This window comes from Shewanella eurypsychrophilus (assembly GCF_007004545.3).
Classification (GTDB): domain Bacteria; phylum Pseudomonadota; class Gammaproteobacteria; order Enterobacterales; family Shewanellaceae; genus Shewanella; species Shewanella eurypsychrophilus.
Genome location: NZ_CP045503.2, coordinates 3918134 through 3975804 on the forward strand (window position 1 = coordinate 3918134; position 57671 = coordinate 3975804).

Annotated in this window: 52 protein-coding genes and 1 riboswitch (1 of these 53 cut by a window edge); of the genes, 35 read left to right on the forward strand and 17 right to left on the reverse strand. The window is 44.3% G+C overall.

Going from position 1 to position 57671, the window contains the following annotated elements; all coding sequences use genetic code 11:
• Window positions 1–703 carry the 3' portion of a LysR substrate-binding domain-containing protein gene (locus FM038_RS16650; protein ID WP_142874457.1) on the forward strand. It extends 245 nt beyond the left edge of the window, so only the last 703 of its 948 coding nucleotides appear in the window; its start codon lies beyond the left edge, outside the window; its stop codon occupies window positions 701–703.
• A gap of 73 nt (window positions 704–776) precedes the next feature.
• Here FM038_RS16650 and FM038_RS16655 read toward each other — a convergent pair whose 3' ends face one another.
• Complete coding sequence (locus FM038_RS16655) at window positions 777–1130, reverse strand: septal ring lytic transglycosylase RlpA family protein (RefSeq protein ID WP_142874811.1); 354 nt, start codon at window positions 1128–1130, stop codon at window positions 777–779.
• A 243-nt stretch (window positions 1131–1373) separates the two neighbouring features.
• Here FM038_RS16655 and FM038_RS16660 point away from each other — a divergent pair, with 243 nt between their 5' ends.
• Entirely contained in the window at window positions 1374–2741 is a 1368-nt protein-coding gene (locus FM038_RS16660; protein ID WP_142874458.1) for a cytochrome D1 domain-containing protein, read from the forward strand.
• A gap of 99 nt (window positions 2742–2840) precedes the next feature.
• Here FM038_RS16660 and FM038_RS16665 read toward each other — a convergent pair whose 3' ends face one another.
• Window positions 2841–5231 (reverse strand): TonB-dependent receptor, encoded by a 2391-nt coding sequence (locus tag FM038_RS16665; protein WP_142874459.1) that lies wholly within the window; start codon window positions 5229–5231, stop codon window positions 2841–2843.
• 734 nt (window positions 5232–5965) lie between these two features.
• Here FM038_RS16665 and rsgA point away from each other — a divergent pair.
• Window positions 5966–7105, forward strand: a complete 1140-nt coding sequence (rsgA, locus tag FM038_RS16670) for a ribosome small subunit-dependent GTPase A (RefSeq protein WP_142874460.1) — start codon at window positions 5966–5968, stop codon at window positions 7103–7105.
• A 185-nt stretch (window positions 7106–7290) separates the two neighbouring features.
• The gene (locus FM038_RS16675) at window positions 7291–8556 is read left to right on the forward strand and encodes a BamA/TamA family outer membrane protein (protein ID WP_142874461.1); all 1266 of its coding nucleotides are present in this window, start codon (window positions 7291–7293) and stop codon (window positions 8554–8556) included.
• A 72-nt stretch (window positions 8557–8628) separates the two neighbouring features.
• Here the strand turns inward: FM038_RS16675 and FM038_RS16680 are convergent, their stop codons facing one another.
• A complete protein-coding gene (locus FM038_RS16680; RefSeq protein WP_142874462.1) occupies window positions 8629–8895 on the reverse strand; it encodes a hypothetical protein in 267 nt (88 codons plus the stop codon).
• Between the two features lie 406 nt (window positions 8896–9301).
• Here FM038_RS16680 and FM038_RS16685 point away from each other — a divergent pair, with 406 nt between their 5' ends.
• Window positions 9302–9706, forward strand: a complete 405-nt coding sequence (locus FM038_RS16685; protein WP_142874463.1) for a hypothetical protein — start codon at window positions 9302–9304, stop codon at window positions 9704–9706.
• 48 nt (window positions 9707–9754) lie between these two features.
• On the opposite strand, the gene rsmS is transcribed toward FM038_RS16685, so the two are convergent.
• Both rsmS and FM038_RS16695 read right to left on the reverse strand, forming a co-directional pair.
• Window positions 9755–9952: a pleiotropic regulatory protein RsmS gene (gene rsmS / locus FM038_RS16690; RefSeq protein WP_142874464.1), complete on the reverse strand. Its 198-nt coding sequence runs from the start codon at window positions 9950–9952 to the stop codon at window positions 9755–9757.
• 115 nt (window positions 9953–10067) lie between these two features.
• Window positions 10068–10763 carry a type 2 periplasmic-binding domain-containing protein gene (locus FM038_RS16695; RefSeq protein WP_142874465.1) on the reverse strand — a complete coding sequence of 232 codons (696 nt, stop codon included), beginning with the start codon at window positions 10761–10763 and terminating at the stop codon, window positions 10068–10070.
• Window positions 10764–11062: 299 nt separating this feature from the next.
• On the opposite strand from FM038_RS16695, the gene FM038_RS16700 reads away from it, so the two are divergent.
• The 5 genes from FM038_RS16700 (at window position 11063) to FM038_RS16720 (ending at window position 13767) form a co-directional block, all read left to right on the forward strand.
• The gene (locus tag FM038_RS16700) at window positions 11063–11302 is read left to right on the forward strand and encodes a hypothetical protein (RefSeq protein ID WP_142874466.1); all 240 of its coding nucleotides are present in this window, start codon (window positions 11063–11065) and stop codon (window positions 11300–11302) included.
• A 225-nt stretch (window positions 11303–11527) separates the two neighbouring features.
• Window positions 11528–11737, forward strand: a complete 210-nt coding sequence (locus FM038_RS16705) for a hypothetical protein (RefSeq protein WP_142874467.1) — start codon at window positions 11528–11530, stop codon at window positions 11735–11737.
• Between the two features lie 99 nt (window positions 11738–11836).
• A complete protein-coding gene (locus FM038_RS16710; protein ID WP_142874468.1) occupies window positions 11837–12553 on the forward strand; it encodes a tRNA (adenine(22)-N(1))-methyltransferase in 717 nt (238 codons plus the stop codon).
• 113 nt (window positions 12554–12666) lie between these two features.
• Complete coding sequence (locus FM038_RS16715; protein WP_142874469.1) at window positions 12667–13182, forward strand: NUDIX domain-containing protein; 516 nt, start codon at window positions 12667–12669, stop codon at window positions 13180–13182.
• A 135-nt stretch (window positions 13183–13317) separates the two neighbouring features.
• On the forward strand, window positions 13318–13767 hold the full coding sequence (locus FM038_RS16720; RefSeq protein ID WP_142874470.1) for a universal stress protein: 450 nt from the start codon (window positions 13318–13320) through the stop codon (window positions 13765–13767).
• A gap of 1301 nt (window positions 13768–15068) precedes the next feature.
• On the opposite strand, the gene FM038_RS16725 is transcribed toward FM038_RS16720, so the two are convergent.
• Complete coding sequence (locus tag FM038_RS16725; RefSeq protein WP_142874471.1) at window positions 15069–16085, reverse strand: IS110 family RNA-guided transposase; 1017 nt, start codon at window positions 16083–16085, stop codon at window positions 15069–15071.
• A 412-nt stretch (window positions 16086–16497) separates the two neighbouring features.
• On the opposite strand from FM038_RS16725, the gene FM038_RS16730 reads away from it, so the two are divergent.
• Window positions 16498–16848, forward strand: coding sequence for a hypothetical protein (locus tag FM038_RS16730; RefSeq protein WP_142874472.1), 351 nt, complete (start codon window positions 16498–16500; stop codon window positions 16846–16848).
• A 310-nt stretch (window positions 16849–17158) separates the two neighbouring features.
• Window positions 17159–17548, forward strand: a complete 390-nt coding sequence (locus FM038_RS16735; RefSeq protein ID WP_142874473.1) for an HIT family protein — start codon at window positions 17159–17161, stop codon at window positions 17546–17548.
• Window positions 17549–18239: 691 nt separating this feature from the next.
• Here the strand turns inward: FM038_RS16735 and gltS are convergent.
• The 3 genes from gltS to FM038_RS16750 form a co-directional block, all read right to left on the reverse strand.
• On the reverse strand, window positions 18240–19469 hold the full coding sequence (gene gltS, locus FM038_RS16740; protein ID WP_142874474.1) for a sodium/glutamate symporter: 1230 nt from the start codon (window positions 19467–19469) through the stop codon (window positions 18240–18242).
• 437 nt (window positions 19470–19906) lie between these two features.
• Window positions 19907–20329 (reverse strand): hypothetical protein, encoded by a 423-nt coding sequence (locus tag FM038_RS16745; RefSeq protein WP_142874475.1) that lies wholly within the window; start codon window positions 20327–20329, stop codon window positions 19907–19909.
• Window positions 20330–20387: 58 nt separating this feature from the next.
• On the reverse strand, window positions 20388–20819 hold the full coding sequence (locus FM038_RS16750) for a DUF3291 domain-containing protein (RefSeq protein ID WP_142874812.1): 432 nt from the start codon (window positions 20817–20819) through the stop codon (window positions 20388–20390).
• 413 nt (window positions 20820–21232) lie between these two features.
• Here FM038_RS16750 and FM038_RS16755 point away from each other — a divergent pair, with 413 nt between their 5' ends.
• Window positions 21233–22327: a GGDEF domain-containing protein gene (locus FM038_RS16755; protein ID WP_195873098.1), complete on the forward strand. Its 1095-nt coding sequence runs from the start codon at window positions 21233–21235 to the stop codon at window positions 22325–22327.
• Here FM038_RS16755 and FM038_RS16760 read toward each other — a convergent pair.
• The gene (locus FM038_RS16760; protein WP_142874476.1) at window positions 22324–23613 is read right to left on the reverse strand and encodes a dicarboxylate/amino acid:cation symporter; all 1290 of its coding nucleotides are present in this window, start codon (window positions 23611–23613) and stop codon (window positions 22324–22326) included. The two genes, FM038_RS16755 and FM038_RS16760, sit on opposite strands and share 4 nt — an antisense overlap.
• 343 nt (window positions 23614–23956) lie before the next feature.
• On the opposite strand from FM038_RS16760, the gene FM038_RS16765 reads away from it, so the two are divergent.
• The 4 genes from FM038_RS16765 to FM038_RS16780 all read left to right on the forward strand — a co-directional run bounded on the left by FM038_RS16765 (window position 23957) and on the right by FM038_RS16780 (window position 30203).
• On the forward strand, window positions 23957–25210 hold the full coding sequence (locus tag FM038_RS16765; protein WP_142874477.1) for a dicarboxylate/amino acid:cation symporter: 1254 nt from the start codon (window positions 23957–23959) through the stop codon (window positions 25208–25210).
• Window positions 25211–25581: 371 nt separating this feature from the next.
• Window positions 25582–26982, forward strand: coding sequence for an MFS transporter (locus tag FM038_RS16770; protein WP_199242700.1), 1401 nt, complete (start codon window positions 25582–25584; stop codon window positions 26980–26982).
• Window positions 26983–26991: 9 nt separating this feature from the next.
• A complete protein-coding gene (locus FM038_RS16775) occupies window positions 26992–29412 on the forward strand; it encodes a GH36-type glycosyl hydrolase domain-containing protein (RefSeq protein WP_199242701.1) in 2421 nt (806 codons plus the stop codon).
• On the forward strand, window positions 29412–30203 hold the full coding sequence (locus tag FM038_RS16780) for a CBM9 family sugar-binding protein (RefSeq protein WP_223292885.1): 792 nt from the start codon (window positions 29412–29414) through the stop codon (window positions 30201–30203). Before FM038_RS16775 ends, FM038_RS16780 begins: the two co-directional genes overlap by 1 nt.
• A 40-nt stretch (window positions 30204–30243) precedes the next feature.
• Here FM038_RS16780 and FM038_RS16785 read toward each other — a convergent pair whose 3' ends face one another.
• Window positions 30244–30699: a YaiI/YqxD family protein gene (locus FM038_RS16785; protein WP_142874478.1), complete on the reverse strand. Its 456-nt coding sequence runs from the start codon at window positions 30697–30699 to the stop codon at window positions 30244–30246.
• 126 nt (window positions 30700–30825) lie between these two features.
• A complete protein-coding gene (locus FM038_RS16790) occupies window positions 30826–31425 on the reverse strand; it encodes a glycine zipper domain-containing protein (protein WP_142874479.1) in 600 nt (199 codons plus the stop codon).
• Between the two features lie 445 nt (window positions 31426–31870).
• On the opposite strand from FM038_RS16790, the gene FM038_RS16795 reads away from it, so the two are divergent.
• The 9 genes from FM038_RS16795 (at window position 31871) to FM038_RS25325 (ending at window position 41569) form a co-directional block, all read left to right on the forward strand.
• Entirely contained in the window at window positions 31871–32269 is a 399-nt protein-coding gene (locus FM038_RS16795; protein WP_142874480.1) for a MerR family transcriptional regulator, read from the forward strand.
• Window positions 32270–32448: 179 nt separating this feature from the next.
• Window positions 32449–33618, forward strand: coding sequence for an isovaleryl-CoA dehydrogenase (locus tag FM038_RS16800; protein WP_142874481.1), 1170 nt, complete (start codon window positions 32449–32451; stop codon window positions 33616–33618).
• Between the two features lie 92 nt (window positions 33619–33710).
• Window positions 33711–35318, forward strand: coding sequence for a carboxyl transferase domain-containing protein (locus FM038_RS16805; RefSeq protein WP_142874482.1), 1608 nt, complete (start codon window positions 33711–33713; stop codon window positions 35316–35318).
• A 60-nt stretch (window positions 35319–35378) separates the two neighbouring features.
• The gene (locus FM038_RS16810) at window positions 35379–36233 is read left to right on the forward strand and encodes an enoyl-CoA hydratase-related protein (RefSeq protein WP_142874483.1); all 855 of its coding nucleotides are present in this window, start codon (window positions 35379–35381) and stop codon (window positions 36231–36233) included.
• The gene (locus FM038_RS16815) at window positions 36233–38368 is read left to right on the forward strand and encodes an acetyl/propionyl/methylcrotonyl-CoA carboxylase subunit alpha (protein WP_142874484.1); all 2136 of its coding nucleotides are present in this window, start codon (window positions 36233–36235) and stop codon (window positions 38366–38368) included. Before FM038_RS16810 ends, FM038_RS16815 begins: the two co-directional genes overlap by 1 nt.
• 2 nt (window positions 38369–38370) lie before the next feature.
• Window positions 38371–39261: a hydroxymethylglutaryl-CoA lyase gene (locus tag FM038_RS16820; protein ID WP_142874485.1), complete on the forward strand. Its 891-nt coding sequence runs from the start codon at window positions 38371–38373 to the stop codon at window positions 39259–39261.
• 98 nt (window positions 39262–39359) lie between these two features.
• Window positions 39360–40085 (forward strand): CoA transferase subunit A, encoded by a 726-nt coding sequence (locus FM038_RS16825; RefSeq protein WP_142874486.1) that lies wholly within the window; start codon window positions 39360–39362, stop codon window positions 40083–40085.
• 16 nt (window positions 40086–40101) lie between these two features.
• The gene (locus FM038_RS16830) at window positions 40102–40758 is read left to right on the forward strand and encodes a 3-oxoacid CoA-transferase subunit B (RefSeq protein ID WP_142874487.1); all 657 of its coding nucleotides are present in this window, start codon (window positions 40102–40104) and stop codon (window positions 40756–40758) included.
• A 268-nt stretch (window positions 40759–41026) separates the two neighbouring features.
• The gene (locus FM038_RS25325; RefSeq protein ID WP_142874488.1) at window positions 41027–41569 is read left to right on the forward strand and encodes a type II secretion system protein; all 543 of its coding nucleotides are present in this window, start codon (window positions 41027–41029) and stop codon (window positions 41567–41569) included.
• A 19-nt stretch (window positions 41570–41588) separates the two neighbouring features.
• Here the strand turns inward: FM038_RS25325 and FM038_RS16840 are convergent, their stop codons facing one another.
• Window positions 41589–42125 carry a peroxiredoxin family protein gene (locus FM038_RS16840; RefSeq protein WP_142874489.1) on the reverse strand — a complete coding sequence of 179 codons (537 nt, stop codon included), beginning with the start codon at window positions 42123–42125 and terminating at the stop codon, window positions 41589–41591.
• A 177-nt stretch (window positions 42126–42302) separates the two neighbouring features.
• Between FM038_RS16840 and FM038_RS16845 the strand changes: the two genes are divergently transcribed.
• Window positions 42303–42737, forward strand: a complete 435-nt coding sequence (locus tag FM038_RS16845) for a hypothetical protein (protein WP_142874490.1) — start codon at window positions 42303–42305, stop codon at window positions 42735–42737.
• 292 nt (window positions 42738–43029) lie between these two features.
• Here FM038_RS16845 and FM038_RS16850 read toward each other — a convergent pair whose 3' ends face one another.
• The 4 genes from FM038_RS16850 to FM038_RS16865 all read right to left on the reverse strand — a co-directional run bounded on the left by FM038_RS16850 (window position 43030) and on the right by FM038_RS16865 (window position 47508).
• The gene (locus FM038_RS16850) at window positions 43030–43608 is read right to left on the reverse strand and encodes a thymidine kinase (RefSeq protein ID WP_142874491.1); all 579 of its coding nucleotides are present in this window, start codon (window positions 43606–43608) and stop codon (window positions 43030–43032) included.
• Between the two features lie 182 nt (window positions 43609–43790).
• Window positions 43791–45359, reverse strand: a complete 1569-nt coding sequence (locus FM038_RS16855) for a Na+/H+ antiporter NhaC family protein (protein WP_142874492.1) — start codon at window positions 45357–45359, stop codon at window positions 43791–43793.
• A gap of 78 nt (window positions 45360–45437) precedes the next feature.
• A riboswitch (Lysine riboswitch) is annotated at window positions 45438–45656 on the reverse strand.
• Window positions 45657–45835: 179 nt separating this feature from the next.
• Complete coding sequence (locus tag FM038_RS16860) at window positions 45836–46759, reverse strand: electron transfer flavoprotein subunit alpha/FixB family protein (RefSeq protein ID WP_142874493.1); 924 nt, start codon at window positions 46757–46759, stop codon at window positions 45836–45838.
• Complete coding sequence (locus FM038_RS16865) at window positions 46759–47508, reverse strand: electron transfer flavoprotein subunit beta/FixA family protein (protein ID WP_142874494.1); 750 nt, start codon at window positions 47506–47508, stop codon at window positions 46759–46761. Before FM038_RS16865 ends, FM038_RS16860 begins: the two co-directional genes overlap by 1 nt.
• 304 nt (window positions 47509–47812) lie before the next feature.
• Here FM038_RS16865 and FM038_RS16870 point away from each other — a divergent pair, with 304 nt between their 5' ends.
• The 8 genes from FM038_RS16870 to FM038_RS16905 all read left to right on the forward strand — a co-directional run bounded on the left by FM038_RS16870 (window position 47813) and on the right by FM038_RS16905 (window position 57185).
• On the forward strand, window positions 47813–48205 hold the full coding sequence (locus FM038_RS16870; RefSeq protein ID WP_142874495.1) for an H-NS histone family protein: 393 nt from the start codon (window positions 47813–47815) through the stop codon (window positions 48203–48205).
• A 166-nt stretch (window positions 48206–48371) separates the two neighbouring features.
• Window positions 48372–51434, forward strand: coding sequence for an amidohydrolase family protein (locus tag FM038_RS16875; RefSeq protein WP_142874496.1), 3063 nt, complete (start codon window positions 48372–48374; stop codon window positions 51432–51434).
• 131 nt (window positions 51435–51565) lie between these two features.
• Window positions 51566–52792, forward strand: coding sequence for an amidohydrolase family protein (locus tag FM038_RS16880; RefSeq protein WP_223293099.1), 1227 nt, complete (start codon window positions 51566–51568; stop codon window positions 52790–52792).
• A gap of 109 nt (window positions 52793–52901) precedes the next feature.
• On the forward strand, window positions 52902–53288 hold the full coding sequence (rcsF, locus tag FM038_RS16885; RefSeq protein ID WP_142874497.1) for an Rcs stress response system protein RcsF: 387 nt from the start codon (window positions 52902–52904) through the stop codon (window positions 53286–53288).
• A 53-nt stretch (window positions 53289–53341) separates the two neighbouring features.
• Window positions 53342–54064, forward strand: coding sequence for a tRNA (N6-threonylcarbamoyladenosine(37)-N6)-methyltransferase TrmO (gene tsaA / locus FM038_RS16890; RefSeq protein WP_195873099.1), 723 nt, complete (start codon window positions 53342–53344; stop codon window positions 54062–54064).
• Window positions 54065–54081: 17 nt separating this feature from the next.
• On the forward strand, window positions 54082–54720 hold the full coding sequence (locus FM038_RS16895; RefSeq protein ID WP_142874498.1) for an acyltransferase: 639 nt from the start codon (window positions 54082–54084) through the stop codon (window positions 54718–54720).
• A 219-nt stretch (window positions 54721–54939) separates the two neighbouring features.
• Window positions 54940–55584 carry a DUF6445 family protein gene (locus FM038_RS16900; protein WP_223292886.1) on the forward strand — a complete coding sequence of 215 codons (645 nt, stop codon included), beginning with the start codon at window positions 54940–54942 and terminating at the stop codon, window positions 55582–55584.
• A gap of 584 nt (window positions 55585–56168) precedes the next feature.
• Complete coding sequence (locus FM038_RS16905; protein ID WP_142874499.1) at window positions 56169–57185, forward strand: IS110 family RNA-guided transposase; 1017 nt, start codon at window positions 56169–56171, stop codon at window positions 57183–57185.
• Window positions 57186–57671 lie beyond the last annotated feature (486 nt).

Consider the following 57671-nt stretch of genomic DNA (forward strand, 5'->3'; position numbering starts at 1 on the left):
GCTGGTACTTTCTCAGGTAAAACATGCCAGTGAAGAGTTATCGACACTGCAGGGGGGTCTGTCAGGTCGTGTTACCGTCGGCACCCTACTCGCCGCCAGCGCCACTTTACTGCCTAAAGCGATTGCTAGACTCAAAAAGGAAAGGCCTAATGTGTCGATTGTGATTGTCGAAGGTACTGCCGATAAGTTGATGTCTGCATTGAAGATCGATGATATCGATATCATGGTAGGCCGTATCTCAGAGTTTTCTGATGAGGAGCAACTGACCAACGAAGTGCTGTATAAAGATCCGGTATCTTTGGTCTCCCGTGCGGATCACCCATTACAATCAAAGACCGATTTAAGCCTCAAAGATCTGCTCAAATATGAATGGATCTTGCCGCCAAGAGAGACATTGCTTAGAAAAGAGATCGATGACATCTTCCATCGTGAAGGGCTTAATGTTCCAGCCAATGCGGTAGAGTCGGTATCCATATTGGTAAACCGTACCTTGCTCAAAGAAACCGATATGATCTCCACCCTTCCCGACCAAGTGATCAAGACTTATGCTGAAATTGGTTTGTTAAAGAAACTGCCGATAGACTTAGGGACTGAATCTGGACTTATAGGCATTACGACCCGAGCTAACCGAGAGCTTCCCCCCGTTTGTCAGTCACTACTCGAAGCACTCAGAGAAGAAGCTGAGCTAATTAAACAAGGTTAATTCAATTGAGTGAAGTTAGGGCCCAAGACCTGGGCCTTACATTCCTTTTAATCCATTTTTTATCCTGCTCCAGCTAGTCTATCACTTCTATTTTCACCTCTATGACACCTGAGTCTAAGTTACCGATAGCCGCAAAGGCCGAGCGAGAAAGGTCGATAATCCTTCCCTTAATAAAAGGGCCCCTATCATTAATTTTAACGATAACGCTTTGACCATTTTTGCGATTGGTGACTCTGACTTTCGATCCAAATGGCAGTGTCTTATGCGCGGCGGTATCTGAGTATTGATTAAATCGCTCACCACTGGCCGTCTGCCTAAACTGATATTTCATGGCGTAAAAAGACGCCTTACCCGATTCGGTGTAGCCGATAATGTCAGCGGGACTCTTCATCGGTACACTCGAGCAGCCAGTCAGCACTGAAAGCATGAAGAGAATGGATATGATGGTCAATAAATACGGTATTTTTGAAGCTATTCGCACAAGATTTTCCTGAATGTTATGGCCAAATATTGAAGTCTGTTTTTTATGACCTATTTTTTTGTGCTGCAGTATGCCTAACAAAGACTATCTCAAGGATGAAGTGAGTATTAACATTTATTGAGATGAAAAACCGGCAGATAAATACTGACGCTATAATTAGCATAATGCAGTCTCAGCGGAGAGATAATTTTGAGTCAGACAACCTCTATTCAGCGACTAATTCAACAGCCGGTTAACCCGTCAGTTCAACAGCTATTAAAAAAAGTAAGTCAGCGACTATGCGCAGTCCTCTTGCTAGGACCACTCTTTTTTGTCATCAATCACACTCAAGCGGAGCAACTTGGTGATCCTGTAGAGGGTAAAAACAAAGCTGTTCTTTGCGCGGGTTGTCATGGATTAGATGGTATAGGCCTAAGTTCAGAGTACCCCAACTTAGCTGGTCAAAAACAGGCTTACATCATCAAACAACTTGAGGCTTTTAAACTGGGCCACAGACAGGAAGCCACCATGCAGGCCATGGCGTCAAGTTTAAGCGGTGATGATACAGTGAACCTTGCAGCTTATTATTCACAACTCACAATCTCCACATCAGCTCAGATCTCCCAGCCTGTATCTGAGATAAGCCAATCAACTCCTTCACTTGCTTGCTCAATGGCAAACTTTGAAGCCACACAAGCTGAGTTTCCCGAAACCATATTTGTCACCATGAAAGGCTGTGGTGCCATCGAGACTTTTCCTTCCATGAGCACTTGGGAAGGCGGGCCGAATATGCTTTACACTGCCATATCACCAGATGGCAAGCATCTCTTCTCCACCAGCCCAAGCAGCGGCAAGTTGTATGTATTTAACGTCAAAACCGGTAAAAAGGTTGCCATTATACCTGTAGGAAAAGCCCCAAAAGGGGTAAAGGTTCACCCTGATGGCAAACAGGTTTATGTCAGCAATGAAGCTTCATCCACCATCAGCATCATAGATATCGCTTCAATGAGTGTCATCCATACCATTGCTGTACCGAAGGCCCCACACAATGTGAGGTTCACTGAAGATGGTTCACTGGCCTACGTGACACTTCAAGGCGGCGCAGGTATTGGCGTTATCGATACCGCTCAACAAAAAATGGTCAAAGTGATCCCAATTCCTGGGATCACAGGTCCTCACAATCTCGATTTATCCAAGGATGAGAAAATCGCCTACGTGCGCGACTTTGTCCAGAATGTGGCGGTGGTCGAGCTTGCAACGGCTAAGGTATTAAACGTGATCAAAGTGGGTAATGGCCATGGCGGAATAGATGTCGCGCCCGATGGCAGTTTTGTGGCTACAGCAGCCATAGGTGATAATAAGATTTCAATCATAGATACAGTCAGTTTAACGACTCAACATCTTGTTGTCGGTGAAGGGCCCCACGGGATCCGTGCCAGTAAAAATAGCCAATGGATCTATGTGACATTAACCAAAGATAACCAAGTACTCGTCATCAATGCTAAAACCTTAGCGATTGAGAAGCAGTTTCCGGTAGGTAACTTTCCATTCTGGATTGCCGTTAATGGCAATCCTTAACTCGTTAATTGGGATATCGCTGATGGTGTGATGAAATGAACAGTTGAAAAATAATCGAGTCCCTAAGCACTAAATCCTAGGGACTCGCTCTTTCAGTATTTAGAAATTATAAGAGAAAGTCACACCGTAAGTACGCGGTGGCTTATAAGCGTTATACACAGTGTCATCCCAGGCAGCATACACAGTGGTCGAACCGATATTGAGCTCATCGGTCAGGTTCTTACCCCATAACTGTAAGGCCCAAGTATCATCGAAGCTCTTCAAAGTCAGTACCATGTCGACGCTAAACTCTGACTCCACCTGAGTTAACGGATCATTGGAGTTATCGAAGAAGTATTCATCTTGATACTGGTAGTTAATGCGCGCACTGGCATCACCTAAGCTTTCAACTTCCCACTCATAGTTAGCGTAGATATTGAAGGTATGCTCTGGTGCTCGGCGCATGGCATTGCCTTTGTAGTTCTCATCTTCGTTAACGATAAAGTCATCGGTAAACTCAGAGTTGAGGTAACCATAGCTGCCATTCAAGCTTAGGTTTTCTGTCAGCAGGGCTATCATCTCCAGCTCTACACCCTTAGCAACACCGCTCCCGTTCATGGTTTGTAGGTTATCTGGGGTGTTCTCACCCGTTTCAACCCAAACTTGGTTCTGCATATCGGTATATTCGGTGTAGAAGATGGCACCATTTAATCTGAAACGATCCTCAAAAGACTGGGTCTTAAAGCCAATCTCATTATTCCAGGCAATCTCAGGAGCGAAAGGCGTCACTGCTTCAACCGCTTTTTCCATACCTTCGCCATTAAAACCACCTGCTTTATAACCTTTAGCGAGTGAATAGTAAAAGAACATGTCACGGGTCGCCTGATAATCGACATTTAAACTCGGTGTCCACTCAGACCAAGAGTCCGTCGTTGTGACTTTGTAGCTCTCTACGCGATTGCCATCCATATCTTCATGTAAGTTATCCCAGTTATCGAAGCGGCGTCCTGAAGCGCCTGCGGTAAACTCTTTATCATCACGGCTGTACCTTAAACCTGCCGTTACAGTCAGCGCATCGGTAAGCTCATAAGAGGCCTGACCAAATGCCGCATAGCTGGTCGTGGTGTTATCGGTGGTGTTTGCGACATTACCCGCGGTTGTACCCCACTGGGTATGGAACCAATAGTCCACGTCTTCCTGGCGGCTAATATCTTCTTGCATAAAGAACAGGCCACCTAACCAGCTAAACGCGCCATCGCCACTGGCAAGACGAAACTCTTGGGAGATCTGCGAGGACTGCTCAGCCTTATTCGATAGCCATTCATCATCTGGCTGCAGCGCTGCCAACTCCTCATCTGAGCCGACGGTGTTATCGGCAGGGTCACCCCAAGGGTCGAAAACCTGTGAACTGTCGACTAAACCTGCAGCGGCATTTTCATAGATGTCATATTCGTTATCACGGTAGGCAGTAATTGAGGTGAATGTGCCCACATCGGTAAACCAGTCTAACTTCATGCTTAGGCTGTCTGTTTGTGAGTTTTCATGACCATCTATACTGTTTTCATCACGGCGAGGATCATCACTGATAAAGGCTGCATTTCGCCCAGCACTGTAACCAATATGCTTAACACGCGGCACACCTTTCGATTGAGAGTGACCGGCAGAGAATAGGATCTCGAGATCATCAGCAGGTGTATAAAGCAGTTGAGCGCGGGTGGAGTTTCTATCTAAAGAGTCGGCATCATTACCTGTATAGGTATTCTCACCATAGCCATCACGCATATAACCACTATAGGCCATCTTGCCCGCAAGGTTATCTGACAAGCCACCGGTCACATAACCTTTAGCTTCCCATAAACCATAGTTACCCATGGTCACTTCACCACTGCCTTCCGCCTCATCAAACTGTGGCTTCTTAGTGATAAAGTTAATTGCGCCCCCCACCACGTTCTTGCCGTAAAGTGTACCTTGTGGTCCGCGAAGTACTTCGACACTTTGTAGGTCATATAGATCCATCGCTGAGGCGGTGCCTCGAGACACGTACACGCCATCGACATACATACCGATAGCAGCGGCGGCACCCGCACTCTCAATATCACTACCTATGCCTCGCATAAATAGTTCAGGCTCGCTCGATGTGTACGCATTCATCTGAAAGCCAGGTGTGCGTCCGGCGATATCATCTAAACCCTCGATTTTGGCTTCTTTCATCTGCTCAGCACTAAAAGCGGTAATGGCTATCGGGGTTGATTGCATGCTCTCGACGCGGTGACGAGCGGTAACCTGAATAACTTCAATGGCAGGAGCTGCATTTCGCTCAGCCTCCTTTTCTGCTCTGGCTTTCTCTGCGGCGTCATGATGTTGCTGCTCAACCTGTTGATGAGATGTTTTGTCTTTATCTTGTGCAATCGCTATTGTTGAATATGAACCTATCGCTAGCGCAATGCCAAGCGCTATAGGATGCATTCGATTCGGTGCTTTATTTGTGGTTAGGTATGCCGTATCAGTCATTGGTTGCTCCCCCCCATCTGTAGGGTATTTATTGTTTTAATTGAGTCGCGACAGTGTCAATCAAGACCGCACACTAATCACTCACCTGCAACCAACCTACGATAGCGCGTCATATCTTAGAAATAATATGTTTCTGGTTTGTTATATCTTAATTGTTATACGGTAATGAATTCAATCATTGGAGAGTCAAGCTTCATAAAATAGCCACACAGCATTGATTTACCCATGAATTATCATCATTCATCACCATATATAAATGGTCCGATAATCTAGTTTATTCGTTACTTAGTGGCCGTTAAAAACGCCATTAAAAACAGCTGTCAACAAACACTTAACTTACACCGATCAGGGGGGAATCAAGCGAGCGTCACAAGGTAAAAAGGAAAGCTAGAGGCATAGTTAAAAACTTGCTATGGTGTGCCCATATGTTTATATGGCTTTGTTCACACTGATTTGAATAAACCTGCTCCCCACACATTTTATAGGAGATTGATTGATGATTGTTTCACAGCTTAACTGGGCAACAGCGCTATAATTTAAGTAGTTTATTTAATTACACCGTTTTTTACTTAAATTTTTTAGGCCACTCGCGCTTATTGCCCGGTTGTTTCTATTGCTACTCTTATTCTAACAAGACGTTAGAAAGTAGCCGATAACACCGGGATCTCAGATATACCTCAGGTTATTAGGATCCCCTGATCGATTCAGTTCAGGCGCTTTGCGCTGGGATAAAAATGAAAAATTTAAACCGATTTTCAACCATCAAATCTAAATCAGCCTCAAGTTCAATCTCTAGTGATAGCCAATCTGCTAGCAAACTTGCTATCAAGTCAGAAAAATCGAACGATGCACTCACCCAACTAGGTTGGCGCCCTTTCTTTGCTCAACAACTTGTTGACGAACAAAGTCGTCACTTTCTACCTGCAAAGGTGATGGCCTGTCACCGAAATAAATTTGAGATACAGACTGAGGCGGGTGAGCTAACGCTGGCGATCACTGCAAAGATGCTCGATATTACTGTTGGTGACTGGATACTGTTGAATGAAGATAATCACTTTCAACAACGCTTAGCAAGGCACTCTCTATTTAGCCGTAAAGCACCTGGCAGTAAAGTTCAGACTCAATTGATAGCCGCTAATGTCGATACGGTATTTATCGTCTCATCATTGAATAAGGATTTTAACATGAGCCGTATTGAACGTTATATCGCTTTAGCTAATGAAGCTGATGTCACGCCTGTATTCGTGCTCACTAAAGCCGATCTTTGTGATGACACTCAAGCCTATATCAAACAGATCTTAAGTGTTTTTCCACTCGCTATGGTAGAAGCTGTCAATGCACTATCGCAAGAGAGTGTCACATCACTACAAGTCTATTGCGGTCCGAACCAGACTGTCGCTGTAATGGGCTCTTCCGGTGTAGGTAAATCAACACTCATCAATAGCCTATTGGAAGATACTGCACAATTAACGTCTGAAATTCGAGAAGATGACAGTAAAGGACGCCACACCACCACAGGTCGCTCTTTACATCAAATGCCATCAGGAGGATTACTGCTAGATACACCGGGTATGAGAGAATTACAGTTGGCAGATTGTGAGCATGGAGTCAGTGAAACCTTCGAAGAGATCACCCTGTTAGCACAACAATGCCGCTTTGGTGACTGCCAGCATCAATCAGAGCCCGGCTGTGCGGTACAAGTGGCAATAACCAAGGGCGAGCTAGAAGTTAGACGTTTAATGAGTTATCAAAAGTTGCTTCGAGAGCAAGCATTAAATACGGCAACGTTAGCCGAGAAGCGGGCCAAAGATCGCAGTCAAAGTAAGTACTATCGTTCTGTGCAAGATGGCGCGAGAAGCCTGAAGGGAAAATAGTCCCTTTTGCTCAATGCGAGCCATAATACCGATTGGTACTTATTACTCAGCCAATGAGGGCGCTTCCTACAAGCGCCCTTTTTTATAGCGATTGGTATTACAAGCAAAAGACGAAAACAATACAGTTACTTAAATAAAACAAACTGCTAACCTATAATTTCAATCTGTGGTTTAGGAGGATATCAATGCCATCAATTAAGCCGTTAACCCTGTGTGCTTTAACACTCATTAAGTCCCTGTCATTGACGAGTGTGGTACTTTATAGCTTGATGACTTCGCCACTGAGCCTAGCTCAAAGTTCGCCTGAAACAGAAGTAAAACCTCAAAGCATCAACCCTAATCTTCAAACTGCGAGAGAAACCCATCAGAGCACCAGCACAGGCTCCTATGGTGTCAACAATATCATCCCAGATTGGACACCGGATCTGCGTGAGGAAGACACTAAACTAAAAGCACAGAAAGGTGATTTTGTTGCAGTACCAGTCCCTATTGCCGATCCAACCATAGGCACAGGTCTGGTCATCGCTGGCGCGTATTATTATGGACAAACCGCAGCAGAAAAAGCGGTTCAACCCGCATCGACGACGCAAGCTGTTGCAGCTTATACGGATAATGACAGCTATGCCTATGGGCTCATGCAGCAAAACTACTGGGATGAAGATAAGTGGCGCTTCACAGGGGCCGCCGCTTACGTCGCACTCAAGTTAACCCTACTCGACAGTAAATATACACAGAGCGGTAAAGGACTGGATTGGAATATTGAGGGCACCCTACTCAAAGGTCAATTGCTTCGCAATGTTGGTGAGAACTGGTTTGTGGGTGGACAAGTACGCTTGATTAATAACGAACAGACCTTTTCGAGTAGCGGCGAAGGCCAAAATATAGAAGGTAATACAGAAGACGAAATCGGCAAGGCTAAAGCCAATGGCGTTGGCGCACTCATCCAATACGACACGCGAGATAACCAAACCAACGCCTATTCAGGGCAGCGTTTCGAATTCGATGCCATGTTCAATGATGAGCTCTTGGGTAGCAGTAACACCTACCAATCTTATCTGGCTCGTTATCGCTATTACTACCATCTATTTGAGCCATTGGTGCTAGCATTTGAAGCTAGGGGTTGTGCTAAATACGGTAATGCGCCTCTTTGGGATTATTGCACTGTCGGGCTACGTGGTTTCTCAGCGACTAAATACCTCAATAAAGCCTCATCTTCGGGACAGATTGAAGCGAGATGGAAAGTGTTTGGGGATTTCGGTTTGGTCGGATTTGCAGGAGGCGGTTTCGACTCACATGAGATATCTGAGCTTTGGGATAATGACATGATCCGCAGCTACGGTATGGGCATTCGCTATATGGTACTCGACTCACAGAGAATCAACTTACGCTTAGATTACGCTCGCTCTGGAGATAATGATGCTATCTATGTCTCGGTTGCAGAAGCGTTTTAGGTAAAAGTAGAACCTAGGGGCTAGGTTCTAGGTTCTAGGTTCTAGGTTCTAGGTTCGGAAAGATTAAAGGTTTTACCCCATCAGATTTACCGTTTGTGCACAAAATTGCTTGAGCCTTCCCCATAGGTTTAGCTTATACAAATTAGTTGCAGGCTTTGGGTTAGAGGATAGACGTTGCCGATAAAGCGCTCTGCTCTCTCGACTTTCACGGCGATCTTGGGCGCGGTTTGCCACTTCAGCGAAACGTTTACGCTGGGCAAGTGTCATACTGGCCATAAAACTTCTAAAAGGGGTTTTAGGTAGTTGAGCACTAAGATTTGCCTTAGGTGTGCCGCACATACTCCCTCCAATATACAAGGAACCCTCGCTTAAAAAATGGCAAGGTATTATACCGATTGGTATTAGACCTATTACCAGGTCATAAGCCGCTTAGTTAAGTAGACCTGAAAAACCGTTAGTATATTTCCTGATCTCCTAGATTTCTTCGTTCCTACAGATAGGAACCATCATTATTTTGCCATTTCTCGCCATATTACTGACAGATTGAAAGCAAAATATTTACTATTTGATTTCATTAAAGACCAACCGCAACACAGTTTATTTATCATATATTTCAATAAATTATCACTAATTGATTTTATACTAGAATAAGCCTGTTCCCGATTGAATTATGCGATCAGTTTCACTAACCTTTCTCCCATTGTTGGCGCTAATCCCCATCGGTATTAGCTATAAAAGGTAAAACATGAAACCAATTCTCTCTATATTCATTCTGTCCGCGTTAGTGACATTAACCAGTTCAACTGCAACGGCTGCGCCTCAAGTCGGTGTCATGATAGGTAGCGACTCTGGCATAAATGCCAAGTTTGGCGATATAAAATTGGGAGTGGGACTGGATAAGTTTTCAATCACAGCAGATAAGATGATTAACTTCAGTAACACGCCGCATTTCTATTATGGGTTTGGCGGTAAGATTGCCGATATCAACTCGAGTAAACATGATGTAAAGCTGGGCGCCAGGGCCATATTCGGTGCACAGACCTCAGTCGAGAAATTCACATTTTTCGTCGAAGCTCAGCCTATTCTTTATATTATCGATGATGTGAAGGTAGAGTTAGAAGCGATAGCAGGAGTACGTTATCAGTTCTAATAGCAGAAAATAATCCTTAGTTATTGATTAGCCGCTGTTATTCGTTTTTTAGAGGGTATTTACTTTCTTCTCAAGATCGCTTTGGACTATTTTCAAGGCGGATAGCGCGGTCTTAGGATCTATGCCATTACTCTCAAACAGATAAATCAAATCCACAGCAAGTTTCACATCATCCGGAGCGCTATCTATCGCAGAAGGTTTCGTCTCTGTAGTTTCGATTGATACTTGTGTGGGTTTTAATGGCATGACAACGAGCCTGATAATGACAGAGAATAAGAGCCAATAGGGTAATTCAATGTGGGGGCTATATCTATGATTATCTGGGCTGATAAGCGTTAATTTAACAGTGCAAAAATGAGGTTTAATTGATAGCGAGCCGCTGATATCCGCCACTTTCAAGATATGCCGCAGCCATGGATGCTTGTTCACACTTCAAGTTCAACCAAATCCCAACAGGCAACTCCCTAAATATACTAGAAGAGAATTGGTACGTTTCAGGTGAGATATTCAACGACTTCATAATCAAGGGTCCAGAGATACTGTCACCAAAGGCATAGTCTACCCGCCCCCTATCCAGTAACATCAAACCTTGCTTAACGGTTTCTACGTTAAAGATCTCCATTCCTGCATCCGTCATATCCTTGCCGATACCATCACGAGAAAGTGCTCTTAAATAAGCGACCTTTTTACCTTCAAGTTCAGTCAAGGTATCCCATTTAAAGGCTGACTGCTGACGATGTCTAAATAAACCAAGTCTGATTGGCTCTTCGCCCAAGCCAATAATAATACTATTATCATCAGGCTTTAATGGCGGATAGAAACTGGCACACCAGTCTCCTTTTTGAACCAGTTTATGGGCCCGAGCGGGTGACCAATATGCAGGCACAGGCAAAAGGTCGCTGCCCTTTAGCGAATCACTTAATAGAGCAAAAGCGATCCCATCCCTAGGTTCACTCTTTGATGTGAACGGCGGATAATCGATGGCGATAACCGACAATTGAGCTGCTGAAGCACTGAGCACGCAGAAATAGATAAATAACACACTCAGTCTGAGCATTAACCCCCCTTGTTTACACACGTGACTTGCTGCTGACTTGACTAAAAGCACAGCTTAAATTTTCTTTTATTGAGTAATACAAATAATAAAAAGGCTTAGTAGGACTAATCATAGTACTTATATTTAATAAGTTAGTGCCATAAACAAAGTAACCCCGTTCATGAATTCATTACAATTTGAAGCTTAACGGCGCTCAAATACTCTTCAGATGACGAAAAGAGGTTTCGCAATCAACGAGCCTAAGGATATACTCGAACTCAGCCACAAGATGACTTTCATAAAATGACCAAGAAGCCCTTATGACCAAAGAGACACAGAAGCTAGATTTTTCAGCGATAAACAAGACTACAGCCAAATCGTTTAATGAACAGAAAAACCTTATTAAACGTCTATTTAAAGGCAATACAGTATTGTGTGAAACGTGTAAACAACCGCTTAAGTTGGTTGTTCCCACCGATATAAAACAAACTGGCAAATATGGCGTTTTTTGTAAGAAAGGCTGTACTGATATTGAGCTAGAAATTGAAATGGTACTGTAAGTCATCAGTCCATTTTCATTCCTCATACAATGTCCAAACTAACAAGCCCTTTAAGGGCTTGTTTTATCTTGTTTCTATTGCCACATCTTGTACATACAGCCACCTGTCTAGGGTCAACTATAGCTCTTAACAAAGACTCGTTATATCAAACCAAGCAAAGCTTATAGTGAAAAGCACCTATTTAATAATAGCTTCGAGTCAGAACAGATTCAGCATCAATGGCAAGTGAATCAAGGTGAAGCAGCTCCTATACTCTCAATAGAAGATATTCAGAGTTACCTTAATAGCTTGAAACAAGGCTCAGCAGTTAACTCGCAAGCGGACCATGAACTTAATCAAGCGCAATATCAAATTGAAACCACTGCATGGGTAAGCAATGAGGAGAGCTTAGGACTGCGCATCCTACATTTAATCGATATCATCAAGCTAATGTAAGCCTACTCCCCCTCTTTGCCCCTTTTCTCCACAACAGCTAAGATCCACGATACAATAGCAACTAGCACCACGCCCCTAGTATCAGAAGTCGAGTAAATCGTGAAAGTTAGCCTGCGCCTAAGCCAAATAGACAAGTTAGTGACTAAACATTATGACCATATCTGGGATTGCTGTTGCGATCATGGTTTTTTAGGTGCAAAACTATTGCAACGCAATGCAGCCCAAACGATCCACTTTGTCGATATGGTAGAGGAGTTAATGCTTGAGCTGGCCTCTAAGTTACAACAATTTTCGTTGCCTCATTCCAAAGCTGAGACTGATAAGAGCCCCAAGTGGAAAGTCCACTGTATCGATGTCGTCACCCTCCCTCTGAAAACATACAGGGATAGTGAAACCCACTTGATCATTATTGCCGGCGTCGGTGGCGATCTACTGATCCAGCTAGTCAGTCAAATCTTGACTCGTCACCCAGACAAGCACCTCGAGTTTATCCTCTGCCCGGTACATCATAACTATAAGGTCAGAGAGGCTATGGCTCAGCTACAGCTGGGATTGGTCCATGAATGCTTACTCAAAGAGAACAAACGTTTCTACGAGATCATGCACCTTTCCACTCAGAGCCAAGTGTCACTCTCAAAGGTGGGCTCGCACATGTGGGATCTATCACGGGCTGATGACAAGCTGTACTTAGCAAACACACTTGCCCACTATCAGCGCATACAAAAAAATGTACACACAGATAATGAGCAGATAGCCAAGATCATTGCTCACTATCAAGAAATAACAGAGCAAACCGCTTACATTGAAGCCGTTTAAAGCCCGTCTAATTCAGACAAGTTCAGACAAAACCACAATGACGCTAGCGATGCGCCTATTATTAAAATGATAAGCGGCTATTGCATCATATTTACCCTTTACTGAGAACTAGTATGCGCCACTTAAGAACCACCACCCACCCTGAACTCAGAACAACTGAAGGAAAAACCTTCAACCGTAATGCTGCTCGCGGCATTATATTAGATGGTGAGAATATTTTGATGCTCTACACCGAACGCTACCATGATTACAGTATTCCTGGCGGTGGCATCGATGATGGTGAGTCCATTGAAGAGGGCTTGCTTCGAGAGCTTGAAGAGGAAACTGGGGCTAAGCATATTGAAGTGATGCGCGAGTTTGGCCTGTATGAGGAATTTCGCCCTTGGTACAAAGCTGACTTTGATATCGTTCACATGCTGTCCTATTGCTTCGTGTGCAACATTCACCCCGAGCTAGGTGAAACCAAATTAGAAGAACACGAAATTCAAAATGGTATGACGCCTGTTTGGATCAATATTCATGAAGCCATTAAGCACAATGAACACACCATAGCCAACAGCCCTAAGAAGGGGATGTCTATCGAACGTGAGACCTTTCTGCTCAAGTTAATTGTCGAAGAGTTGCTATAGCGTGAAATGAGCAGTAAGAATTTCTTAACTTCTGACTAAGTTATATTCAATATTACAAATCTCAAAATAGCTTACTATTTACTGTATTAGCCTTACTCAATAGTAAGGTCAAACAGATAAATAGGCAGGTTCAAGATGAGTTATAAACATATACTTCTCAGCGTGGCTTTGAATAAAGACAGCTATAAAACCTTAGAAAAAGCAGCCGATCTGGCCAAACTCAATAATGCAAAGCTCAGTCTTATCCATATCGACCTAGATATTCCTCACACTTATGAAGGCATGCTTGGGTCAGACTACAAAGAACAAGAGAGTATAGTCCGTGAAGAATCTATAACCTCCATGAAGCGGTTGATTGACTCGTTAGACATTGATGTAGCGCATCACTACCCGATACAAAAACAGGTGATCAACGCTGGCGATCTCGACAATGAGATCTTAGATTATATCGACAAGCATGACATTGACCTGCTTATCATGGGGCATCATAAATCAAACTTCTTAAGCCAGTTTTTTATCTCACCCACAGAACCTGTGATCCGTAATATGCCTTGCGATCTGATGTTCATTAAACTCGACAACTAAGCTAGCTAGCCTTCAAATGAAGGCTGATTACATTTTCTGATTTAGCTTCTGGCTGAGTTGGTATTGAGTAGTGAGTTTGAAAGTCGTTCTTTCATTGCTATCTATCACCTGCAGTGGGCGCATGTGTAAGTAATCTCTTCGATTGGAGTTTTGGTAGTAAGCCTAAGCTTTAATTGGTTGATAAATTTTACTCTGACCCGATTAATGCTTTGAAAGATAAGACAGACATAACTTTGCCCATGCGTCATACACATTATTTAAAGCAGAAGTATCACCACGGAGCGCTTCGCTACACGGAGAACACGGAGGTAAAGATTGAGCTAAAAGTTGAGAGTTGCAAAGGCTTTAGCTGTTGCCTTTCTCCGTGCCCTCTGTGTTCTCCGTGGTGAATCGCTTTTATTCATTTTTTAAATCTCTTTTGAGTTAGTGCGGGTAATCTAGCTCATTTATGCCCCAAAGTGAGCCAGCCTTCGAATGAAGACTTATTACATTGTCGTTGATACTTCCGTCTTTCCGGCAGAGATTTTGAGCCGGAATCCAGCACTTGTTGGATGGTTTGTTTGAAGGTCGTACCTTCAATGTAACCAAACGCCTGTCCGGCGAGGTATGTGTAGTTACTTCTGCGAAACGCCGCAATCACATCCCTGTGGGCTCTACCAAAACATTTGACCGCCACAGATGGTGGAAATGCCGAAAAATGTAGGGAACATTTTCGGCCATGTTTTGGAAACATGCAGCCGCACCTACACTGAGGTTTTCACAAGCAGACTATCTCTTCAGTTTAGGCTTATGGCTAGTATCCCGTAACTCATCTCTACCCCAAAGTGAGCCAGCCTTCGAATGAAGACGGATTACATTTTCTGATTGAGGTTGTGGCATCATTGATACTTGGAAGCGTGTTTGAAAGTCGTACTTTCATGGCAACCTAACGCTTCCCAGCGGGGGCTATGTAGATACTTCTGCGAAACGCTGTAAATATGTCCCTATACGCTCTGCGATTTCATCCCTGAAATCGAAGCTCGCAGCCGCATATATGGACCCATCCCGTTTGCAAGACATTTGATATCAATTATGAGAAGAGTTCATTGCACCCATATATTCGGCCTATTTATGAGGTTAACCTCTGGCCCTGATGGATATGTGCCTCTACTTTCCTTATCATCCCTGCGGCTTCTTTAGAGCCTATGCTGTCGTAAGGTTTTAAGTAGAGCAGTCTGACTGTCTCATCATCAAATCAAGTGTCATAGCAACTTGCTGGTATGTTTTACGCTAACTCGGTTCGTCTTACTTTAGGACCACTGCTACGCAAATGTCCTATATTCATCTTCCCTAGCGGCGATAGCCCAGGTTATTCTTGCAAGCTTGTTAGCCACTGCAACACAGGCCTTATTAAACCCCTTTCTTTCTGCCAAAGCGTATGCCCAGCGGCTCAACCTATCTTGTTTTCCTCCGCAGTGCTGCAAGACCGCTCTTGCTCCATGTATAAACAAAGTTCGTAAATAGGCATTGCCTCTTTTGCTTATCCCTAGCAGGTTATCTTTGCCGCCACTGCTATGTTGTCTTGGCACTAAGCCACACCAAGCTGAGAAGTGCCTACCATTGGAGAAGTCTTTTCCTTCACCCACTGCCGCATAAAAAGCTGTCGAAGTGACAGGACCAATACCTGGAGATGTCTCTATACGCAGGCAAACAGGGTTTGTATTTCTCTCTTCTACTATCTGCGTATCACAGCTTTTTAGGCGTTTCTCTATATCGGTAAATTCTTCATGCAACTGATTGAATATGTACCGTCCTTTCACTGTCAGTTCATTGTTCTCATCAGATAAAGTGTCAGGAAGCGCTTTCCTAAAGGCCGCTTTGCTTTTTGCTATTACGATGCCGTATTCTGCCAGCATGCCTCTAACCTGGTTGACTAAGGCGGTAGACTGTTTGTTTAGACGTTCCCTCATTCGGTGAAGCATCTGTACATCCTGCTGCTCGACAGGCTTTGGCTGTACGAAGCGCATATTTGCTCTTTGGGCTGCCTCAGCTATTGCGAGCGCATCGTTATAATCATTTTTATTACCAGGCCTGTATGGAATGACGTATTGAGGGGCTATCAATTTGACTTCATGGCCTACCTTTTGAAACTCTCTAGCCCAGTAATTAGCTCCACCACAAGCCTCCATGACAACAAGGCTTGGCTCTACTTGTGCAAAAAAATGAATTAAGTCTTTACGCTTAATCATTTTCTTTTTGACAAGCTTTCCTGCTTTATTCACGCCAACAAAATGGAAAACAGACTTTGCGATATCTAAACCAATTGTAGTAATCTTCATGGTGGACCCGTCCTCTTTCTGATGAGTTGTAGCAACTTCATCGTGGCCCATTGTGAGGCCGATTAAAAGGGGATGGGTCCATTCCATTACCTACACTGAGGTTTTCACAAGCAGTCTATCTCTTCAGTTTAGGTTTATTGCTAGGCTTCGTAACTCACTTCTGCCCCTAAATCATTTAGAGCTTGAATTCTAGCCATGTCGTTGAGCTCCTTTATTGATTAGATTTACTAATTTCATTCTTTTGGTTATACAGTTTACGCATTGAAACAGAAGCTATTACTGAAACTTCTATATTAAGCTTTGAACTCGATTTGGTTGAAGGTATTGGTGGTCGAAGAACATGTAACGATATCGAATTTTGTATATAATTATGCTGATATTTGACGAATCGACATCACCAAGGGACAAGTTAATGAATAGGCTATTAGCGATATCACTAGCAATATGCTCATTTTCAGCTGTGGCAGCAGACCTTCCGACCCATGAAGAAGCTCAAGCTCAAATAAAGAAATGTGGAGAAATTGCACAAATTGCGAGTGGCATGCTAGCTGCTGCTACCGTTGATAATATACCGAAAGAAGAGATGGAGTCCAAATTTCGTAGACTTGAAGTATCATCCGATAACGAGAGAAAGTCTGTTAATTTTGGTAAAAGAGTCATGAATCATGCATATAAAGCTGCTGAGTCTGGAGCTACTCGTGGTTTCATTGATTTCTATTATGATGCTTGCTTAAATAACTTCAACAAATTTAAAGACCTGTAAAGGCATCGACAATTGTGCGTTCATATTAAAGTTTGATAAATCATAATAAAGTCTGACCATTTATAATATAGTTTGATAATTTCTCGCATTTTTGCAGGCAGAAACGGGTTAGGAGTAACACATTTCTGCCCCTTTATGTGTTTACAAAGCAAGTCGATAGTCGATTCCGTAAGTAGTTTCACCTTACTTTTCCTTATATCAGGCTATTTTCAGTAATGCTTGAAAACTACCAATATCGATTATTGCGCAAATCCTATGCATTTGTATATGATGCCTTTATAGCCTCTAGATTCAAATTGGATGAATACATATGACGTTAATCGAGCAAATAGTTAATCGTGAAATCGATGCCGTAATTGTTTATGAATCAATAGAAGTAATTGCTTTTGCAGACCATGATCCGATTAACTTTGGACATATACTTATTGCACCTAAGAAACCGTACGCATCTTTTCCCGATTTACCAGAAAAAGTGCTCAGTGAAATCAATACGGTAGCTAAGGTTTTTTATCAAAGGATTGCATCAAAATATAATCCTGATGGAATTAGCTTCATCCAGAATAACGGTGACTTTAATGATTTAGGTCATTATCACCTTCACATATTCCCAAGATTTCATGATGATAAGTTCGGATGGACGAGTAGTAATTTAGGAGTGCAAACACTCGATACACTGAGAGCTTCGTTAGATGATATTTGATGCTCTTTGCTTCTCGAAACCGTGTTAAACCGTCAACTATTAAAGCTGTGTTAATTAGTAATTTGGACTACAAAAAGTTATGCAAAGGGTATAATTTGCTCGAAGTTCGTAACACACTTCTGTCCATAAACGTGTTTAGTTATCACAAGCCAGTAAAACTAAAATCGAAGACATAAATAACCAGGTTTGAACGCGGCTGTGGCCGTCCATTACATGGACGTCATGGCCGAGGCTATAGGGATATATTCACGCCGTGTCGCAGAAGTGTTTGCACTTAAGCTTGCTGCAGGCAATAGGTAACAATGAAGTTATGTTTACCTGAAAATAATCCAATACAAAGTTAGCCTAATGAAATCAATTAAATGGATATTTAAGTAACTTGTGATCCGACAAGTCATCACATTTTTGTCCATATAAGTCTTTGCACTTAAGGTCACTCATTCACATCCTTGTGATCGTGACATTCGTAAATCCATTTACAGCACCTGCTGCAAGCAATAAACACCAATGAAGCTATGGTTCTCAATAAACTAACCAAATACCGAATTAGCCCAATGAAACCACAATAGATATTTCAGGAACTTGTTATCCGACAAGTATCAACCCAATGAGACCAAATCCCTAAAAGCTACTTGTCACTTGCTATCAGGCAAGCTCCAAGTAGCTGGTAAGTTTCAAGTAGCTGACAAGATTAAAAATTAACGAACAGGTTAATGATCATCGCATTGACGATATCGATAAAGAAACCACACACCAAAGGTACGATAATAAAGGCTCTGTGCGCCGCACCATATTGCTGGGAAACGGCTGTCATATTCACTATCGCCGTTGCAGTTGAACCTAAAGTCACACCACCAAAACCGGAACAGATCACCGCCGCTTCATAATCTTTGCCCATCATCCTGAACACGATAAACACAGTAAATAAGATAGATAGCGTGACTTGAAGTGCCATTACCACTGAGATATACGCAAGGCTCCCCTCAAGCTCCCAAATTTTGAGACTCATCAATGCCATCGTCAGGAACATACCCAGACAGATATCTTGGATCAGCGACAAGCCTTTAGAGGCATCCTCAACATAGCTTCTATCTTTCTCTTTATCTCGATTCAGATAAGCACGGCCAATATTACCTATGATGATACCGGCTAAAAGACAGGCAACAAACATGGGCAATTTAAGCCCTGCACCTTGTAGGCCTAAATCGATAAAGTAACCAATTATCAAGGTGACGTTAAGCCACAGCCAAGCACGCAATACCCCAAAATAATCCACCTGAATATGCTTAGCGTTTTTGTTATGACTCGCACCGATATCTAAGTTGTCATCAAGGTTAGGCTTTACCTGATGACGCTTCATCAAATATGCCGCGATTGGGCCACCAATCACACAAGCAGCAATAAGACCTAAGGTGTTTGACGCTATACCTAACTCACTGGCATTGACGATCCCTAGCTCCTCAACAAATGTTGGCGTCCAGGCCATTGCCGTGCCGACGCCACCAATGAGAGAGATTGAACCTGACATCAAACCTGCTTTGGGGTCTAGACCAAATAGGGTTGCAACACTCACCCCCATGAAGTTTTGCAGGAAGATAAACACACTCGATAACATCAGCAAAATAAGTAAGGGCTTACCGCCTTTGAGCAGAGTCACAATATCCGCTTTTAAGCCAATGCCGGCAAAGAAGTAAAGCAGTAAGATATCCCTGACCTCTAAATTGAACTCAATCTGAATGCCAAACGCATAATAGAGGATCCCCACAATTGTCGCACAGGCAAAACCACCGACAACAGGCTCAGGTATGCTGTATTTACGCAATAGCTCGTAACGAGAGATGATCGCTTTGCCGATAAATAGCGCAATAATCGCTAAGGTAAATGATACAAAGTCTTTTATTTCGACTATCTGGGGTTCCATCTAATTATCTTCCTCCATAATTTTTCATTAGTTTACATAAAATTAACACCCTATTGTAGGGAGAAGATTAATATAGAGCGAAAACACTGAATTGAAGTTGAATCAAGTAGAGTAAAAGACTGAATCACTCAGCCTTTTATAGAAAAACAGATGGTAATGATGTAATACCAATCAGTATAAGAAATTGATCTACTCAGAGCTATTTTGGGCAAACTAATTCGAGGCGAATAAGTGATGTAATGGTGATCCCTTATGAGGTTATTCAACGAAGAAGTAGGCAGCCCAAAAAGCTCCTATAAGGCGAGTTTTAGCGCTTCTGAATGCTGCGTTAACGAGCTTAAACGTAGAATAACTATGCTCTTCACTCGTTGCCTTGCCTCAGAAGCGCTAAACTCTCGCTGAGCGATCAAGTCTTTATACTGATTGGTATCGTTGGCCTATTTGCGGGTATAGATCTGTAAAATGGGATTGAGGTGATTGCCAAATGAAAGTGTCATAGAGATACTTTCTCCAGCTTTAAACTTTTGTTTATAAAATCGTGGTGAGATACGTTTACCGTCTCCGATTAACGCCATGATCTGATCATGTTGAAAAATTCGGCTGCCTGATGACTGGTTCTCTAATGTGACTACGGCTCGGCGATCGCCCTTCTCATTACTCATCAGTACATAATTGACCACAGTAAAATTACTGATGTTCGGTTGAATATCATTATCATTAGTGAAGTTAAGGCTGACATCATCGGACACGATACGGTCGACACTAAACACCTCATTTTTACCTTTATCATTGGCTGAGAAACTGCTAAAGCTGATCAAAGCAGTGAACACTGCCATGCTTGCTATCCATTGACGGTTCAAACAAACCTCCTACAAAAAATGCTCATTAAAATTCACGACTATTCTGTACTATACAGGACTATTCACGACTAGGCTTAAAGCTAAATGCATAAGCCGACTCACCTTGATCCCTTAAATGCATCAACCTCTCTTTCGCCTCTTCCACGCTAGGCTGGTGACCTTCTGGCACCCACCAAAGCACGTAATTCGCGTCATCTAATTTATCAAACCACTCACTTTTACGTTTCAAAAAATCGATATGATGCGTCTTGAAGATAAAAGCTTTAAGCGACTCGACTGACTCCCACACTGAGATATTAACGATAAGTGATGGGTCCTCGAAGGCCTGAATACTGGTGGCATCGCCACTTTCATCCTGCAGGCGCCAGACAAAACCTTGGCTTGATTCAGCAATGGCATTGATAGGCTCTAAATTATCGACAAACTCTTTCATTAAAGGTTCATCCATTGCAGCCTTAGTACGGGCAATATTTAGCTGAGCTAGTTGCATTTTCTCTGACATTTAACGTCCCTATTAATATAATTTAATCGACGTGAATGAATATAATTTATATTGGTGCCATTCAATCACAGCGCAATAAAGTTCCTATGCTGCTGTATACGCTCTATCCAAACTAACTATGCTTGGATACTCCCTTAAATCGAAGCCTGCTTCATTGCAGCTGCCTCGTGTGTATTGAGTAAATGACTCTACCTTAAATTAACTGATGCTGAAATAAGCACACACAACTCAAATGTAATAAACAATATCTATCAATAATTTTCAACAAGCGCTATTAAAACAAGCGTTAATGTCATCTTTCTCTGCTCCCAATAAAGTAAAACGTGCGCTAGCACAACGACAAGCGAGGAGCAGTTCCCTACAATCTGCCGCGAATAGTCATTAATAGATTTGATTGAGATATGGATTCTTTTCAGTGGGATAGCCACTATGTTACCGGGTTAGATGATGTCGATGAGCAACACTTTAAGCTTGTTAGTCTGATTAACCGCTTTGGTCGTCAGATAGTCAGAGATGAGCTAGTGCTAGCAGATATCGAGGGCGTGCTCGGTGAGCTATGGGATTACACTCAGAACCATTTTTCAGATGAAGAACTACTGATGACCCATAAAGGGGTTGATGAACGCCATATCAAAGAACAAATCAAAGAGCATCAGTACTTTCTCAATGAAATCTTAAGCTATCAGGCAAGTATATCCATACAAGACAGAGATACATTAAAAAGCCTGCTCAAATTTCTAACTCAATGGCTTGCCTTCCATATTTTAGGTGCAGACCAAAATATGGCTAAACAGATCACTGCCATCGATTCGGGGATGACCCCCATGCAAGCTTATCGGCTAGAGCAGACACAAACGAGTAATGCCACCACACCGCTATTAACTGCACTTAACAGTTTATTTGAACAAGTATGTGACCAAAACCAGCAACTGAAAATACTTAATCATTCTCTTGAAGATAAAGTTAATGCACGTACTCAGGCTTTAATCGATGCCAATAAGCATTTAGAAAAGCTGTCAAATACAGACTCTTTGACCGGGCTGTTTAATCGCCGTTACGCCATGGAACAGCTCAGCCAGCTTTGGGGGCAGTCACAACATGAACAACACACCTTGGCCTGTATCTTAATTGATGCTGATGACTTTAAATCGGTCAACGATACGTTCGGTCATGATGCTGGAGATATCGTCCTGTGTGAATTAGCGCGCCACCTAACTCATCATCTACGAACCGATGATTTAATCTGCCGTCTTGGGGGAGATGAGTTTATTGTGATCAGCCCTAATACACAGCTCTCTGATATCAAACAGTTAGCCGCTAAGCTTCATGATGAAATAGCCAATATAAAAATCGCACTGGGAGAGCATTACTGGTTAAGTAGCATCAGCGTTGGCGTCGCTGTTCAAACGCCGCATATGGCACACTATCACGATCTCATTAAGCAAGCCGATAAGTCTTTATATCAAGCCAAAGCCAGAGAGATATGTATAGCCTAGTCATCCCTGGGCTGGGTGACTTCATGATCTTGCTCAGGTGAAAGCACCCAAGTCTCCCCCTCAGAGCGCGCAATAATCACGGTGCCGCAGGCATCACTATAGACGTTCACTGCCGTTCTGAGCATATCCAAAATTCTGTCGGTCACCAATAGCAAACCTATCGCCTCGAGTGGCAGGCCGATGGCCCCTAAAATAACGGTAATGGCCACTAGACTTGCCGCGGGGATCCCTGCGACTCCGATGGAGGTTAATAGGGCAACTAACACTATGGTGAACTGAGTGACAAAACCCAACTCTAATCCATAGGCTTGGGCAATAAACATGGCCGCAACGCACTCATAAAGCGCGGTTCCGTCCATATTGACTGTCGCTCCTAAAGGGAGGACAAAACTGGCTGTTTTACGTGAAACTCCGGCGCGTTTTTTTACGCACTCCATGGTCAAAGGAAGCGTTGCCGATGACGATGCCGTAGAAAATGCCATCAACATAGCCGGTGACATCACGGTGAGCTGTTTTAATGGACTCACACCACCAACAAATCTGAGCAGAATGGGTAAAGCCACAAAGGCATGTACAGCCAGCGCTGCCATTACCGTTAACAGAAAAACTAACATGGGCTCGAACGCATCAAAGCCTGTTGCACTGACTGTTTTTGCGATTAAGGCAAATATACCAATGGGGGCAAACCTAAGTACAAACTGAGTAATAAGCACCATGGTCTTAGAGACACCGGTCCAAAAATCTCTGAGTACTTCTCCTCTGCGCCCTTCGACGCGTCCCATGAAGAAGCCAAACAGTAAACTAAAGAAGATAAGTCCTAACATCTGACCTTCAGCCGCCGCCGAAACGATATTGGTTGGCACCATACGAATAAAGATCTCTAACACATCCTTGCTGCCTCGACCTTCTACTCTCATCAAGGTTGATGCCAGCTCATCACTGTCGGCATGAAGATTTAACATCTCACCAGCAGGAACACCATCTATGATACCTGGCGTTGTGATATTGACGATGGTGAGGCCAATTAAGATGGCGATCAGACTGGTGGTTGCATAATAGCCTAAGGTCTTTAACCCCAAACGGCCTAAATTATCCCCTTGGTTCAGGCTGGCCATGCTGGAGATAATTGACGCCATGATCAAGGGCACAATCACCATCTTCAGCGCATTAAGAAACAGGGTGCCGATAAAGCCGTAAACTTGATAGAGATTGCTATCTTGGGATGTCATCAAGCCAACAAAAAGCGCTATCACAATAGCTATCATTATCTGCCAGTGAAGCTTCATCAGTTACACCTCGAGTAAAAACATCGCAACCACCCTACAAATACTAGTCAAACTCAGTGTATTTATCTAAATAACAGAGCTAAACAGTGTATCGCTCTGCTTTACTGCCGAGTTGTTTCGTAAAGGTAAACGGTTAGCGCACAATGTATCCAAGCGAACGGGCAAACGTTAATGCCAGACATGGCTAGCGTTAAGGGCTTAAACAGATCAGGTTAAAGTTCACCCTAATTGCTATGGTTGGACTTGTTAGCGGCTTGTATATAACAGAGTATTTTTAGCACTAATAACGGAAGTAATAATCTATGGAAGGAGTAATTATTATTAAAATTGAAGGTGCAGACTTATGTTCAAATCTCTATCATCCCGCATATTTGTCGGCTTATTTGCCGGTTTATTGTTAGGAACCATAATTCAATATGGTTTTGCTGGCAGCAGTTTTGCCAACACAACCTTAGTCGATATCGCGTCAGGCGCAGGCAGCATGTTCGTGCAGCTGATCATGATGTTGGTTGTCCCACTCGTTTTCTTCAGTATTGTTACTGGCATTGTTGAACTACGCGATCTTAAATCTTTTGGCCGCTTAGGGAGCAAAACCTTTGCGTTATATCTAGCCAATACTGTGGTTGCGATTATCGTATCAATTGGTTTAGCCATGTGGATCGCACCAGGTGCAGGCATGCAGCTGGTCGGCGATCAAAATGCCAGCCTGACATCGACAGAGCTTCCTGGCTTTATCGACATGATAGTCAACATTATCCCAAGCAATCCAGTCGATGCATTTGCAACGGGTAACATGCTGCAAATCATCTTTATGGCACTGCTTACTGGCGGTATTGTAAAAGCCCTCGGTGATGAAGTTAAGCCTGTTGTGACCTTCTTCCAGCTCGGTAATAAGATCATGCTTAAGATGATCACCGTGGTGATGAGTGTGGCACCAATTGGTGTATTCGCCCTTATGGTCAAACTGGGCGCAACCTTTGAGCCTGAAGCCTTCTTAAGTGTATTTAGCTACATGGCGGTTATCGTTGGTCTATTGGCGTTCTGGGCCCTAGTGGTTTACCCGATGGTTATCGGCATGACAACCAATATCTCAGCATCAGAGTTTCGTCGTAAGACCCGTGAGCAGTTCCTGTTCTCACTGTCGACGGCCAGCTCAAATGCGACCATTCCAGTGACTATGCGTACCCTGACTGAAAAGCTTGGTGTGAAGCGCAGCGTTGCAGGTTTCGGTGTCCCTATGGGCGCAACCATGAACATGAGTGGAGCGGCTATCTACATCACAGTGGCAGCCTTCTTCGTCGGTAACGCCTTCGGTGCCCCAATCACCATGGAGCAAGTACCAGTTCTCGCATTTAGTGTATTCCTGCTTTCAATTGGTGCAGGTGGCGTACCTGGCGGCGGTATCGTCATGATAGGCGTACTTATTCACCAGATGGGTCTACCTGTAGAGGCCATTGCCCTGGTTGCTGCTCTTGACCGTATTATCGATATGTTCTGTACCAGTACCAACGTGGTCGGTGATTCAGCAGTGGTGACTATGGTTGATCATAGTGAGAAAGCCGAAGAAGCTAAGCTAGGCGAGCCAGTCAAAGCTTAATCTTATACCGCTATATCAAACTAGAAACTAAGAATATAAAAAGACACTTGATGGTGTCTTTTTATATTTATCACTCCCAAAAAACCAATAGCTACCGATTCTAATCACGCCCGATCGGCTCACCTTTTTATCTATACTTCCTAGCACTTACGCCAATAATTGGCCTATTTACAGCCACTTCCTCCACCTGTACTTCATCCAGCCCTTAGGTCTAGCGAACAAAAAACACGCTATTCAAACTCCATGACACATGCTATGTTAAATAAATGTAAGCGGTTACATTTTGTTTTACACGTGACTCAATAAAAGTTTCAACGCCCACTTTTTACCTGTGACAAAGCGAAAGTGAATACCCATTAAAGAGCCGAACTATGATGATTCAAACTGAGAAAATGAGTACAAGTTCCACCCCTAAGGCAGAAGAAAAGCTCAGCCTTAGAGAAAAGTGCGGCTACGCCATGGGAGATGTGGCCTCTAACTTCTATTGGCGGGTGTTTGATCTCTTTCTGTTTATCTTTTATACCGATGTATTCGGGCTCAGCCCTGCCGCTGTCGGTACCATGATGTTAGTCACTCGAGTGATTGATGCGTTCTCAGATCCTATGATGGGCGCGTTGGCAGACAGAACCAAAACACGTTTTGGTAAATTTCGCCCCTATTTGATTTGGGGCATACTGCCTATCGCGGCGGCTGGTGTACTGACCTTCACCGTGCCAGATCTGGGTGACTCGGGCAAACTTATTTGGGCCTATGGCACCTATATCTTTATGATGCTGGCCTATACCTTCATCAATGTCCCTTATGGCGCACTACTGGGTGTTATCACAAACGACACACAAAGCCGTACGACCTTAACCAGCTTTCGTTTTATCGGTGCATTTTCTGGCGGCACCTTAGTGGCCTATCTGACACCTGAGCTAGTAAGCTGGCTCGGTGGAGATAATGTCGAGCTTGGCTGGCAACTTACCATGGGTCTCTACGGCGCAGTCGCAGCACTCTTGTTTACTCTCTCATTTATCACTACAAAAGAGCGTATCTCCCCAGCTATCAGTCAAAGCACGCCAATTAAGCAAGATATTAAGGATCTGTTTAATAATCGCCCCTGGATAATCCTGTTTTCCTTAGCGCTTATTATTATGATGACCATCTCACTGCGTGGCAGTACCGGCACCTTTTACTTTAAATACTATGTCGGCAGAGAGGACTTAATTGGCAGTTTTGCCATGGCGTACATGCTATCTCTGGCAACAGGTGCAGCCTTAACGCCTTTACTGACTCGATATATGGATAAGCGTAATCTCCTGTTTGTCTTGATGTGTTTGGTCACAGTCTTCTCCGCCCTGTTTTACTTTGTGCCTAAGGATAATATCCCTCTTATCTTCGCCCTACAGATAGCAATCGGCCTCTGTCTTGGGCCAAAGTCTCCACTGGTATTTTCCATGTATGCCGATACAGCCGATTTTTCAGAATGGCAAAACGGCAGACGTGCGACGGCAATGATATTTTCAGCGGCCTCGTTTGCTCAAAAGCTTGGCGGCGCACTGGCTGGCGCCATGATAGGCTACCTGCTTGCCTCTATGGGGTATGTGGCCAATCAAGCCCAAAGTGCGAGTTCTGAGCAGAGTATCGTGTTACTGATGACCGCAATCCCCGCCCTATTTGCTCTCATATCTCTGTTTATCATTCGTCTCTACCCACTTAATGACAGCAAGCTCAATGAGTTGCAACGCGATCTGTCAACACGCGCAGCTAACGCAAGCAGCGAAAGCTAGGGCACATTAATGTCGGAACTCACTATGAATAACCAAGCCCCATTTACCTGCATTGATGATGCGTTAGTCCTTCATAGCCCAAAAAGTATGCCTAAAGCCAGTGGCTTTTTGTGGAACCCTCACATGATGTTACAGATGAACTGTAGAGGTTATGCAACCGCGCAGTTTATGCAGCCCGAACCGGCCAAATATGCCCATGGGCCAGCGCTTGAAGCCAAAACCTTTATGCAGCCAGAGCATAGCTTCTATGCTCATCATCCGGCGCGTTTCTTCTATATCAAGGATGAAGATTCAGGTAAGCTTTTTTCTGCCCCCTTTGAACCTGTACGACAAGCCCCTAAAAGCTATAGGTTCATCATTCAGGCAGACTGCATCAAGTGGTTAATTAATTTTGATGATATTGAGATTGAAATTATCCTCAACCTCTCTGCTACGGATATTGTTGAGATGTGGCAGGTGAGACTCACCAATAACAGCCCTAAGCGTAGAAACATCAGTTTCTATCCTTATTTCTCTATCGGTTATATGTCCTGGATGAACCAAAGCGCGGATTTCGATAACGAACTCAATGCGATAGTAGCAAGCAGTGTAACCCCTTATCAGAAAGTCAGTGACTACCCTCTCCAAAAAACGTTTAAAGACCTCACTTTTCTACTCGCCGATAGAACACCCAGTGCTTGGACATCACATCAGGCAAGCTTTGAAGGAGAAGGCGGACTGCACAACCCAGACAGTATAAGCGCTGAATATCTGTCTCAAGATCCTAGCCTGTATGAGCCCCCTGTCGCAATTTATCAATATAGACTGACACTCGAAAGCCAACAAACCGAGCAGTTTCGGTTTCTATTTGGGCCAGCCAAAGACACCGCCGAGATTGTAAAAATCAAGCAGGTTTACTTCGATACCCTAGGTGGCTTCGAGCAACAACAGGCGGCTTATAAACAATATATCTCTGGCTATAAAGCTTGTATCAATATAGAGACTCAAGACCCTCTTTTTAATCAAGTATTTAATCTCTGGCTGCCTAGACAGATGTTCTACCACGGTGATGTGAATAGACTCAGTACAGATCCTCAAACCCGAAACTACCTGCAAGATAATATGGGCATGAGTTATATTGCCCCAGATATTAGCCGCATCGCATTTCTCAAGGCGTTATCTCAGCAGCAAGTCAGCGGCGCCATGCCAGATGGCATTTTGTTGAGCGCCGATGCTGAACTTAAATATATCAACCAGATCCCTCATACCGATCACTGCGTTTGGCTACCTATCTGTATCTTGGCTTACCTTAACGAAACAGGCGACATATCGCTGCTAAAAGAGAAGATATCCTATGCTGATTCATCACAATCAGAATCTGTGTTTCTGCATATCAGCAAGGCATTAAACTGGCTTGTTGATCATAGAGATGGTCGAGGACTGAGTTATATCGATCAGGGAGATTGGTGCGATCCGATGAACATGGTCGGCCACAAAGGCAAAGGCGTATCTAGCTGGTTATCTCTTGCCACCGCCTATGCGCTTAATCAATGGGCCGAGCTCTCCCATCAACTTGGTCACCACCAGAGTGTCGACGATCACCTAACCCAAGCAGCGGAGATAAACCAAGCTGTTAATCAGCACTGTTGGGATGGTAACTGGTTCGCGCGAGGGATCACCGATGACAATCGATTGTTTGGGGTAAAAGCCGATAATGAGGGACGCATCTACCTAAACCCTCAAAGTTGGGCCATGATGAGCAATGCAGTAGATGAAGTGCAACAAGCAAAGATGTGCCAGGCGATAGACGAGCAACTGATGACGCCTTTTGGCCCTATGATGCTAGCCCCCGCCTACACTAAGATGCAGACCGATATCGGCCGCTTGACCCAAAAATTCCCCGGCACTGCGGAGAATGGCTCAGTATACAATCACGCCAGCGTCTTTTACGCATGGAGTCTATGTAAAATAGGCAAGCATCAGCAGGCGTATGATCTACTCATGCTGATGCTACCCAACTTTCAAGATGCCAGTTACAGGGGTCAACTGCCTAACTTTATTCCTAACTACTATCGCGGCGCCTATCATCAACACCCGAAAACCGCCGGAAGAAGCAGTCAGTTATTTAACACTGGTACCTTGGCCTGGTATTACCGCTGTTTTGTTGAAGAAATTATCGGGGTTAAGGGCGACTTACACGGTTTGATCATCGAGCCTCATCTGCCTATGCAGTGGCCTTCAATATCACTGACACGCGAGTTTCGTGGCGCCAGTTTTCATATATCCATCAAGCAGGTACCACTAGAGAAGGACGGAATAACTAAACCAAAGATAAACCTTAATGGCAAACCTATTAAAGGCAACAGAATTGACCAATGTCAAACTGGCGAGCAATACAGAGTCACCGTAGAGGTACCTACATCATTATTATCTAGGCAGAGCAATACTTAATGAATAAGAGCACGTTATCCCCCTTAGGCAGGTTATTAGCTATGACTCTTTGCTGCTTATTGGCCTGTTTATCAGTCAATGCCTATGAAGCACCTTGGGCAGCTCAAGCGCCAACCATAGATGGTATTGCCAGTGAGGCTGTTTGGTCTAAGGCGCCTTGGCACCTGTTGGACCAACTAATCGATGGCACACAGCCAAGCCCAGATGATTTCAGTGGTCGCTTTAAAGTGCTTTGGGATGAGAAACAGCTCTATCTGCTCGCCGAGATCAGCGACGATATCTTAATAGACCGCTATGCCGGTCCACTGCACAGGTACTGGGATGATGACTGTTTAGAGGTCTTTATCGACGAAGACAGATCTGGCGGCGATCATCAATATAACTTCAATGCTTTTGCCTATCATGTGGCACTGGATAATCAAGTGGTCGATATTGCCCCGCCCCTATCATTTGGATCTGATACAGGTAAGACAAACTTTGTGCTATTGAACCAGCATATCACCAGTGTATGGAAGCGAGATGAAACCGTCCCTAACAAGGTCATCTGGGAGCTGGCAATACACGTCTATGATGATAGCTTCACTTTGAGCCCCACAGACACAAAAACCAATAGGCCGGTAAAACTATTTCAAGGAAAGAAGGTGGGATTTATGTTGGCCTATTGCGATAACGATGGGAGCGAGTCACGAGAGCACTTTATGGGCTCCCATGCCATCGAGCCTATCAATGGCAATAAGAATTTAGGTTATATCACCGCAGATGTATTTGGCGAGCTTCACTTAATAAAATAACCAAAAATGTAAATTGACTAGGTCCCAAACGCGCCCAATTTTAGCTCGGCTTGTGATGCTTAGTGATAAACCTGTCTAGCTGATTGGCAAATGCCTGACGCTCACTCTGTCCCATAGCCGCTGGCCCACCAGTCTGCACGCCACTGGCACGCATGGTATCCATAAAATCACGCATATTGAGTATCGACTTGATATTTTGATCGGTATATAGCTCACCACGAGGATTGAGCGCCACACCACCTTTATCGATCACTTCCGAGGCCAAAGGAATATCAGCGGTGATGACGAGATCGCCCGCATCGAGGCGCTTAACTATTTCGTCATCGGCCACATCGAAACCCGAAGGTACAGTCACCATCTTAATAAATCGTGATGGCGGGATACGCATAGAATGATTCGCTACTAGCGTCACTTCCACTTTTGCCCTGTCAGCCACCCTAAACAGCGTCTCTTTAATCACACCAGGACACGCATCGGCATCAACCCAAATTTTCATTTTATCTCCTATCCCTCTACATCTTTATCATAAGAAAAAGGCGTAGCGCATACACAATAATGGGCGGCACCATAGCACAAAGCGCCCCTCAAAACAGCAAGTAGAGTAGCACTGATTGGCATAAGTTTACTTCACACTATAGCCCTTAGCTTCGAGGCAAGCTGAGCTTGCTTTAAGGTAGTTCTCTGTGCCCTGTGTATTAGCCAGCTGTACCAGCTGATCCTCTGTAGCTTGCGCCTGAGCTTGTTGTTGAACCGCTTGTTGCTCTGCCTGAACCTGTTGCTCAGCAGCTTGTGCATTCGAGCGCCTGCTCTGACGACGACCAGCAAGTGCACCGACGGCTGCACCTGTCGCCGCAGCATCACTGCGGTCTTCATCACCCACTTCAGCAATGATAGCGCCTGCTGCTGCACCCGCCATAGCACCGCGCATCCCAGCCCCTCTTTCAGCTCCCTGCTCTACGGGTTGCGAAGATATCGTTGGCGTGGAGTAGCTAATCGATTGCGCCACCAGCGGATTTTCAGGATCAAAGCCTGTCTCTTCAATCGCCCAGGCATGACAGCTTTGCTTATCTAAGCTCTGCAGCTCTTTGCTCTGACCATTTTCAGGAAAGACATATTGCTCAGCGTGAACTGCCGATGTAAAGCATAAAGCAAAACCTGAAATAGCCAGTGCCGATAATGTCAAAGATGAAGCACGTAACGCTGAAGATAGTGATGATTTCATAAGAGTATCCTTTTAAAGATGAAAACTCAGGACAACAACTAAATAACCTGAATAGAGAGGGTGATGATTGCTTGGAACACCAGCTCATTAAGTGGGATAAATAATAAACGAACGCTAAGAAGTTAAAAACAGCAACAAAAGAAACAAAGGGTTGCTAAATATAGAACAGCAGTAAAGAGTAGCGTGGAAGATGTCAGGCTATTTATGACTAATACCAATCGGTATAAAGCCCTCAGGCGATAATGACCCATACCTTCAATAAGTGTGGCCTCTGCCCTTTGAGGCCACACTCAAGCAGTTTTGTTACAACGAGGTGGCACATTTGGTTGACAGCCTCACCTTGGGGTATTTCATTAAATCTCGACTTGCAAAATGGCCATTAGCTTTACCTTTACGTAAACTTCATATATCGTTCTGGAAAAGTTAAATATTATGGTGTTATTCAATGAGTGAAAATCTGAGCCCACAAACAACTTACTCCATCAGTGAGCTATCAAAAGAATTTGATATTACCACTCGGAGTATTCGTTTCTATGAAGATCAGGGCTTACTAAAACCTAAACGCCGTGGTCAAACACGTATCTATGGTTTAAAAGACAGGGTTCGCTTGAAGCTTATTTTAAGAGGAAAACGTCTGGGTTTCTCTTTAGCTGAAACCCGTCGTCTATTTGAACTTTACGATGCTGATAAAAATAGCAGTTCACAGTTAAATACCATGCTCGATTTAGTCGAAGATAAGAAAGCATCTCTGCAGCAGCAGATGGACGATATCAAAGTAGTATTGATGGAACTCAACTCTGCAGAGCAACAGTGCAGAAGCGCTTTGGCACTTCAAGACAAGTAAGGTTTCATGTACAAAGTGTCAATACACATGGCATCAAGAACACCATAAAAAAAGATGCCATTTTTAGCACTATGCTTAAGCAGTCTCAAACGATGACACCTAAGTAGTTATAAAAACTACAGACACATAATTAAAAATCTATTCATTAAAGATTTAAAAAATTGACAGGACAACACGCAATGACTCAACTCTACTCATCTCTTAATTTCGGCCTAGGCGAAGACGTCGACATGCTGCGTGATGCAGTACAAAACTTTGCCGCTAATGAAATTGCCCCGATTGCAGCAAAAACTGATTTAGATAACGCATTTCCTAATGAACTCTGGCCAGTTCTGGGAGATATGGGACTGCTTGGTGTCACTGTCTCTGAAGAGTATGGCGGCGCCGATATGGGTTACCTTGCTCATGTTGTTGCTATGGAAGAGATCTCACGCGCTTCGGCCTCTATTGGCTTAAGTTATGGTGCGCATTCCAACTTGTGTGTGAATCAAATTAACCGCAACGGTAATGCTGAACAAAAAGCTAAATACCTGCCTAAATTAGTCAGTGGTGAGCATATTGGTGCCCTTGCGATGAGTGAACCCAACGCAGGTTCTGATGTTGTTTCGATGAAATTACATGCCCGAAAAGAAGGTGACCGTTACATTCTCAACGGTAATAAAATGTGGATCACCAATGGTCCTGATGCACAAACGTATGTCATCTATGCCAAGACAGATTTAGATAAAGGCGCTCACGGTATCACAGCATTTATTGTTGACCGCGACTCTACAGGTTTCAGCACGGCGCAGAAACTCGATAAACTCGGCATGCGCGGCTCAAATACCTGTGAGCTAGTGTTCCAAGATTGTGAAGTACCCGCAGAAAACATACTTGGTGGTCTCAACAACGGTGTAAAAGTATTGATGAGCGGTCTGGACTACGAACGAGTGGTGCTATCGGGTGGGCCTCTGGGAATAATGAACGCCTGTATGGATATTGTCATTCCTTATATTCACGAACGTGAACAGTTTGGTAAATCAATTGGTCAATTCCAATTAGTACAAGGCAAACTCGCCGATATGTACACAGGTATGAATGCAGCAAAATCTTACATCTATAACGTGGCTAAATCTTGTGACCGTGGTGAAACCACCCGTAAAGATGCAGCAGGCGCAATTCTCTACTCTGCCGAACTGGCCACTAAGATGGCCCTCGATGCCATTCAACTTCTCGGTGGTAACGGTTACGTCAACGAATACGCCACAGGCCGCCTATTGCGCGATGCCAAGCTGTATGAAATTGGCGCTGGCACCTCAGAGATCCGCCGCATGTTGATTGGCCGTGAGCTATTCAACGAATCTAAGTAATTCATCAGTGTCATGACGGTAAATAGATGCCGTCATTGAACACTTTAATATCTATTGAAACGTTAGTTTTAAGCTCCAAAAGGATTAAAACCGTGACGCAATTTAGCAGTCGTATAAACTCCCGCAGTGATGAATTCAAGGCTAAACATGAAGACATGGCTGCCGTTGTTCAAGATCTCAAACTAAAACTCAAACAAATTGAACAAGGCGGCGGTGAAGTCGCTCGAGAACGTCATCTTTCTCGTGGTAAATTACTGCCGCGTCAACGTGTCGAAAAGCTGCTAGACCCAGGTTCTCCTTTCCTAGAGTTATCTCAATTTGCCGCTTATGAACTCTATGAAGATGTGGTGCCTGCTGCGGGCATCATTGCTGGTATAGGCCGTGTCAGCGGCGTCGAGTGTATGATCATCGCTAACGATGCCACGGTAAAAGGTGGCACCTACTACCCGGTTACGGTTAAGAAACACTTGCGAGCCCAAGAGATCGCCAGTCGCTGTCACCTCCCCTGTATCTATCTGGTCGACTCTGGTGGCGCAAACTTGCCTCGCCAAGATGAAGTTTTCCCTGATAGGGACCATTTCGGTCGCATCTTCTACAATCAAGCACAGATGTCAGCTAAAGGCATTCCGCAAATCGCGGTGGTAATGGGCCTATGTACAGCCGGTGGCGCTTATGTGCCCGCCATGGCTGATGAATCGATTATCGTCAAAGAGCAAGGCACTATCTTCCTCGCGGGTCCACCATTAGTAAAGGCCGCTACCGGGGAGGTCGTGACAGCAGAAGAGCTTGGCGGCGCAGAGGTGCACACTAAGATCTCAGGTGTGGCCGATCATATGGCACAAAATGATGATCATGCGCTTGAGTTAGCACGCAAAGCCATCACCCGCCTGAACCATCAAAAAACGATCGAAGCACAATTGAGTCCGGTTAAACCGCCCAAGTTCGACATCAATGAACTCTACGGCATCGTCGGTACCGATCTTAAGAAACCATTCGACATAAAAGAAGTGATAGCCCGTGTGGTCGATGACTCAGATTTTGATGAGTTTAAAGCGAACTACGGTAGCACCTTAGTCTGTGGTTTTGCCCGCATCCATGGCTACCCTGTCGGCATCATTGCCAATAATGGCATCCTGTTTTCTGAATCAGCCCAAAAAGGCGCACACTTTATCGAGCTGTGTTGTCAGCGAAAAATCCCCCTCTTGTTCCTACAAAATATCACCGGCTTTATGGTGGGCAAAAAGTATGAACATGAAGGCATTGCTAAGCATGGTGCCAAAATGGTCACCGCAGTGTCATGTGCCAATGTACCAAAGTTTACCGTGATCATCGGCGGCAGTTATGGCGCGGGTAACTACGGCATGTGTGGCCGAGCCTTCGAGCCTACCATGATGTGGATGTGGCCAAATGCCCGTATCTCTGTCATGGGTGGAGAGCAAGCCGCTGGCGTGTTAGCCACGGTCAAACGTGATGGTTTAGCCCGCAAAGGCGTTGAGTGGAGTGATGACGAGGAGCAAAAATTCCGTGCCCCGATTGTTGAGCAATACGATAGAGAAGGTCATCCCTATCATGCCAGTGCACGTCTCTGGGATGATGGCATTATCGATCCGGCGCAAACCCGTGATGTTGTTGGCCTAGCACTTTCTGCCGCACTCAATGCGCCAGTAGAAGAAACTAAGTTCGGTGTGTTCCGCATGTGATCCTTTGAAATAGCGCAACCTTTGAAACAAATAAAAACAAGAGCAATGGGTAGAGAAGCCATGACTAACGAACTTTCAAGCTGCACTTTTTCAAACAAGTTTAGCTATATCACCTGCCGGTTAGCAGCCGGTGTGGGTGAGATGATTTTAGATCGAGCCGAAAAGCATAACGCTTTTGATGAAGTCATGATCGCTGAGATGATCCAATCACTGGAACACTTCGCAAACAATAATGATTGCCAGATGCTAATCGTCAAGGCAAACGGTAAAAACTTCAGTGCTGGCGCCGATCTAAACTGGATGCGCAAACAAGCCAAGATGGATTTTGCGCAGAACCTGAGTGATGCCAACGAACTTGCCAAGCTGATGTCTGACTTAGACCAGTTTCCCAAACCCACAATTGCGCTAGTACAAGGCGCCGCTTTCGGTGGTGCATTGGGCCTTATCTGTTGTTGCGATATCGCCATCGCTAATGAACGAGCCAGCTTTTGTTTATCAGAGGTCAAACTCGGCCTTATTCCGGCGGTGATCAGTCCTTATGTGGTTCGTGCTATGGGCCAACGCGCCTCACGCCGCTACATGTTAACGGCTGAAAGATTCAGTGCCGACAAAGCCCTCGAGCTACAAGTCATTCATGAAGTGAATGATGACCTTGATACAGCTGCTGAGCCGTTTATCAAGACCCTACTCGCTAACAGCCCGCAAGGTATGGCATGGGTGAAAACTTTACTGTCTCGCCTCGAAGATGGTGTTATCGATGAGCAAACCCTCAGTTATACCAGTGAGCGAATTGCCAGCATTCGGGTATCGAATCAAGGCCAAGAAGGCTTAAATGCCTTCTTTGAGAAACGCCCGCCAAACTGGACCAGTACAGACACAGCTTCAAAGAAACCTCGTGCGCAAGGAACCCAATAATGTCTAGTCAATCACTCATAAAAAAACTATTAATAGCTAACCGTGGTGAAATTGCCTGCCGCATTATTAAAACCGCTAAAGCCATGGGTGTTCGCACCGTCGCCTTGTACAGCGATGCCGATGTTGATGCTCGCCATGTTGCCTTAGCCGATGAATCCTTTTACTTAGGTGGCAGTGCACCCGCTGACTCATATCTCAAAGCCGATCTGATATTAGATATTGCAAAAAAATCAGGCGCTCAGGCCATACACCCAGGCTATGGTTTCCTTTCTGAAAATGCAGAGTTTGCACGAAAATGCGAACAAGCAGGCGTGATTTTTGTCGGCCCCAGCTCTGAAGCCATTGATTCTATGGGCAGCAAGAGTGCCGCTAAAGATATTATGGGCGCGGCCAATGTGCCCTTAGTACCTGGTTACCACGGCGAGGGGCAAGATGATGATTTACTGGTTAAAGAAGCCAACAAGATGGGCTTCCCGCTACTGATTAAGGCTGCTTTTGGCGGTGGTGGTAAAGGCATGCGTATCGTCGAGAACAGCGCTGAAGTCTTGGAAAACATCCACTCTGCCAGACGCGAAGCCATCTCATCCTTCGGTAATGATAAATTACTGATGGAACGTTATTTACGTCAGCCCCGTCACGTTGAAGTACAAGTTTTTGCCGACAGTCATGGTCACTGCATCTACCTGTCGGATCGCGATTGCTCTATTCAGCGTCGCCATCAAAAAGTAGTTGAAGAAGCGCCGGCACCTGGACTAAGTGATGCGCTCAGAATCAAGATGGGTGATGCTGCAGTTGCCGCTGCTAAGGCTATTGATTATTGCGGCGCCGGAACCGTCGAGTTTCTACTCGATACCGATGGGAGTTTTTACTTCATGGAGATGAATACACGTCTTCAGGTAGAGCATCCGGTCACAGAGATGGTCACAGGCCAGGACTTAGTGAAATGGCAACTTATGGTCGCCAGTGGCGCTCAACTACCATTGAGCCAAGATGAAGTACGCATTCACGGCCACTCTTTTGAAGTGCGTATCTACGCTGAAGACCCACAAAATGAGTTCCTGCCAGCCAGCGGTAAACTTAACTTTTTGCGTGAACCCGAGCAGAGCAAATTTGTGCGTATCGACTCAGGTATTCGTGAAAATGATGTGATCAGTAACTTCTACGATCCGATGATCTCTAAGTTGATTGTCTGGGATGAAACTCGCCCACGCGCATTACAGCGTATGGTGCACTCATTGCAGTCATATCAGATCAGTGGCTTGAAACACAATATCGAGTTTCTGGCTAAGATCACCGAACACAAAGCCTTTAGTGAAGCCAACTTCAGCACCGATTTTATCGAGCGTTACGGTGATGAACTGATAGGTCGTAGCCCCCTTCAGTCACAAGAGTCGGCTTCAAATGATGAGCAAAACGCCCTAGCCCTTGCAGCCTTGTATCAGCTATGTGCCCGCAAAGTTGCCGCTAAAGCGTGTGCCATTAACAGCCATGATCCCTACTCGCCTTGGGGCACAGTAAGCGGATTTAGGCTCAATAGCACCAGCACTCATCGAATTTCACTGCTTGATGATAATCATCAAGTCCAACATATCGATGTCAGTGAGCTACTCGTTGCTGGGCAATCCGTCTACCAAGTTAACATTGATGAAAATACCTATACATTAAAGGGTGAACTCATCGATGAAATACTTCACGCTGAAATTGCCGTTAAAAAGCACAATGACAATAACAATGACACATCAGCCATCAAGGCATCAGGTCATAAGGTTAAAGTGCCAGTCAGCCAGGTTGAAGATGATTTCACCCTGTTTATCAATACCACCAGCTATCATTACCGCGCCATTCAGACTGAATTAGAAGAAGAGCAGGAATGTCTCGAAGATAAGCTCAATGCGCCGATGAACGGCACTATCGTCACTCACTTAGTCCAAAAAGGTGATGCTGTCACAGCAGGCCAAGGCCTGATGGTAATGGAGGCGATGAAGATGGAGTACACCATAGAATCTCCATTTGATGGTGTAGTATCAGCCTTCTTCTTCGAACCCGGCGAGCTAGTCACAGATGGCACCATATTACTAGAAGTCGAGCCCCTAGAGCCTACTGAGACTGAAGAGAAAGCAGAAGGGAAAGCATGAAGATGATGCCGAAACAAGTTTCTATTTTTGAAGTCGGCGCTCGCGACGGCCTGCAAAATGAAAAGCCGGTATCGACTCAAGATAAAATTATCTTGATTGAAGATTTGGCTAAAGCAGGTGTAAAGCGTATCGAAGCAGCCAGCTTTGTGTCTCCTAAGTGGGTGCCACAGATGGCCGATTCTGGTGATGTTTTACGTAATCTTAAGCGTGAAACTGATGTGGTCTACAGCGCACTGACCCCTAATATGAAAGGCTTGGAACTTGCGCTTGACGCTAAAGCCGATGAAGTTGCCATCTTTGGCGCGGCGTCCGAGAGCTTCTCTCAGCGTAATATTAACTGCTCAATTGAAGAGTCCATTGCACGCTTTGAGCCCCTAATGGAGCGAGCTTTAGCCGAGAACATTCGCGTACGTGGCTACGTATCTTGTGTACTAGGCTGCCCCTATGAAGGTGATATCGATGTGAGTGAAGTAGCTCGCGTGTCTGAGATCCTTTACAAGATGGGCTGTTATGAGATCTCCCTCGGTGACACCATAGGCGTTGGCACACCGAATAATGCCCGTAGAATGGTAGAAGCTGTCAGCCAAGTCGTGCCAGTTGATAAGCTAGCACTGCACTTTCATGACACTTATGGCCAAGCGCTGGCGAACATCCTAGCTTGCCTTGAAACTGGCGTCAGTGTCATCGACTCCTCAGTAGCAGGATTAGGTGGTTGCCCTTATGCCAAAGGCGCTTCAGGTAATTTAGCCACCGAAGACCTTGTCTATATGTTGCAAGGTCTAGGAATAGAAACTGGCGTAGATCTAAACTTGCTGGCTCAAGCAGGTAAAAATATCAGCCAAGCACTGCGCAGACAAACAGGCTCTAAAGTTGCCCAAGCCTTGCTCAGTTAATAGCGAAGAAGAGTAATAAAGTAAGTCCTAGGCACTAGAACCTAGGGCCTCGTTTCTAAAGATTAAAACTCGACCCTTCTACAAAGGAGATAAGAATAATGGCAGGACTAAATAAAGTCGTACACAGTTATGAAGAAGCCCTAAAGGGCCTTTCTAATGATATGACTGTGATGGTCGGTGGTTTTGGTTTATGTGGCATTCCGGAAGGCCTGATCGCTCATATGGTCAAAACTGGCGTCACTGGACTAACAGCAATTTCAAATAATGCAGGTGTCGATGATTTTGGCCTAGGCTTGCTACTCAAGAGTCGCCAAATCGATACTATGATAGCCTCCTATGTTGGTGAAAATGCCACCTTCGAGCAGCAGATGTTGTCGGGTGAACTCAATGTGATCTTAACGCCTCAGGGCACACTAGCAGAAAAAATTCGTGCTGGCGGCGCTGGCATTCCCGCCTTCTTCACCGCAACAGGTTACGGTACTCCTGTTGCCGAAGGTAAAGAGACGCGCGAAATCGACGGCCGTCATTATGTGCTAGAGCCATCACTCACCGCAGATTTTGCCTTAGTCCGCGCCTGGAAAGCCGATACTATGGGGAACTTAGTCTTTCGTAAAACGGCTGCGAACTTTAACCCTATGATGGCAACAGCCGGTAAAATTACTGTGGTAGAAGCCGAGCATATCGTTGAACCTGGAGAGCTGGATCCGGATCATATTCATACACCGGGTATCTATGTAAATCGTGTGATTCAAGGCACATTCGAGAAGCGCATCGAACAACGTACCGTGAAACCTTCATTAACCCAAGCATCAACTCGCGCATAAGCAGGAGGGAGACAGTATGGCATTATCAAGAGAACAACTCGCACAGCGTGTAGCCCAAGAACTAAAAGATGGTTATTACGTTAACCTCGGAATAGGCATTCCAACCTTAGTCGCAAACTATATTCCACAGGGCATCGATGTGATGCTGCAATCAGAAAATGGACTTCTCGGCATGGGAGAATTTCCCACCGAAGAAACCATAGATGCCGATCTTATCAATGCGGGTAAGCAAACAGTAACAGCTGTCGATGGCGCATCATTTTTCTCTTCGGCAGAGAGTTTTGCCATGATCCGCGGCGGTCATGTAGACCTGACCGTATTGGGCGCGTTTGAAGTTGATGAGCAAGGCTCTATCGCCTCTTGGATGATCCCAGGAAAGCTTATCAAGGGCATGGGCGGCGCTATGGACTTAGTGGCTGGCGCGGATAACATCATCGTCACTATGATGCATGCAGATAAACGCGGTAACTCTAAGCTACTGCCTAAGTGTGAACTGCCCCTAACAGGTTTTGGTTGTATCAAGCGCGTGCTAACCGATCTGGCCTTTATGGAGATTAAAGATGGCGCTTTTCATCTGCTAGAGCGTGCACCTGGCGTATCTGTCGAAGAGATCGTTGAAAAAACAGCTGGTAAGCTTGTCGTTCCTGAACATGTGCCTGAAATGAGCGTTTAACAGACCGCCAGTCTCAACAAAGACAATGAATTACAGGCCTCATTTCTATGGGGCTTTTTACCCTCTAACTCTACTTAACTTAACCTTAGACAGCCTAACAACTTCACACCAAAGACAACATAGCAACCCACCCACGTAACCATACCGTAGAGCCTATTTAACACTTTAATTTAATTATAATTTATATTTAGATACCTAATGATACACTCTTGATAAGAAGGCCTTGTTTAAGTATATTTCGCGCACTATTTGTTAGAGACTTTATCCTGTGCGTTTACACAAACACAAAAATGGTTTTACCTTAATCGAGTTAGTGGTTGTCATTATCATACTCGGTATTCTCGCAGTTATTGCGGCGCCTAAATTTCTATCATTAGGTAGCGATGCACAAACTGCCACACTGAAGGGAGTAACAGGCTCAATCACCTCGATGAATCAACTTGTTCACTCAAAAACCCAGGTTGATGGCATTGCCGATAAGCCTGATTGTTCTTACGATTGCAATGGTCATCCCAATTGGGACCGTTTGATTGGACACTACTTTATTGATGTATCGGGCACACGACTGTACGTATACGAAGGCTATCCGTTAGAGTATGCAGGCGATCCCATCGTAGAGAGAAATTACCGTACAGTGATGGATTTACCTGCTGATGAGTATATCTTTGTTAAGGCTGCAACCTTCTCCATCGTCCCAATTAAGTTTGCAGATAAGCTCCCTGAAATCGAAGATGGTAGCTTTAAGTGTCATATAGAGGGTAGCGCTTCATTATCCGACCACTCCTTTAAAGCAGTGACAAATAATTGCTAACCGTGTCGCTAATGACGAGTTATTTTGAGTTGTTTTCTAGAATGAACTCTGTGGCACTTTTTAAATTTGGATGATTTGGCTCTGAAATATTGGTTACCCAAACAATCTCCCCGCGGCGATTGATGAATACCGTCGTCGGGGTGCCATTCACACCATAAGCTTTAGCAGCGCTTTCACCTTGGACTAACGTTGGGAAGTTAATTCCACGATCCTTTAGGGTTTGTGCGGGATCGGCGCCCTCATCTTCGTTGAAACTTATGCCTAAGATCTGCAAGTCGCTATCACTGAAGTCCGCACCCAAATTCTCCAGTCCTGGCTGAAGTTTCTTACAATAGGGACACCAAGTTGCCCAAAAATGAATGATCGTTGGCTTACCCTTATATTCCTCCCATTGATGCAACAGTCCCTGTGGATCTGCAAGCTCAAAGTCTGGAGCGAATCTCGAATCTTCTTTAGCCTGTATTGAATGTGAATTAAATAGCAAAAGACTCATAATCATCAGATTGAATAGCAAAATTACCAGTTCAGATCTGGACCAAGGTATTCCATTTTTCATTCGATTTAATCCTTACGTTTTGCTTTCCAAGCTCTGGTTTAATAACCGAGCCTAACAATGAGCATAATTAACTCATAGCAATAGACCGAATAGATAAGCATTAATTTTCAGCTGAAACGAAATTTTTCTACGCTTTACACTATCTTTGTATATAAATACGCCAAAAAATTAAACAGTATGCAATCAAGGTTTAGTAAAAGTAGAGAACATATTTTCCAGATAACGGCTATTTTTAGCATGCTGTTTGCGCTAATTGGCTTTAGCTACAATGTCTGGCGAATGGAGGTAACCGAATATAACTCAACAATGCGTTCAGCGAGTTTCGAGCTGTTACTGCAACTATCAGAGCTTGAAGGCGTCATCTACGCTGCCTATTACGATAAAGATAAGCTTGCAGGGAATCCGAGAAAGGGCTGGATCAAAGTCAACTTGATTGCTGATTTAAGTATGATCACAGAAGCAGAACTTCAGGATGCCACACGAGCTCTCAAACAAGATTGGCAGTTACATTGGGATTCGATTGACGATGATGAAGCCAGTGTCAGTAAAGTAATAAAAAGGATTGATGATACGAGGGAGGAGGTAAGACGATTACTATTGAAATTGGAATAATGACAGATCCTAGGGCCTAGTTCCTTAGAAAAGATGGGGTACAGTAAGGCACAATCGAAGATATAGAAAATCTGCTGTAGATACGGCTGAGACCGTTGCTGGCATGGATGCCAGCGTCGAGCCCACATGGAAGTGTTTACGGCGTGTCGAAGAAGTATCTGCAATCCGCCTGCTGCAAGCAATGAACAACAATAACGCTATGGTATTTTGCCATCCAATAAATACCAAAGCACGGCAAATGAAACCTGTCTAAAAGGCTATTTGCAACTTGCTAGCAGACAAGTAACAAAGCTTAATCCCACAAAAACTCTCGAAAGTGTTTGCGGCAAACTGACTCGTAACTTTCATTACCACCGATAGCAACCTGCTCGCCTTCGCGCATAGGCTTGCCTTCATCATCGAGTCTCACAACCATATTAGCCTTACGACCACAGTGACAGATGGTTTTAAGCTCAACCAATTTATCAGCCCATGCTAAAAGATACTGACTGCCAGTAAACAGTTCACCTTGGAAATCAGTTTTGAGACCATAACAAAGCACTGGGATATTCAAAATATCGACAACATATGTCAGCTGCTTCACCTGCTCTTTACTTAAGAACTGTGATTCATCGATAAGGATACAATGCTGTTGTTGCTCACTGTGCGCAGCGGAGATCATTTCGGCAATATTGTCGTTACTACCAAATACCAGTGCATCAGCCTCTATTCCGATCCGCGATGCTACTTTCCCCACGCCATATCTGTCATCAATCGATGCAGTCATGACTAAGGTATTCATGCCACGCTCACGATAATTATATGATGACTGTAACAGCGAAGTAGACTTGCCGGCATTCATTGCCGAATAGTAAAAATAGAGCTGTGCCAAACTGATATTCCTTATAGATAGATTCATCGATAGCTTAACACTTTTTCAGGGAGAAAATCATGCCCCAACGCCTATAGCGCTCACAAGACAAATAGAAGACAGCTACAAGACAAAAAAATACCGCTCCATTGAGCGGTATTTAAGATCTAGCTAGTGTGCAAGGTCATTATTAAGCAAAGCTATTAAGCCGTGCCTTGTCTCGACTTTACTCTAAGCACTAAGATACTAATCACAAACACAATGCTACACGCTGCTAACCCAGCCATCAGAGATTCAGTGAACCCCAGAACGGTGTAGCCCACTAAACTGATCCCCGCGACAATCAAGGCATAAGGTAACTGAGTGATCACGTGATCAATATGGTGACAGTTTGCGCCCGTTGAGGAGAGGATAGTCGTATCTGAGATAGGCGAACAGTGATCGCCAAATACAGCACCAGCCAATACCGCTGCTAGCATAGGTAACATCATACTCGTATGAGTCCCCATCGCCATGTCAGCCGCGATAGGCAACATGATACCGAACGTCCCCCAACTTGTACCGGTAGAAAACGCCGTTAAACCTGCAAGTACAAATAATACGGCTGGTAGCAGTGCAAAGGGAATATTGCCCGATGCCAAGCTTGCCATAAATTTACCTGTCTCAAGTTGACCAATCACGCCGGCAATGGTCCAGGCAAATAACAAGATGTAGATAGCAGGTAGCATAGAGCGAGCACCGGCGACAATACCTTGTATGAAATATTGCTTGTCGAGCCCTTGGCTCAAAACGAAAGTCACTGTCGCCAAGAAGCCCACTAATGCACCGAAGAACAGTGATGATGCAACATCGGTATTTTCAAATGCGCCTAGAATACTGAAAGGCTTTCCATCGGCGGCTAAGGCGTCTCCACCGCTACTGACCATGAAATAAAACGTCGCACATACCAGTACGATAATCGGCAGGAATAAGCCTAAGATCTTACCGTTATCGGCTTCAGGTAAGTCAGAGTTTGCGCCCGGTGGTAGGCCCTTACTTTCATCATATAAATTACCTTTCTGCGCATTAAGCTCGTGCTGGCGCATTGGACCCACATTGAGATCCATACAGGCAACACATAACAACAATAACAAGGCAAAAATAGCGTAGAAGTTCATCGGGATCATTTGAATGAAGACACTCAAGTGACCAGTATCAGTGAAACCATGGGCCGTTAAAATACCGCCAATCAGCGCGATAATATAGGCGCCCCAGCTCGATACTGGCGAGATCACGCAGATTGGTGCGGCGGTAGAATCAAGTAGGTACGCAAGCTTACTGCGTGAAATATAATATCTGTCCGTTAATGGCCTGGCGACACTGCCTACCACTAAGCTATTAAAATAATCGTCGATAAACACCACGCAACCTAAGAACATGGTGAGTAACTTGGCATCACGTTTACACTTAATGCGGGTTCTAGCCCAATCAGCAAAGGCATTTGCAGCGCCGCTGACGGTGATCAGCGCCGTTATCATGCCCAATAAGATTAAGAAGCCGAGCAAGTATAGGTTCCAGGCATTTAACGCACCATCATCCCAGAATAGTCCTACTACTTGCTCACCAAGATACTGCCCCGAACCGGCAACAGAAAAGTCGTTTATTAATACGACACCGAGTAATATTCCCAATCCCAAAGAGAGTAGAACGCGACGAGTAACAATTGCCATCAGAATAGCAACCACAGGGGGCAGCAATGAAAGCGCCGAATCGGCGTAACTTAAAGTTGTCATTTAATTATTTTCTTCGTTTTAAGTACGAATGGAGGCTGCTGAACTGGTGGGATATAAATGATATCTGAAAACACCTGTCCTATCAGTAGCGCTCCATAGTAATACCATTAATTTAAGGGTATAAAATTTTCTTACCTTCCGGGTAAGAAATACTATGGCAGTGCTGCACCTATTCGATACAGCCCCAGCAGTAATCCGTGATATGTATTACTACTTCGGCACTAAACCCTTTCATGATAGATAAGCGGTATCAACCTGACTATCATTACTGATGTTTAATGCACCTCTACTTTTCAGGACGTTTGCGATACTGAGCTTGAGTCGTACTTAGCGACAGCTCGAAAACGTGAAGTTCATAAAAACATAAGCGGCTTTGGAGATTCTACCCCAAAGCCGCCTATTGTGACCAATGTCACGTTTATTTTAGGTCAATTGGAAAGTAATTTACCTTCTGACCACATTTACGTAATAACTATTTATAGTAACTCAAGCAACTGAGGCACGGCCTCAAACAGATCTGCTTCCAAACCATAATCGGCAATTTGGAAGATAGGTGCTTCAGGGTCTTTATTAATCGCCACAATCACTTTTGAGTCTTTCATTCCAGCAAGGTGCTGAATCGCGCCGGAGATCCCCACTGCAATATAGAGATCAGGGGCGACGATCTTACCTGTTTGACCCACTTGTAGATCGTTAGAAACAAACCCCGCGTCAACCGCAGCACGTGACGCGCCAAGCGCCCCACCTAACTTATCTGCAAGCTGCTCGAGTATGGCGAAGTTCTCACCACTACCTAAACCACGACCACCAGAAACAACCACTGAGGCAGCCCCAAGCTCTGGACGCTCAGATTTAGATAATTCTTGAGAAACGAATTGAGTTAATGAATCATAAACCTTGTCGATAGCGACGGTATCAGCGCTACCGTCGTTAGCTGCTGCATCAAAAGCACTAGAGCGAACAGTCAACACTTTCTTGTCATCAAGACTCTGCACCGTTGCTAATGCACTGCCCGCAAAGATTGGTCGCACGAAAGTATCTGGACTCACCACTTCAATCACTTCAGATATTTGAGCCACATCTAAAAGTGCTGAAACACGAGGAAGTGTGTCTTTACCTAAGCTAGATGCCGCCGCAAGAATATGCTCATACTCAGTAGCAAGTTCAACGATCAGTTGCGAAAGATTATCGGAAAAGCCATTGGCATATTGTGCAGCGTCAGCCACCAATACGTGTCTGACACCTGAAAGTTGCTTGGCCGCTTCCACAACTGCATCACAGTTATGACCAGCAACCAAAACGTCAATATCACCACCAATAGCTTGTCCACAAGTGACAACTTTGGCTGTATCCAGTTTTAGGCTGGCATTATCATGTTCTGCTAATACTAAAGTTGCCATTAGATCACCTTCGCTTCATTTTTTAACTTGTCAGCCAGTTCTGCAACAGAAGCCACCATCACACCGCCTTTACGTTCAGCCGGTGGAGTGACCTTCAATATTGTTTGATGTTGCTTCAAACTCACGCCTAAATCATCAATGGAAACCGTTTCTAGAGGCTTGCGTTTAGCTTTCATGATATTGGGTAATTTTGCGTATCTAGGCTCATTTAAACGTAGATCAGCAGTAACAATGGCAGGAAGTGAAACCGTTATACTCTGCAAACCACCATCAACCTCACGCGTCACAGCGAGTGTATCACCCTCGATTTTAACCTCTGAGGCAAAAGTGGCTTGTGGCATATTAGCCAATGCCGCTAACATCTGCCCAGTCTGGTTGTTATCACCATCGATAGTCTGTTTGCCCAAAATGATCAGTTGTGCCTGCTCTTTTTGCTGAACCGCATTGAGTAGCTTAGCAATAGATAAAGGGACTAACGCCTCGTCTGTTTCAATATGTATGCCGCGATCAGCACCTAAGGCCATCGCTGTGCGCAACTGCTCTTGTGCCGCTTTAGGGCCTACTGTTACGACCACAACTTCAGAAGCAACACCCGCTTCTTTTAAACGCACGGCTTCTTCTACTGCAATCTCACAAAAAGGGTTAATCGCCATTTTCAAGTTAGCGGTATCGACATCGGTATTATCAGCGTTCACTCTGACTTTTACGTTGGCATCGACGACGCGCTTAACAGGCACCAATACTTTCATAGGGCTTCCTTCTTACGTCATATTTTGAGGAGTTGAGTATAGGTTAACACCCACACAAAGTAGACCCACTCTACGTGCTGTTAACGTTAACGTCAATAAGGTTTCAAACGCTTGTTTGTATTTTTAATGATACAGGTATAATTAAGGCTAATTTCGACTGCAAATAATATCAATATTTCCTACAACTGTTAAATTTAAATATATATTCATGCAATAAACAAAATATTATTTGATCCTTGCCCTAATAATTCCTATTATTAGGCTTGTAATTAATACTCACTTGAAATAATTGGACCAAATAATTATGAGCGATTTTCTTGAAATACTTACTCATGGCCGCCGTTTTAAAGCCGCAGTAAAAGAACTGTCAATTGAAGATTTAAAAGAACTAGCGGTGAAACTTGATAAAGTTATCTCAGAAAGAGATGCTCAAGCCGAAGAAGAAGCGGCTGTGAATGCAGAAAGAAACGCCAAAATTGATGATATTCGCAAGCAGATGGAAGCCGTAGGTCTATCTATTGATGATCTTGGTTCAAATGAGATTAAAGCCGTACCTAAGAAACGTGCACCTCGCCCAGCTAAATATACTATAGCTGTAAATGGTGAAGCGATTACTTGGACGGGTCAAGGCCGTATGCCTACAGTATTTAAAAATGAGCTAGATAAAGGTCGTACTATGGAAGACTTCCTCATCTAAATCACTTCCCTCAATCGGAAGTTGTATATTAAGCCGGCTAGCGCCGGTTTTTTTATATCTGTTTTGTAGCAATAATTATAAGAAAAATTACAATTACTCCTTGGTATTTACATCGCATTTCAGATAATCTCACCCTACGTACCGCAAACTATAGTTAATGTCTAAAATGAGTCATATAATAAAAACCATAACGATAATCACGACATTATTTTCATTTAGCACCGCTTATGTACAAGCTAATAACCAACTAACTGATAATACACCAAAATTAACAGCCCTATCTCATGCGACATTAATGATTGAACCTGGTCACAGTATCGAAAATGCGACGCTGTTGATTAAAAACAATAAAATAATTGATGTTATTAAAAATGATAAAGTACCAGCACACGCACTTACCATAGATCTCAGCGGCTACACCATTTACCCAGGATTTATAGATCCCTTCACCGAATACGCTATCGAATTTGAATATCAAAAAGTAGAAGTGACGCCGCCTATTTATGAAATTAAACGTATAGGTGGAAATGCTGAGAATGGGGCTATTCATTCTGAAAAAGAATGGGTGAACTATGTTTCACCTAATTCCGACGATGCCAAGAGTTGGGTCAACAACGGATTCACCAGTGTTCAATCAAGTTATTTAGACGGTATCTTCCGTGGCAGAGGCGTGACATTATCTTTAGCTGAAAAAAATGCCAACCAAGTTATTTATCAAACCCACGCAAGCCATTTCTTAGCATTTGATAAAGGCAGTTCACCTCAAGATTACCCTAGCTCGCTAATGGGCAGTATTGCCCTTATTCGACAAACCTTTGCCGATGCTGCCTGGTATGGACAAAATAGACACAAATCATTTTCAAAATCAGAAACTCAATTAATCGAATTTAATAGTGCCCATGCAGCACTTGCTGATATAGAAGATGAGCAAATAGTTTTTGATACTGCAAATTTAAATAATCAACTCAGGGCCGCTCACTTATTAAGCAAACATGAGTATAATGCGACTTTACTGGGTAATGGCCAAGAGTATGCCCGCATTGATGAGCTCAAATCCTATGGCTATGGTTTAATTCTGCCACTGAATTTTCCAGCCGCTCCCCTCGTTGGTGATGATGACAACGAAAGAGAAATTAGCTTAGCGCAGATGCGTCATTGGGAACGTGCTCCCGCTAATTTAAAAGCGGTTGAACAAGCAGAGATTCCATTTTCTTTAACTCAACACGGCATTAAAGCTGAAGATTTCTGGCCCAGACTTAGACAAGCGATTAAGTATGGCTTGAGTGAGCAAACAGCCTTGGCAGCACTGACCACTGAAGCCGCCGAAATGGTTGGTACCAGCGAATTTACTGGTCGTCTTAAAGCTGGATTTATGGCCGACTTAGTGATCACTAAAGGTAATATCTTCCAAGAGGGAAAGATACATAGCATCTGGCTACAAGGCGATGAGCAACAGATAATTAACAGAGATACCGCACCACTGAACTCAAATTATCAGCTACAGATCGGTGAACTGACGTTAGAACTTGCTATATCAAATGAAAAGGCTGACCTATCGGGTACCCTGTCCAGTGGTGAGCAGGAGCTTACACTTGCTCAAATCAGTTACCTTAACAAGCGCCTTAACTTTAATGTCGACATGACAGCAGCAGGCTTTGATGGCATCAACCGTTTCACCTTATGGTTTGATGAGCAAGGTATACGTGGTCGCATGTTAGATAAAGCTGGCATGGTAACCCCGATTGCAGGACTCGTTAGCGCTAAAGCAATCGCTCCCCAAGATGAAAAGCATAATGAACCTATCGAACTTATCTCAAATGTCACTTTACCCAATGTGGCCTACGGCAGAAGTACCTTAGCCAAGAGTGAGAAGCTACATGTCAGCAACGCCACTATCTGGACATCCGATAAGCAAGGTGTATTAGAAAACAGCGACATCATCCTCTCTCGAGGTAAAATTGAACAAATAGGTAAAAACCTTAAAACGCCTTCGGGCTACCAGCATATCGATGCCACAGGCAAACACATCACTGCTGGCATTATCGATGAGCACTCACACATTGCGATAAATGGTGGTACGAACGAAGGTACGGATGCCATCACCTCAGAAGTGCGCATCGGCGATATCATCAACCCCGACGACATCGCGATTTATCGCGCCGCTGCAGGTGGCGTAACCACAGCTCAACTGCTTCATGGCAGTGCCAATCCCATTGGTGGTCAAGCACAAGTGATACAAATGAAGTGGGGTGAGAATGCCAACGGCTTAAAATATAGTCCGGCACCAGCAAGCATCAAGTTTGCTTTAGGTGAAAATGTAAAACAGAGCAACTGGGGCGATAAATTTAACCGACGTTTTCCCCAAAGCCGTATGGGGGTTAAATCGCTATTTACAGAGGCCTTTAATGAAGCCATTGCCTATGAAGCATCAATTAAACGCTATCAAGACTTAAGAGGCAGCGAGAAACGCAGACGTGTCGCACCCAAAATCAACTACCGTTTAGCGGCTATTGCCGAAGTATTACAGCAAAAACGTGACGTACATATTCATTCATATGTGCAATCTGAAGTCTTAATGTTTCTCCGTTTAGCCGAAACTTATGACTTTAAAGTCAAAACTTTCACCCATATTCTTGAAGGTTATAAAGTTGCCGAAGAGATGGCTATACATGGCGCCTCAGCTTCAACGTTCTCAGATTGGTGGGCTTATAAATTTGAAGTTTATGATGCCATTCCGCAAAACACGTGTTTGATGCAGAACAAGGGCGTGCTCACCAGCATTAACTCCGATGATTACGAAATGCAACGCAGGTTAAATCAAGAAGCGGCAAAATCTATGATGTATTGTGACATGTCAGCTGAGGATGCCTGGAACATGATCACCATCAACCCGGCGATTCAACTGGGAATTGATGAGTACATAGGTTCAATTACAAAAGGTAAACAAGCCGATATCGTCCTCTGGGATCACTCTCCTCTGTCTGTGTACGCCAAAGTTGAAGCAACCTGGATTGAAGGAAAGCGTTACTTCGATCGCCAAGCTGATAAACGACAACAAACAGCAGTGACCACAGAAAGAGCGGCGTTAATTCAAAAAATACTCCTCAGTGAATCGACGCCTAGCAGCCTACCGCCGGGTGAAACGGTCATTGAGACGAGTGAACCCGAATGGCACTGTGACACCCAGTATGATGTTTGGCATCAAGCACGTTTATTGGGAGGTCTGTAATGAAGATGACTATTATGGTGGTAAATATGGCTGTAAATATGGCAGCAAAGCCGCTTGTGACCGCCAAGCAGCGGTTGCTCACTTTAGGGCTTAGCTTGGGACTTATCTTGGGACTAGGTTTAGGGGCAAGCATGCCCGTACAGGCCCACGACATGGTCCCGGGCGAAGCGCAATCGGCAGCAATATTATTTACCAATGCCACCCTACATACGGCCATTGATGGTGTTAAAGTCAATACTGACCTGCTTATTGAACAGGGTCAAATAACTGCAATGGGTCAAAATATTATTGCCCCCGATGCCATCCGCATCGATGTCACGGGCAAGCATATCTATCCGGGTCTAATAGCCCTTGATACCAGCTTAGGCATAGTGGAAGTTGAGATGATGCGCCCGAGTAACGACATTTACGAAGTCGGTCAGAGTAATCCTCAGTTAGAGGTGATAACAGCTTTTAACCCAGATTCGGAGATCATTCCCACCATACGTGTTAACGGCATAACCCATGCTCAGGTTGTCCCCCAAGGTGACAGCCTAGCCGGACAATCCTCTGTGGTGTCACTAGATAGCTGGACAGTAGAAGATGCACTCGTGCCGAGCACTAAAGCATTTCACCTCTATTGGCCACGCTTAGGTCGCCTGCCCCATGACAAAGAAAAACGTCAAGAGCAGAATGATGAATATAATCAGCAAGTGAGCGATGTCAGCGCGGCTTTTTCTGACGGCTATCGCTACTTTTTAGCGAACAAGGCCGGCAAAGTCGCCACAGTCGACCTACGCTGGCAGGCGTTACTGCCTCTTTATCAAAAAAATGCTCAGTTATTTGTGCATGCCAACCGTCAAAAACAGATAGAAGAAGCGGCTTCTTTAGCTAAGAAGTATGGTTTCAGTCTGATTATTGTGGGTGGTTATGATGCCTGGCGACTCGGTGATCTCCTCAATGAAATCAATGCTAAGGTTGTCTATACCCGCACTTTAAGCCTACCGATGAGAAAAGATGAGCCTATCGACTTAAGCTTTAAGATCCCCTCACTGCTTAAGCAAGCTGAGATCCCTTTTGCCCTAGGCTTTTCGTCAGACTGGAACAGTCGTAACCTCCCCCTAGCAGCGGGGCAAACTGTGGCTTATGGACTCACCAAACAGGATGCATTGAAAAGTGTCAGCCTAGATGCCGCCAGAATACTCGGCATTAACGATATGGGCGCACTTGCTGTCGGTTATAAGGCTAACTTAGTGATCTCTAAAGGCGATATCTTAGATCCGATGGAAACCAAGATTGAGCAGGTCTATATCGACGGCCGCAAAATTGATCTCAATAATCGTCAACAACAGCTTTATCAAAAGTACCTAAAGCGCTAGACTCCCTCCAATAGGCCATAAAAGACCGCCTTTTATGGCCTTAGCTATTTTTACTGGTGTACTCATAAATAGTACTTGAATAAGTCTATTGTAATAACAGGCCTGAATAATGAAAACCCTATTAATCCCTGCCCTTGTTTTAATGCTTAGCGCCTGTGCCGGCGAATACAAATTTAACAGTAACCTAAGCGGTGAAGCCATCGATGACTATTTTAAAGCATCGGATGTGACTCTCTATGAGAACTCATTGGCGCCAAAACCACCCTACGAGATTATCGGCCTAGTCGAAGGTGAGACGTGCCAGGAACAAGCCAACGATGCACCAGCGGATATCAGTGTAGCGCGCACACTTGCCCGAAGAGCTGCTGCCGATAAAGGTGCTAATGGTTTAATTATCAAAAAATGCCTAGTTGTAGAAGAGCAAACTCAAGGTTGCTTCAGCCGTGCGATCTGTTTGGGACAAGCAATAAAAAGCCCGCAAACAGGCAGTCAATAACTGACAAGCAATAATCAGACAAACAATCTATCAGCAATTCAAAGAAACCATCAATGAGTTTTAAGAGTCAAATCGAAGCTGTGGCGTACTGTCGTACGCCCTATAAACAGAAGTTTGGTATCCCCAGGCAGCCTGGCCTTGTCAGCGCAGCAAGAGGTTTTGTCGAACTGCAAGCCCCATTCAATCATATCGATACCGTCAGAGGCCTGGAGCAATACTCTCACCTATGGTTAGTTTTTTGTTTCCATGAGAACCTTGAGCAAGGCTGGAAAACCACGGTACGTCCACCGCGTCTTGGGGGGAATGAAAAAATGGGTGTGTTTGCTACTCGCTCTACTTTCAGACCTAATGGCCTTGGTCAGTCTGTAGTCAAGCTACATAAGATCCATCAACGCAAGGGCTACGTGGGCTTAGAGATCTCAGGTATGGATCTACTCGATGGCACCCCAATCATAGACATTAAGCCCTATATCCCCTTCTCGGATTCGCTGCCGGATGCCCTAGGGGGCATTGCCCATGAAGCCCCCGTTTTAACCGATGTTACGTTTAGTCAGCTAGCTAAACAACAGCTCCAAGGTTATCAAAAACAAGAGATGTACCTTCATCTTGAAGCCTTGATCATCGGTGTACTGGCTCAAGACCCGCGCCCAGCCTATAAGAAAGCCAAGGCCGACCCTAAGCTATACCAAGTTGCACTTTATGACTTAGATATTCTCTGGCGAGTGATAGACGATACCATCCTTGTACAAGAGATAGTCGCGGGTACCTCGGTATAATTGCATAGAAGAATCCAATGACGAAGCCCGCCTCCAAGCCGATGACGAAACAAGCGTATCAAGCCCAGCATAAAAAGCGTATGTCTTACATGCCCTGGCTCTACTTCAATCTAAAACCTAAGTTATTGGCTTGGGCCAAACCTTGGCAAGATGAAGTGCAGGCTCAGCTTATGGCGCTAGAAACCATCAGCTTCGGCGATAACTGCTTCATCGCTCCCGAGGCAAACCTGTTCGCAGAGCCAAACCGAAGCATCACAATCGGCGATCAATGCATGATAGCGGCGGACAATTTCCTTCACGGCCCCATCAGCTTAGGCAATGAGGTCGCCATCAACCATGGCTGCTCATTCGATGGTGGCAGCGCGGGGATCATCATAGGCAATCAAACACGTATTGCTAACAATGTGACCATTTACGCCTTTAACCATGGCATGCATCCAGATAGCCCGATTTACCAGCAAAATGCTAACTCTAAAGGTGTGATCATAGGCAAAGATGTCTGGATAGGCGCACAAGCAGCCATTGTCGATGGTGTCACCATAGGTGACTGCGCCGTTATCGGCATGAACGCCACCATCACTAAAGATGTAGCCGCTTATGCCATTGTTGCTGGAAACCCAGCAAAGGTAATAGGTGATAGAAGGGATAAGGTATAGGGATCCTCAACTGTCCCCCAATTGGCTAAAGCTTTCGACATTAGAACAAATCTATTTTAAGTTATGCTCAATAGCTAACACAAAGAACAAAAGCAACAATCAATAGTGCTAGTTACCTCAGTGTTTACATTAAAGAGCCAATAAAAATTATAATGAATCCCAAAATAGATAAGAAAGATCCATCCCTTTTAATACCTTCGAATGCACCTCAACTACCCTATGAACAACCTGAACTGGGTAAAAACTATTGGATTGCCGACAACGTTTTTTAGCGATACAGAAGCGACTACAATAGCTAACCGCTGTTTTAACATAAAAAAATGGAAACTGGGTAAGCCCTACACCAATGAATTGTGGCCCGGTATGCGCGGAAAGAAAGCGTTAAAAACCAGTGAACTCACAAGAGTAGAAAGCTGGGTTAAGTCCATAATCGGTGTAGACAAGATATGGACTGTACAGGATGAAAATGTTGTCGTTGACAGTAACACCGCTATTCTTGTTGGGAGTAAAGAAGGTAATGCCCGACCACATACCGACAGCCGAAAGTTATGTCGTTATGCCGCGGTATTATACCTAAACAAACACCCACAACCCGATGCAGGAACAAGCTTCTACCGTTTAAAATATAATAATGGCTCACTGGGTGGCAATCTTGTCAGGTACCCTTATATGAACTTAGTTGACGCACTTAAAACAAGCAGCCTGCCCTTAAACGCCTGGGAAGAAGACATCAGTATTGAGAACCGCTTTAACAGGCTATTTTTATTTAAAGGCAATATGGTTCACAGCGCGTCAACATATTTTGGCGAAGACAAAAGGGATAAGCGACTCGCTATCACCTTCTTTTGGATGATAGAGGATTAAGCTTTAGTTAAAGTGGTTGTTCACTTGTCGAATAACAAGTTACTGAAATACTTGTTGTGGGTTCATTTGGCTGGTTTGGTTATTGGTTGGATTGCAGAGCACCAAAGCTTCATGCTTTTCTATCACCTGTAGCGGGCGAATGTGCAAACACTACAGTGGGTCGCTGACTCTTGATTTCATAAGAGCCGTTCTTATACCAATTCCATTAAACATATGATCAATTCAGAACTTTCTCAGGGCTTTAAATTCAAGGCGCATTGTTGATGAAATGGTTATTCCCTTTCGAGGCAATGCAACGCAGAAGTAGAAGCCCTGAGAAGCTCACGAAGTGCGGGTTTAAAAACACTTTAAGCTGCGAAAGTGGCTTTCGATATAGAATAACTATTAGCTTCAATCCCCTTACCTTGCCTACAGCGTTTTTAACTCCCGCTGAATGGTCACTTGTTTAATGGAAATGGTATTATACACTCAGCGGCTTCATCTGACCTACATGGATAATGGAATGGACCCATCCACTTTTAATCGGCCTCGCAATGGGCCACGATGTAGTTGCTAAAACTCATCAGAAAGAGGACGGGTCCACCATGAAGATTACTACAGTTGGTTTAGATATCGCAAAGTCTGTTTTTCATTTTGTGGGTGTGAACAGAGCCGGAAAGCTAGTCAGAAAGAAGATGATTAAACGCACCGAGTTAATTCACTTCTTTTCTCAAGTAGAGCCTTGCCTTGTCGTAATGGAAGCCTGTGGCGGTGCTAATTATTGGGCTAGAGAGTTTCAAAAAATGGGTCATGAGGTCAAGCTAATCGCTCCTCAATACGTTGTCCCGTACAGACAGGGAAATAAAAACGACTACAACGATGCGTTTGCCATTGCTGAAGCAGCCCAACGGCCTAACATGCGATTTGTACAGCCTAAGCCTGTCGAGCAACAGGATGTCCAGATGCTACACCGTATGAGAGAAAGACTAAACAAGCAGTCTACAGCGCTAGTCAACCAAGTAAGAGGAATGCTCGCTGAGTACGGTATTGTAATAGCAAAAGGCAAAGCATCTTTTAGGTCAAAACTGCCTGATCTTTTAGAAAACGCTGATAATGCACTAACAGTAAAAGGTCGAAGCATATTTTATCAGCTGTATGAAGAGTTTACGGACATAGATACAAGGCTTAAAAGTTGTGATATGCAAGTACTACAAGAAACCAAAAGTAACCATGTATGCCTACGTTTAGAAGCAGTACCAGGTATAGGTCCTGTGACGGCTACCGCTTTTTATGCGGCAGCAGGTAACGGCAAAGATTTTACTAATGGCAGGCATTTTTCCGCTTGGTGTGGGCTCGTACCAAAGCAGCACAGCAGTGGCGGTAAAGATAATTTGCTTGGCATTAGCAAACGCGGCAATGCTTATCTTCGCACTTTATTTATCCACGGAGCAAGAGCTGTACTGCGCCATAGTGATGGTAAAGTGGATAGATTCAGTCGCTGGGCAGTCGCACTGGCGGAAAGGCGAGGATTTAACAGAGCCTGTGTTGCAGTGGCTAACAAGCTTGCTCGAATAGCGTGGGTCATCGCTGCGAGAGAGGAAGAATACCAAATGGTCGACTAAAAAATCAAAGTCGCCGTTAGTGTTATAAAGATAAGATTTAACCCACCACCAAGTTGCTTAGGCAATTGATTTGATGATGAGACAGTCAGACTGATCTACTTAAAACCTGTTCCCTCCATAGGCTCTAAAGAAGCCGTAAGGATGATAAGGAAAGTAGAAGCAGATATCCATCAGGGCCAGAGGATAACCTCAATAACAGGCCGAATATATGGGTGCAATGAACTTTTCTCAGAATTGATATCGAATGTCTTGCAAACCGGATGGGTCCATATATGTAGGGCTGTTACCAAGTGCCGCCCTCCTAAGAACCATACGTGCAACTTAGATTATAATCTAGCTCAACTCCCAATAAATGATCCAACTAAATAATTAAATAACTAAATAACTAAATAACTAAATAACTAAATAACTAAATAAAAATCCATTCATAATTTGTTATGAATAATATTCACCCTTGCCTTCAAACATTTTGTTAACACCTGCACT

What these genes read in the sequence shown, in the direction of transcription:
- FM038_RS16735 (WP_142874473.1), top strand. Translation starts at nt 17,159, where the DNA reads ATGACGTTAATCGAGCAAATAGTTAATCGTGAAATCGATGCCGTAATT.
- FM038_RS16760 (WP_142874476.1), bottom strand. Translation starts at nt 23,613, where the DNA reads ATGAAGCTTCACTGGCAGATAATGATAGCTATTGTGATAGCGCTTTTT.
- FM038_RS16725 (WP_142874471.1), bottom strand. Translation starts at nt 16,085, where the DNA reads ATGAAGATTACTACAATTGGTTTAGATATCGCAAAGTCTGTTTTCCAT.
- FM038_RS16825 (WP_142874486.1), top strand. Translation starts at nt 39,360, where the DNA reads ATGGCAGGACTAAATAAAGTCGTACACAGTTATGAAGAAGCCCTAAAG.
- FM038_RS16780 (WP_223292885.1), top strand. Translation starts at nt 29,412, where the DNA reads ATGAATAAGAGCACGTTATCCCCCTTAGGCAGGTTATTAGCTATGACT.
- FM038_RS16870 (WP_142874495.1), top strand. Translation starts at nt 47,813, where the DNA reads ATGAGCGATTTTCTTGAAATACTTACTCATGGCCGCCGTTTTAAAGCC.
- FM038_RS16765 (WP_142874477.1), top strand. Translation starts at nt 23,957, where the DNA reads ATGTTCAAATCTCTATCATCCCGCATATTTGTCGGCTTATTTGCCGGT.
- rsgA (WP_142874460.1), top strand. Translation starts at nt 5,966, where the DNA reads ATGAAAAATTTAAACCGATTTTCAACCATCAAATCTAAATCAGCCTCA.
- FM038_RS16715 (WP_142874469.1), top strand. Translation starts at nt 12,667, where the DNA reads ATGCGCCACTTAAGAACCACCACCCACCCTGAACTCAGAACAACTGAA.
- FM038_RS16750 (WP_142874812.1), bottom strand. Translation starts at nt 20,819, where the DNA reads ATGCAACTAGCTCAGCTAAATATTGCCCGTACTAAGGCTGCAATGGAT.
- FM038_RS16800 (WP_142874481.1), top strand. Translation starts at nt 32,449, where the DNA reads ATGACTCAACTCTACTCATCTCTTAATTTCGGCCTAGGCGAAGACGTC.
- FM038_RS16720 (WP_142874470.1), top strand. Translation starts at nt 13,318, where the DNA reads ATGAGTTATAAACATATACTTCTCAGCGTGGCTTTGAATAAAGACAGC.
- tsaA (WP_195873099.1), top strand. Translation starts at nt 53,342, where the DNA reads ATGAGTTTTAAGAGTCAAATCGAAGCTGTGGCGTACTGTCGTACGCCC.
- FM038_RS16755 (WP_195873098.1), top strand. Translation starts at nt 21,233, where the DNA reads ATGGATTCTTTTCAGTGGGATAGCCACTATGTTACCGGGTTAGATGAT.
- FM038_RS16845 (WP_142874490.1), top strand. Translation starts at nt 42,303, where the DNA reads ATGCAATCAAGGTTTAGTAAAAGTAGAGAACATATTTTCCAGATAACG.
- FM038_RS16865 (WP_142874494.1), bottom strand. Translation starts at nt 47,508, where the DNA reads ATGAAAGTATTGGTGCCTGTTAAGCGCGTCGTCGATGCCAACGTAAAA.
- FM038_RS16675 (WP_142874461.1), top strand. Translation starts at nt 7,291, where the DNA reads ATGCCATCAATTAAGCCGTTAACCCTGTGTGCTTTAACACTCATTAAG.
- FM038_RS16840 (WP_142874489.1), bottom strand. Translation starts at nt 42,125, where the DNA reads ATGAAAAATGGAATACCTTGGTCCAGATCTGAACTGGTAATTTTGCTA.
- FM038_RS16810 (WP_142874483.1), top strand. Translation starts at nt 35,379, where the DNA reads ATGACTAACGAACTTTCAAGCTGCACTTTTTCAAACAAGTTTAGCTAT.
- FM038_RS16905 (WP_142874499.1), top strand. Translation starts at nt 56,169, where the DNA reads ATGAAGATTACTACAGTTGGTTTAGATATCGCAAAGTCTGTTTTTCAT.
- FM038_RS16900 (WP_223292886.1), top strand. Translation starts at nt 54,940, where the DNA reads ATGAACAACCTGAACTGGGTAAAAACTATTGGATTGCCGACAACGTTT.
- FM038_RS16775 (WP_199242701.1), top strand. Translation starts at nt 26,992, where the DNA reads ATGTCGGAACTCACTATGAATAACCAAGCCCCATTTACCTGCATTGAT.
- FM038_RS16695 (WP_142874465.1), bottom strand. Translation starts at nt 10,763, where the DNA reads ATGCTCAGACTGAGTGTGTTATTTATCTATTTCTGCGTGCTCAGTGCT.
- FM038_RS16685 (WP_142874463.1), top strand. Translation starts at nt 9,302, where the DNA reads ATGAAACCAATTCTCTCTATATTCATTCTGTCCGCGTTAGTGACATTA.
- FM038_RS16820 (WP_142874485.1), top strand. Translation starts at nt 38,371, where the DNA reads ATGATGCCGAAACAAGTTTCTATTTTTGAAGTCGGCGCTCGCGACGGC.
- rcsF (WP_142874497.1), top strand. Translation starts at nt 52,902, where the DNA reads ATGAAAACCCTATTAATCCCTGCCCTTGTTTTAATGCTTAGCGCCTGT.
- rsmS (WP_142874464.1), bottom strand. Translation starts at nt 9,952, where the DNA reads ATGCCATTAAAACCCACACAAGTATCAATCGAAACTACAGAGACGAAA.
- FM038_RS16860 (WP_142874493.1), bottom strand. Translation starts at nt 46,759, where the DNA reads ATGGCAACTTTAGTATTAGCAGAACATGATAATGCCAGCCTAAAACTG.
- FM038_RS16785 (WP_142874478.1), bottom strand. Translation starts at nt 30,699, where the DNA reads ATGAAAATTTGGGTTGATGCCGATGCGTGTCCTGGTGTGATTAAAGAG.
- FM038_RS16770 (WP_199242700.1), top strand. Translation starts at nt 25,582, where the DNA reads ATGATGATTCAAACTGAGAAAATGAGTACAAGTTCCACCCCTAAGGCA.
- FM038_RS16790 (WP_142874479.1), bottom strand. Translation starts at nt 31,425, where the DNA reads ATGAAATCATCACTATCTTCAGCGTTACGTGCTTCATCTTTGACATTA.
- FM038_RS16875 (WP_142874496.1), top strand. Translation starts at nt 48,372, where the DNA reads ATGAGTCATATAATAAAAACCATAACGATAATCACGACATTATTTTCA.
- FM038_RS16815 (WP_142874484.1), top strand. Translation starts at nt 36,233, where the DNA reads ATGTCTAGTCAATCACTCATAAAAAAACTATTAATAGCTAACCGTGGT.
- FM038_RS16895 (WP_142874498.1), top strand. Translation starts at nt 54,082, where the DNA reads ATGACGAAGCCCGCCTCCAAGCCGATGACGAAACAAGCGTATCAAGCC.
- FM038_RS16665 (WP_142874459.1), bottom strand. Translation starts at nt 5,231, where the DNA reads ATGACTGATACGGCATACCTAACCACAAATAAAGCACCGAATCGAATG.
- FM038_RS16855 (WP_142874492.1), bottom strand. Translation starts at nt 45,359, where the DNA reads ATGACAACTTTAAGTTACGCCGATTCGGCGCTTTCATTGCTGCCCCCT.
- FM038_RS16795 (WP_142874480.1), top strand. Translation starts at nt 31,871, where the DNA reads ATGAGTGAAAATCTGAGCCCACAAACAACTTACTCCATCAGTGAGCTA.
- gltS (WP_142874474.1), bottom strand. Translation starts at nt 19,469, where the DNA reads ATGGAACCCCAGATAGTCGAAATAAAAGACTTTGTATCATTTACCTTA.
- FM038_RS16830 (WP_142874487.1), top strand. Translation starts at nt 40,102, where the DNA reads ATGGCATTATCAAGAGAACAACTCGCACAGCGTGTAGCCCAAGAACTA.
- FM038_RS16880 (WP_223293099.1), top strand. Translation starts at nt 51,566, where the DNA reads ATGCCCGTACAGGCCCACGACATGGTCCCGGGCGAAGCGCAATCGGCA.
- FM038_RS16655 (WP_142874811.1), bottom strand. Translation starts at nt 1,130, where the DNA reads ATGCTTTCAGTGCTGACTGGCTGCTCGAGTGTACCGATGAAGAGTCCC.
- FM038_RS16700 (WP_142874466.1), top strand. Translation starts at nt 11,063, where the DNA reads ATGACCAAAGAGACACAGAAGCTAGATTTTTCAGCGATAAACAAGACT.
- FM038_RS16730 (WP_142874472.1), top strand. Translation starts at nt 16,498, where the DNA reads ATGAATAGGCTATTAGCGATATCACTAGCAATATGCTCATTTTCAGCT.
- FM038_RS16680 (WP_142874462.1), bottom strand. Translation starts at nt 8,895, where the DNA reads ATGTGCGGCACACCTAAGGCAAATCTTAGTGCTCAACTACCTAAAACC.